The sequence below is a fragment of the Amycolatopsis sp. NPDC104587 genome, assembly GCF_055583645.1.
In genome coordinates, this window is the sequence record NZ_JBVJNO010000023.1 from 1 (window position 1) to 54,293 (window position 54,293).

The following is a 54,293-nucleotide window of genomic DNA, read 5'->3' on the forward strand; positions in this document are numbered from 1 at the left end:
TCCCTCCCTCCCCCCCCCCCCCCCCCCCCCCCCCCCCTCCCCCCTCCCCCCCCCCCCCCCCCCCCCCCCCCCCCCCCCCGGCGCCGTTCACAGGCCGAACTGCTCGCGCCCGACGGCGTTGAGGTCGTCGACGGTCGCCCGGCCGGTCCAGTTCACTTCGTAGTCTTCGGGCGCAAAATCGCCCGGGCTGGCGCCGGCCAGGAATGCGCGTCCGCATTTTTTGGCGTACGTGGCGTTTTTCGCGCAGTGCGGGCTCGCCGGGATGTACATGACGTTTCCCCAACGGTCCGGGTTGGTGCCGTCGGCGACCGCGTGGACGACGTCGCCGTGCCACCACACCGTGTCGCCGGGCTCGACGTCGGGGATCGAGGTCAGCGCCGGCAGCAGGTCGGCGTGGTACTTGTCGTCGACGGGCAGCGCCTGGCCGTTGGCCGCGCCGCACAGGTCGTCTTCCGGGATATCGTCCTGGAGGGCGCGAAGCAGGACGTACGCGATCGCCGACGGGATCGGGACCACGTGCAGGACGCCGTCGCCTTGTCGCATTTCCGACAACGCCGTCCAGCCTTGGAAGGTGCGGAAGGTCGAGCACATCACCGTCGACGGGTACTCGTCGACCTCGGTGCGGTGGGCGCCGTCCCACGGGTCGTAGGCGCCCCAGTTTCCGGCGAAGACGTGCCGGAAGACCTGTTGATAGGCGGGCAGCAGCCAGCGTTCGACCGATCCGGAGTCGGTGTGGGCGGACAGTCCGAGCGACGCCGAGCCGGGGGCGCGCCGACGGATGCGGTCCGGGTAGGCCGTGTCGCGATCGGGGTCGAACCAGACGCGGCCCTCGGACTCGTGCCGCCAGAAGGAGTTGAGAAACCGCCGGACGGCGACCATGTGGTCGTGCTGGCGAGCTTGGATCTGGGGCTTCGACCAGTAGACCGGGTAGATCTGCGGCTGACCGGAAGCGAGGCCGGCGAAGACATCGTCGGCTGGGCCTTCGTAGGTGCCAGCGAAGTTGTTGTCCGTGAGGTAGGCGGCGAGGTCGTTGTCCCAGGCTTCGGCCGTTTCGCGCGCGAAGGTGCCCTTGACGACGGCGCAGCCGCGACGACGGATGGCGTCGAGCGCCTGCTGGGGCACGGTTCCCTCGGCGATGTCGTGAAACCGGACCACGGGGAAAGCGCCCTGGTCGGCGGCGACCGCGTCCACCTCTCGCAGCATCCACTCCCGGACTTCGGCGAACGCGCCGGCGACGTCGCCGATCCGGGCACGCAGGTCGTGCTTGGTCCGCGCGATGGCCTCGGACATGTTCGCGGGCAGTTCTATGGTGGTCATCGGTGTCCTCCGCGCTTTTGGTTAGGACTCCTTACTAGAATGTCCCGGCTACGGTAACCCCTGTCTGTTCCCCGCCACAAGAGGTGCGATGTCCGACCCCGACCGGCCGCTTCCGCGCCTGGCGATGCTGCGGGCCATGACCGACCGTGCGGTGCTCGACCAGGTCTTCGTCCAAAAACGGACGACGCGCGCCGAGCTCGCCGCGACGACCGGGATCTCGAAGCCGACGATCTCCGAGTCCGTCCGGCGGCTGGAGACCGCGGGTGCGCTGCAGGCGACCGGCACCGACCAGACCGGCCGCCGTGGCCGGATCGCCACCTTCTACGAGCTGGCCGCCGACGCCGGCCGGGTTGTCGCCGCGGAGGTGAACCAGCAGGGCATCCGCACCGTGACGACCGACCTGACCGGAACGGTCCTGGCCACCGACCGGCGCCCACCGGACGACAGGCCGATGACCATCGCGGTCCGGGAGGCCGTCGCTGCGGCGGGCGCCACCGGACCGGGGCCGGTGCGGGCGACCGCGATCTCGGTCGCCAACCCCGTCGACCCGGTCACGCACGAGGTCGTCGCGCTGCCGGGGTCACCGTTTCCCGAAGGTGCGCTCCGGGCCGGAGAGATCGGGCGTGACGTTCTGCTCGACAACGACGTCAATTTCTCCGCGCTGGCCGAACGGCGCGAGGGCGGCGCGCGGGATGCGAAGAGCTTCGCGTACGTCTACGTCGGCGCCGGGCTCGGCGTCAGCTTGTACGTCGGCGACCAGCTCGTGCGCGGGACACACGGCCTGGCGGGCGAGATCGGGTACCTCGACAGCTCGGGCTCAACGCTCGCCTCGACCCTCGCCGACCAGGGGTTCGGCCGGTCGGACGCGCCCTCGCTGGACGTCGTCACAATGGTGACCACGCTGGACGCCGCCGCGGCTGGGGACGCTGTTGCCGCGGAACGGCAGCGGCTGCTGGGCGCGACGCTCGGCCGGGCCGTGGCCGCGATCTGCACGATCGTCGACCCGGACCTGGTGCTGCTGGGCGGCCCCGCGGGAAGCCGGCCGGGACTCGTGGCCGAAATCCGGCAAACGGTCCGCGCGACGGCGCCCGGTCCGGTCCGGGTCGAAGCCGGAGAGGTGACGGACTCGGCGGCGCTGCGCGGCGCGCTGTTGTCGGCGCTCGACCACGGACGGGAAAGCCTGGTCAGGGCGGTGGCCGAAAGCTGACCACGGTTTCGGTCAACGGGGGCGCCGTTGTCGCTGAATCGACAACACCGTCAGAGCGCTTGCCCCGCGCCGTTGCCGAAAATCAGCCACGGCATCACCATCAGGACGAACCCGCCTCGATCACCGCGCGCACGCACTTCGCGACCGCCTCGGTGTCCACCTTGACCACTCGCCGGTCGTACGTGAGCAGACCGTTGGCCTCGTTCTCGACATCAGTCGTCTGGGTGTAGACCGCGCCGGACAGCCCACGCTCCCTCACCACTCGCTCCAGAGCACCGCTCACCTCCGCGTAGCGCTCGGTGAGCCGCTCCGACGTCGGCGTCATTTCGTACGCGTTCGGCGGGCCCGGCCAGCGGTGGTCATCCAGGACCAGGCCGAGGCCGCCGTACTCGCCGTCGACCACTGCCCGGCCGTCGGAGACCGAGGGCGAACCCGGGCCGACATACGTGTGGTCGTCGTAGACGTCTCCCGCGCCGGTGTCGGGGCGGGAGAAGCAGCAGTTAACGCCGCTGTTCGCTATCACCAGGCGGGTCGGGTCGAGGGCTTTGACCAGTTCCGCGACACGAGCCGTGTCGAACTCGCCCCAGCCCTCGTTGAACGGCACCCAGCCGACGATCGACGGGACCGCCCGCAGTTGAGTGATCATTTCGATCAATTCCGCTTCGAACCGCTCCTGCGCCTGCGGGACCGGGTCGGGCGCGATGCCGGGCGGGCCGTCGAACGACGCGGTGAGCGACGGCATGTCCTGCCAGACGACCAAGCCCAGCGTGTCGGCCCAGAAGTACCAGCGAGCCGGCTCGACCTTGACGTGTTTGCGGACGAAGTTGAAGCCCAGCTCCTTCGTCTTTTCGAGGTCGAAGCGCAGCGCGTCGTCCGTGGGAGCCGTCGAAATGCCGTCCGGCCAGTAGCCCTGGTCGAGCGGGCCGTGCAGGAAGGTGACCCGGCCGTTGAGCGCGATCCGCGGGCGGCCGTGGTCGTCGGGGACCAGGCCGATCGTCCGCAGGCCGATGTAGCTGCCGACCTCGTCGAGCACCGAGCCGTGGCCGTTGAGGAGCTGGACACTCAGCGTGTAGAGGTGCGGGTCGTCGGGCGTCCAGTGGTGTGGCTCGGGAACCTCCACACGCACCGACGTCCCCGCCGCGCCCGACCCACGAGCCACTTCGGCGTCGTTTGCCGAAATGACGACCACGACCTCCGCGCCGCCGGTGACCTGCGGGAACACCGTCACTCCGGTGAGGTCCGGAGTCAGTTCGAGCCCGGAGACGCGAGCGGCGGGCACTGGCTCGAGCCACACCGTTTGCCAGATTCCGGACGACGCCGTGTACCAGATCCCGCCAGGCGCGTTGCGCTGCTTGCCCACCGGGAAGGGCTCGATGTCGGTCCGGTCCTCGGCTCGGACCGTCAGCTCCTGGGGACCCGTCGCACGGAGGACGTCGGTGATGTCTGCGCTGAAGGACGTGTAGCCGCCTTCGTGTGTGGCGACGAGCTGGTTGTTGACCCACACCTTCGCCGTCTGGTCGACCGCGCCGAAATGGAGGAGGACACGATCGCCGCGCCAGTCGTCCGGGATGTCGACGAGGCGGCGGTACCAGAGGACCTCGTCGCGTCGTCCGATTCCGGACAACGCCGACTCCGGCGGGAACGGCACCAGGATCCGCTCGGCGTAACCGGACGGCCGTGGTTCATCCGGCGACGACGGCCAGCCCGCGTACTCCCAGACGCCGTTGAGGTTCAGCCAGCGCGGCCGCGTCAGCTGGGGCCGCGGGTACTCGGGCAGCGCGTTCGCCGGGCCGACCTCGGCAGTCCACGGGGTCGGCAACGGCGGGTCGAGCTGGCGCCAGCCGGTGTCCTCGGGAGAAGTCATCGTCGTCGATCGTCGCAGAGATCCCCACGCGCGCCAGTGACCGGCGTCACACGCATCCGGGCGGCCCGCACGGGCTCGTCCCGACCCGTCTTGACTCGCGAGTAACCTCTGCGCATGCGTGTGCTGATGCTGTCCTGGGAGTACCCGCCAGTGGCCATCGGCGGCCTGGCCAGGCACGTGCACGCGCTCGCTTGTCACCTTTCGCGACAAGGCCACGAGGTCGTCGTCCTCTGCCGGCACGCCGCGGGCACCGACGCCGGGACCCACCCCCGCACCGACCGGGTCGTCGAGGGCGTGCGGATCATCCGGGTCGCCGAGGACCCGATGCACGTGACCTTCGAGCGCGACCTCGTCGCCTGGACGCTAGCCATGGGGCACGCCATGATCCGCGCCGCGCAGGACCTGCTGCGCAGCTGGCAGCCGGGCGTCGTGCACGCGCACGACTGGCTCGTCGCGCACCCGGCCATCGCGATCGCCGAAGCCGCGCGGGTGCCGCTGGTCGGCACGATCCACGCGACCGAGGCCGGCCGGCACTCCGGCTGGCTGTCGCATCCGCTGAACCAGCAAGTTCACTCGGTCGAGTGGTGGCTGGCCAACCGCGCCGACGCGCTGATCACCTGCTCGCAGGCCATGCGCCGCGAGGTCGCGCACCTCTTCGAGGTCGAAGCCGCCGACGTCACGGTGATCCACAACGGCATCGAGGAACGCGGGTGGCAGGTGCCGGCCGCCGAGATCGCCCGGGCCCGCGAGGTCTACAGCCCGGCCGGGGCGCCGCTGTTGCTCTATTTCGGACGACTCGAGTGGGAGAAGGGCGTGCAGGACCTCCTGGCCGCACTCCCCCGCATCCGGCGCCGGCACCCCGGCACGCGTGTCGTCGTCGCCGGAAAAGGACGACACTTCGACGAGCTCGTCGAGCAGTCGCGAAAGCTACGGGTGCGGCGCGCGGTGGACTTCGTCGGGCACCTGTCCGACCGCGACCTGCGTGCGGCGCTGGCCGCGGCCGACGCCGTGGTCCTGCCCAGCCGGTATGAGCCGTTCGGGATCGTCGCGCTGGAGGCCGCGGCCGCGAAGGCGCCGCTCGTGGCGTCGACCGCCGGCGGACTCGGCGAGGTCGTGGTGCACGGCGAGACCGGGCTCGCGTTCAGCCCTGGCGACGTCAGCGCGCTGGCCGACGCCGTGACGACGGTGCTCGGCGACGCCGAGGCCGCGAAGAAACGGGCGCGAGCGGCGAAGTCCCGGCTGGCCGCGGACTTCGACTGGGGCCGGATCGCCGAGGCGACCGTCGCCGTCTACCGGCGGGCGAAAGCGGGCGAACCGGTCGAACTGCCGCGGCCGAAGATCGCCACCGGCAACGCGTTCGAGCCGGTCGCGGCTGGGATCCCGGAACTGTAGGTAGCGCGCGGCTCAGAAGTGGCAGGGCCGGACGCAGTCCGGCCGGGCCGCGGTGGGCGCGGTCGTGGTCACGACGGCGCCGAACGAGAACGAAAACACGACGAAGACGGCGGCGACAACCGCTCTCAACTTGCTGGTCATGGGGACTCCTCGGGAGGGTGCTGCTTCGCAGTGAGCATCCGTCCCGTACCCCTGGGAAACAATAAGCGAAACAGTAGGGACCAGTACGTATTCGCCTTCCGTGACCGGTTCGTCCGCTCAGTGCGTCCCGGTCAAGATCCGCACCACGACGTGCTCCCGGAGCGGTCCGTGCGGGGTCACCGCTGCCCGGACGCGCTCGGTGAACGCCGGCCGCTCGGCGGGGGCGGGCAGCTGGTCCGGGCTCATCGCCGAAAAAACTCCACCGACGATCTCCTCGACGGTCAGCGTGGTCACATAGTCGACAACCCGCAGGTCGACGGCGTATCCGGCCGCCGACAACGCGGCCGCGTAGCGCTCCTGGCTCGCCTCGTCGGTGCCGCAAGTCCGGTGCAGTGGAATGCCGAGATGGTCGGAAACGACCTCGCGCAGCGCCTCCGACCAAGCGCTGTCCTGAAGCCACAGCGGCTCGCCGTTGGTCACCACCGCGACACCGCCGCCGGGCCGCAGCAGCGGGCGCACGTCGGTGAACAGCCGCTCGTGGTCCATCCAGTGCAACGCCTGCGCGACCGTCACGGCCGCGAACCGGCGTGGGCCGAAAAGCGACAACAGCGCGCCGACGTCGGAATCCGCGCCGAGCAGCCAGCTGACGTTCGGCTCGGCCGTCGCGAGGCGGGCCTGGGCCAGCATCGCGGGCTCCGGGTCCATGCCGAGCACGGCCCCGGCTCGCGGCGCCAGGACCCGGGTGAGCTGGCCGGTGCCGCAGCCGAGGTCGAGGACGACGTCCTCGCGCGTCACGGCGAACGCCGCGGCCAGCGCGTCCGCCACCTCGGGCGGGTAGCCGCGGCGGAACCGCTGGTAGTACTCGCTCACTTCGCCGCCGAACGCCGGTGCCGTCATGGTCCCGAGCATGCCGACGGCCACGCCGGTCCAGGCGTGGTTCCGCTGAGGGCGGACTCAGAAGACCGGCAGCAGCAGGCCGTGTTCGGACTCTGGGCGCGGGCCGAAGATGCGGCGGTCCGCCTCCGCGATCGGGATGTCGTTGATGCTCGCTTCGCGGCGGCGCATCAGGCCTTCGTCGCTGAACTCCCACAGCTCGTTGCCGTAGCTGCGGAACCACTGGCCGCCGGCGTTGCGGGACTCGTACTGGAACCGGACGGCGATGCGGTTGCCGCGAAAACCCCACAGCTCCTTGCGCAGCGCGTAGTCCAGTTCGCGCTCCCACTTCGTGGTCAAAAACTCGACGATCCGAGCCCGGCCGACAACGTGCTGGTCGCGGTTCCGCCAGACCGAATCCTCCGTGTAAGCCAGTGAGACCCGCTCCGGGTCGCGGGTGTTCCACGCGTCCTCGGCGGCCTGGACCTTCTGGCGGGCGGTGTCCTCGTCGAACGGCGGGAAAGGCGGGCGCGGGGTCATGGCGGCTCCTTCCGGACGTGGAGAACGTCCGTTCTCCAGCGGTCCCGCTAGACTAGAGAACGAGCATTCTCCACACCAGAGGCAGGTGACATGAATCCCACGGAGGCGACCGACCGGCTGCTGGAAGCCGCCGAAGACCTCTTCTACGCCCACGGCGTGCAGGCGGTCGGGATGGACGCCGTCCGCGCGCGCTCGGGCGTCTCGCTCAAGCGGCTCTACCAGTGCTTCCCCGCGAAGACCGACCTGGTCGAGGCCTACCTCCTGCGCCGCGACGAACGCTGGCGGGAGTCGTTGCGCGATTTTGTCCACGCCCGCGGCGACGACCCGATCGCCGTGTTCCGCTGGCTGAAGAACTGGTTCGCCGAGCCGGGCTTCCGCGGTTGCGCGTTCGTCAACTCGTTCGGCGAGTTCGGCGATCCCGCGCCGGCGATCGCCGCCGCGATCCGCAAGCACAAGGACGAGGTCCGGGCCTACCTGCGTGGTCTCGTTTCCGACCAAGGCACCGCCGACCAGCTGTTCTCGCTGATGGAGGGCGCGACCGTCCTCGCCGCGATCACCGGCGACCCGGGCGAAGCCGACACAGCGCGCGAAGCGGCGAAGGTCCTAGTGGCAGCTCGGCGGTAGCGCGTCGTACGCGAGCTGTTCGTCCCAATCCGGACCACGGCCGCGCGGCGTGAGGTCGAACAGGTTCCACACGGGCTCGAGCGTCCCGACGTGGCGCGGGTCCTGTCCCGGTTCGGCCGGCGCGTAGAGCAGCTCCGAACCCCAGAAGTGCCGGATGCCGTCGTCGCCGCGGTGGAAGACGTTGAGCATCGGCCGCGGGTCGCCCTCGGCGGTCTCGGCCCGGTAGTCCCGGCTGAACGTGGTGCTCGCGCACGACACGAGCCGCAGCCGTCGCCAGCCGCGTTCGGCGGCGAACGTCAGCAGGTGCCCGATGGGCGCTCGCGCGACAACGGCGAAGTCGACGTGCGGCGCGACGTGTTCCACAATGCCGTCCAGCTGGTCGAGCAACGCCGTGCAGGACGGGCACGGCCCCTGCCCCAGTGGCAGCTGCGCGCTCTCCCCCGACACCGGACCCGGCCGGTCGTCACCGGGGTCGCGCGAAACATGTAGTGGTAGACGACCAGGGTGTCGTTCCCCGGCGAAAAAAGGTCCGACAACCGGACCGATCCGCCGTCGCCCTCGAAGACGTAGTCCTCGGGCACCAGACCGCCGGGCGGGAGCTCACGGCGTTGCGCGGCGACGGCTTCCATCTCGCGACGCAGTCCGGCTTCGCGTTCCAGAAGCCGGTCACGCGCGGCGCGATACTCGGGCGACTCTCCCGGGAAATCGATGCTCATCCGGGAAACATACGCAGGAAACTGGTCCGGTGGCGGGGAGCCGCCGCCACCGGACCAGTTCCGGACCACACCATCCCAACCAGTGTGGATATCCGGTCACCCCTCGTCAGGTAGGGGTGACCGGGGCCCTGCTACCGGGCGTCCGTGAGATACCGCGCGTAGGCGCCGGTGGTGAGGAAGCTCGGCAGCTTCTCGCCCAGCGCGGTTTCGGTGAAGATCGCGTACGCGTCGTCGAGGCGGTTGCCCGTGCCCAGCTCGGCGCGCACCGAGGCCAGCTCGTCGTCGAGGTACTCGACCGCCAGCTCGCGGGTCAGCGCGGTGCCGTCCTCGAGCTTCGTGCCGTTGCGGATCCACTGCCAGACCTGGCACCGCGCGATCTCCGCGGTCGCCGCGTCCTCCATCAGGTTGTGGATCGCCGCCGCGCCCGTGCCGCGCAGCCACGCGTCGACGTAGCGCAGCGCGACGTTGATGTTCGCGCGCACGCCCGCTTCGGTGACCTCGCCGCCGGCGCTCGCGACGTCGAGCAGGTCCTCGGCGGAGACCTGGACGTCGTCGCGCAGCTTGCCCAGCTGGTTCGGCCAGCCGCCGAGGACGCCGTCGAAGACCTCGCGGCAGATCGGGACCAGGCCGGGGTGCGCAACCCAGGACCCGTCGAAACCGTCGCCGGCCTCGCGTTCCTTATCGGCGCGGACCTTCTCGACCGCGGTCGCGTTGATCTCCGGGTCCTTGCTCGGGATGAACGCGGCCATGCCGCCGATGGCGTGCGCGCCGCGCTTGTGGCAGGTGCTCACCAGCAGTTCGGTGTAGGCCCGCATGAACGGCACGGTCATCGTGACCTGAGCGCGGTCCGGCAGCACGAAGTCGGCGCCGTGCGCGGCGAAGTTCTTGATCATGCTGAAGATGTAGTCCCAGCGACCCGCGTTGAGGCCCGCGGCGTGCTCGCGCAGCTCGTAGAGGATCTCGTCCATCTCGAACGCGGCGGTGATCGTCTCGATCAGCACCGTGGCGCGGATCGTGCCGCGCGGGATGCCGAGCTCGCGCTGCGCCAGCAGGAAGACGTCGTTCCACAGCCGCGCTTCGAGGTGGTTCTCGAGCTTCGGCAGGTAGAAGTACGGGCCGACACCGCGAGCCAGCAGCTGACGAGCGTTGTGGAAGAAGAACAGGCCGAAGTCGACCAGGCTCGCCGACACCGGACGGCCGTCGATGCGGATGTGCTTCTCCACCAGGTGCCAGCCGCGGGGCCGCGCGACGATCGTCGCCGGGTCGTCGCCGATCGTGTAGTGCTTGCCGGCGTCGGTCGTGAAGTCGATGTTGCGGCGGATCGCGTCGAAGAGGTTGAGCTGGCCGTCGATGACGTTGTGCCACGTCGGCGACGTCGCGTCCTCGAAGTCCGCCAGCCACACCTTGGCGCCGGAGTTCAGCGCGTTGACCGTCATCTTGCGGTCGGTCGGGCCGGTGATCTCGACGCGGCGGTCTTCCAGGCCCGGCGCGGTCGGCGCGACGTTCCACGACTCGTCGTCGCGGATCCGGCGGGTCTCCGGGAGGAAGCCGAGCGGCTTCTCGCCGGACTGCAGTTCCTCGCGCCGCACGCGGCGGGCGTCGAGCAGCTCGCGCCGGCGGCCGGCGAACGTGTTGTCCAGCTTGGCCAGGAAGTCGAGTGCTGCCGGGGTGAGGATTTCGGCGAACCGGCCCTCGACCGGCCCGGTGACCTCGATGCGGTAGTTCAGTCGATCGACCATGGGATGCCTCCGCGAGCTGTGGGCAGGGAAGGAAAGAAGGGGAGGGACGCGGCCCGACGGCGAGGGGGGGGGACGCCGTCAGGCCGCGGCCGGGATCAGTGGAACTGCGCTTCTTCGGTGGAGCCCTTGAGCGCGGTGGTGGAGCTCTCCGGGTTCAGCGCCGTCGCGACGTTGTCGAAGTAGCCGGTGCCGACCTCGCGCTGGTGCTTGGTGGCGGTGTAACCGCGGCTCTCCGAAGCGAACTCGCGCTCCTGCAGGTCGACGTAGGCGGTCATGCCCTCGCGGGCGTAACCGTGCGCCAGGTCGAACATCGAGTAGTTCAGCGCGTGGAAGCCGGCCAGCGTGATGAACTGGAACTTGTATCCCATGTGGCCGAGCTCGCGCTGGAACTTCGCGATCGTCGCGTCGTCCAGGTGCTTCTTCCAGTTGAACGACGGCGAGCAGTTGTAGGCCAGCATCTGGTCCGGGAACTTCGCCTTGATGGCCTCGGCGTACTTGCGCGCCACCTCGAGGTCCGGCTCCGAGGTCTCCATCCAGAGCAGGTCGGCGTACTGGGCGTAGGCCAGGCCGCGCTCGATGCACGGGTCGATGCCGTTGGTGACCTCGTAGAAGCCCTCGGCGGTGCGGCCGCCGGTGAGGAACTGCTGGTCACGCTCGTCGACGTCGCTGGTCAGCAGCGTCGCGGCCTGCGCGTCGGTGCGGGCGACGATCAGCGACGGCACGTTCAGCACGTCCGCGGCCAGGCGGGCGGCGTTCAGCGTGCGCTCGTGCTGCTTGGTCGGGATGAGGACCTTGCCGCCGAGGTGGCCGCACTTCTTCTCGGACGCGAGCTGGTCCTCCCAGTGCACACCCGCGGCGCCGGCCGCGATCATGCCCTTCATCAGCTCGAACGCGTTGAGCGGGCCACCGAAGCCGGCCTCGGCGTCGGCGACGATCGGCGCGTACCAGTCGATGTCGGTGTTGCCCTCGGCCCAGTTGATCTGGTCGGCGCGGCCCAGCGCGTTGTTGATGCGGCGGACCACGGCCGGCACCGAGTTGGCCGGGTAGAGGCTCTGGTCCGGGTAGGTCTGGCCGGACAGGTTGGCGTCGGCCGCGACCTGCCAGCCGGACAGGTAGATCGCCTGCAGGCCCGCGCGGACCTGCTGGACGGCCTGGTTGCCGGTCAGGGCGCCGAGCGCGTGGACGTAGTCTTCGGTGTGCAGGAGGTCCCACAGCTTCTCCGCGCCGCGGCGGGCCAGGGTGTGCTCCTCGACGACGCTGCCGCGCAGCTTGACGACGTCCTCAGCCGAGTAGGAGCGCTGCACGCCCGCCCAGCGGGGGTCGCTCGCCCACTGCGCCGCCAGCTCCGCGGCCGCCTGCTTGGCCTGTTCCGTCATCGGACTCTCCCGGTGTTGCGAAGTTTGCGATTGCTCGCCTTGCCTGATCCGACCCTTGCATGGCAGGGAAAATCCGGTCCAGCTATCCAATTTGCCAATTTGTGCGAAGGGTCCGTACGCTCTTTGCAAAGGTTGCGAATCGCCAGTTCGCAACCAGCCCGAAAATCCGCGTTCTTGACCGTTCACGTAACCGTTCAGGACCGGAAACCTTCCGGAAAGGAGGGCGAGAATGGAGAAGACTTTCGCCGGCGCGCGGTTGCGGCACCTTCGCGAAAGCCGGGCGATGAGCCAGGCCGACCTGGCCCGTGTGCTGGAGATCTCACCCAGCTACCTCAACCAGATCGAGCACAACTCGCGCCCGCTGACCGTCCCGGTGCTGCTGCGGATCACGCAGGCGTTCGGCGTGGACACCGAGTTCTTCGCCAACAACGACACGTCCCGGCTGGTCGCCGACGTCAAGGAGGCGCTGCTCGACGAGTCCCTCGGCGTCGACGTCACCACGAGCGAGCTCAACGAGCTGGCGACCAACCTGCCGGCGATCGCCCAGGCCCTGGTCAAGCTGCACCGCAGCTACCGCCACGCCGTCGAGAACACCGCCGCGCTCACCACCGAAAACGGCCTGGGCCTGCACGGCAGCGCGGCCTCGGCGCTGCCGCACGAGGAGGTCCGCGACTTCTTCTACGAGCGCGAGAACTACGTCGCCGAGCTCGACGAACGCGCCGAGAAGATGGCGGCGGACATCCCGCTCCAGCGCGGGCAAGTGCTCGGCGCGTTGAAGGACTGCCTGTCCCAGCGCTACGGCATCGACGTGACCAGCGACGGCATCGACGAATCCGCAGGTCAGCAGCACCGCTACGAGCCGCACACCCGGACGTTGCGGCTGGCGCCGAGCCTGCGCGTCGGGCAGCAGGCATTCCGGATGGCTTCGCAGATCGCCCTCGTCGAGTACGACGACCTGATCACCGAGCTGGCCGACTCGTGGGCGTTTTCCGGTCCTGCGGCGCGGTCGCTCGCCCGCGTCGGCCTGGCGAACTACTTCGCCGGGGCGCTGATCCTCCCCTATGGACCGTTCCTGGCCGCGGCCGAGCGGTTCCGCTACGACATCGAGCGGCTGTGCGACCACTACGGCGTCGGCTTCGAGACGGTGTGCCACCGGCTGTCCACTTTGCAGCGTCCCAAGGCACGCGGTGTGCCGTTCTCCTTCGTGCGCGTGGACCGGGCGGGGAACATGTCGAAGCGGCAGTCGGCGGCCGGCTTCCACTTCTCCCGGGTCGGCGGCGCTTGTCCACTCTGGAACATCTACGAGGCGTTCACCCAGCCGGGCAAGATCCTGACGCAGATCGCGACGCTGCCCGACGGCAAGAGCTATTTCTGGATCGCCCGCACCGTCTCGCGCAACATCGGCGGGTACGGCAGCCCGGGCAAGACGTTCACCGTCGGCCTGGGCTGCGAGCTGCGGCACGCCGGGCGGCTCGTCTATTCGACCGGTCTCGATCTCGACGAGCCCGCCGCGGCGACGCCGATCGGAATGGGCTGCAAAGTCTGCGAACGCCCGGCGTGCTCACAGCGCGCGTTCCCCACGATCGGCAAGCAGCTCACCGTGGACGAGAACACCAGCACCTTCGTCCCCTACCCGGCGGTGCCGAAGGGCTGATCATCCCATCATCCGATGACGTGCGGAGTCCACGTCCCCTCGTCGGGCCCCATCAGCGTGATCCGGTTCAGCAGCTCCTGCGCGTCGAGGCCGGCGGCCTTCGGCTGGTCGATCGCGACGCAGGCCTGCAGCCCGTTCTTCTCGGTGCACACGGGCGTGCCGAGGCCGTCCGCGTGGCCGCCCGGGAGCGAGACGGTGATCGACGCGAGGGCGCCGTTGACCGAATACTGCAGCACCGCCCGCCAGGGGACGCCGTCGGTGTCCGGGCGGCGCCACAGTCCCGCGTCGGCCAGGTGGAACGACGGCGGCAGGCTGGAGATGTGCAGCGGCAGGGGCACCGGCTTGTTCGCGAACGTCACATCGTCGGCCACGCGCGTCAGCACCTGCTGCAGGTCGGGCACGGCGAGGTAGTACGCGTGCAGCTGCGCCCACCGGCCGTCCGGCGTGGGCCAGCGCAGGTAGGCGTCGCCGTGGTTGAGGGGGTCGTTCGCGTCCGTCGTGAGCCAATACCCCTCGTGGCCGCCGATCCGCTGCGGGATCTGCTTCGGCTCGCCGCCCAGGTCGCGCGGGGTGGGGGGCTCGCGGTCGGAGACCGAGACCCAGATCATCGGCGACAGCTCGCCGCGGCCGATGGCCAGGGCGTAGTCGCCGTGTCCGCCGGCGCCGTACTCGACACCGGTGATCTGCTCCGGCAGCCAGCCGAAGCTCGCCTTCGTCACCAGCGGGTTGTCGGGTGGCGGCGGCGTGACGGGCCCGGGCGCCACGGCCACCGGCGCGGGCGCAGGTGCGGCCGGCGGAGCGGGCCGGAACGCCGTCACGGCCGTCAGGCCTCCGGCGGCCACCGCCGCGGCGCAGCCGACGACCAGCGCGGTTGTCCGGCGGCGACGAATACGGGCCCCGGCGCGGCGGGCGCGGTCGACGTCGATCGACAACGGCGGCGCGGGCGCGTCGGCCAGGTCCTTCAGCATCGTGGTCAGCTCGTAGTCGGTCATGCTGGTCCCTCCGTGATGCCGATGGGCTCGCCGAGCAGCTCGCGAAGCGTGTCCACGGCCTTCGAGGTCTGGCTCTTGACGGTGCCTTCGGAGCACCCCAGCGCCCGCGCGGTGTCCGCGACCGGCAGGTCGCAGAAGTAACGCAGGACGATGGTGGCGCGCTGCCGCGCCGGCAGCCGTTCCAGGGCCGCGCGCAGGTCGAGGGCCAGTTCGACGTCCGAGCCGGACCTGGGTGGCGGGTCGTGGTCGATTTCGCGCAAATCCACCCGCCGCCACCACGACGTCCGCTGCTCGGCGAGGAACGTGTTGACCAGCGTCCGGCGGGCGTACCCGTCGAGGTTGTCCGCCCGGGCGGCCCGCGCCCAGTTCGTGTACAGCCGCGTGATCGCCGACTGGACCAGGTCGTCCGCCCGGTGCCAGTCCCCGCACAGCAGGTACGCGATCTTGCGGAGCCAGCCGGCCCGTGCCGTCACGAAGTCCGTGAAACCGGCGTCCATCGGCGTCCCCCATCCTGTTCGTCACCACTTTGATGGGCCCGGAGGGCCGGGAGGTTGCCCGGGACGCGCGAGTCGTAGATTCAACCGGGTGCACGACATCGACACGGTGACCGCGGCGACGATCGAGAAGGCCGCCGAGCGGCTGGCCGGGGTGGTGACCCGGACGCCGCTGGAGCCGAGCGCGCGGCTGTCGTCCCGGGTGGACGCCCAGGTCTGGGTGAAGCGCGAGGACCTGCAGACCGTCCGGTCGTACAAGATCCGCGGCGCCTACAACTTCATCGTCCAGCTCGACGAGGACGTGCGTGCGCTCGGCGTCGTCTGCGCCAGCGCGGGCAACCACGCCCAGGGTGTCGCGTACGCGTGCCGGCGGCTGGGCGCGAACGGCCGTGTGTACGTCCCGGGGACCACGCCGCGGCAGAAGCGCGAACGCATCGCGACGCTCGGCGGCGCGCACATCGAGGTCATCGTTGTCGGCGAAACGTACGAAGACGCCTTCGCCGCGGCCAACGAGGACGCCCGGCGCACCGGGGCGACGCTCGTGCCGGCCTTCGACGACGTCCGCACCGTCGCCGGCCAGGGCACGGTCGCCCTGGAGGTCGTCGCGCAGCTCGGCTTCGTCCCGGACGTCGTGGTCGTGCCGGTCGGGGGCGGCGGGCTGCTCGCCGGCGTCGGCAGCTGGCTGCGCGAACGGCACCCCGAGGTCCGTGTCGTCGGCGTCGAACCGGCCGGCGCGGCCTGCATGGCGGCGGCACTCTCGGCCGGGCAGCCGGTGCGGCTGCCCGAGCTCGACTCGTTCGTCGACGGCGCCGCGGTGCGTGAAGCCGGCGGCGTCACCTATCCGCTGATCCGCGAGAGCGGCGCCGAGCTGACGTCGGTCGCCGAGGGCGCGGTGTGCACCGAAATGCTGGCGATGTACCAGTCCGACGGCATCATCGCCGAACCCGCGGGCGCGCTCGCCGCGGCGGCGCTCGGGACGGTCGTGCGGGTGGAGCCGGGCCAGACCGTCGTCGTGCTGGTCTCCGGGGGCAACAACGACGTCAGCCGCTACAGCGAGATCCTCGAACGCTCGCTGATGCACGAAGGGCTGAAGCACTACTTCCTGGTCGGGTTCCCGCAGGAGCCGGGCGCGCTGCGGCGGTTCCTGGAGCAGGTCCTCGGGCCCGAGGACGACATCACGCGCTTCGAGTACGTCAAGCGCACCAACCGCGAGATGGGCCCGGCGCTGGTCGGCGTGGAGATCGCCCGATCATCCGACCTTCCGGGGCTGCTGGCCCGGATGGACGCGAGCCCCCTGCAGGTGGAGCGGATCGAGCCCGGCAGCCCCCTGTTCCACTTCCTGCTCTGACGGTTGTGGTGGACTAGGCGGATGGTGAAGGTCGACGGAATCCGCAGTGTCGAGGCGTTGCGCGAAAAGGTCCACGAGGGTGCGGAGCCCGAGTACCTGCTGTTCTACGGGCACACGCCCTCGAAGTCCGGGCGGGTGACGGCGAGCTGCCTGAGCCAGTGGTGGGTCGACCCGTTCGAGGTCGACGGCGTCGTCTACCCGACCGCCGAGCACTACATGATGGCCGGCAAGGCCGAGCTGTTCGGCGACCACGAGAAGGCTTCGGCGATCCTCGCCGCTCCGGACCCGAAGACGGCGAAGGTGCTCGGCCGCGAAGTCGCCGACTACGACGCCGAGGTCTGGGAGCGGCACCGGTTCGACATCGTCGTCGACGGCAACCTGGGCAAGTTTCGCGCCCACCGCGACCTGCGGCGGTTCCTGCTGGGGACCGGGGACACCGTGCTCGTCGAGGCGTCGAAGAAGGACCTGATCTGGGGCACGGGCCTCGCGCGCGAAGAGAAGAACGCGACCAAGCCGGACTACTGGCGCGGGCTGAACCTGCTCGGCTTCGCGTTGATGGAGGTCCGGGACCAGCTGCGCGCCCGCTGAGTCAGGGCGCCGGGATCGGCGCACCCGCGCACGACGCCGTTGTCGTCTTGCCCGTGTCGAAAAAGGCGACAGCGGCGTCGGCGCAGGGCAGCGACGACAGCGAACCGTGGACGTCGTCCTCGATCGTCATCAGCGCGCCGCCGATCCGCTGCCGCATCGCGAGCGCCCAGCCGATCGGCGTGACCGGCTCGAAGGTGTGGCCGACCAGCTGCAACGGGCTTGTCCCTTTTTCGAACGACCACGGCCGGGCGGCCAGCGGCCAGCCGACGCAGAGCTGTTCGTAGAGTCCGTAGCCGCCGGCGACCGGCAGGCGCTGCGTGCGATCGAGACGGTGCTGCCAGACGGTCTCGAAGTCGCGCGGGCTCGGTGACTCGTTGCAGAGGAGGGCTGTCTGCTGGAAGTGGTTGAACGCGTGCGGCTCACCGTCCCAGCCGAGGCCACCGCTCGGTGCCACTCGATCAGGTGAAGTTGTTGCGCCGTCGCGGATGTCGGCGAGCTGCCGGGCCAGGCCGGCCCACTCGCGGCGCGGGTTGGCGAGCATGCCGTTCACCGTCGCGCCGTCGAGCTCGCCCCGCGGGTGCGCGGTGAGCTCGGCGCGCAGGTCGAGCAGGGCCTTCGCGACGACACGCTCCGCGGTCCCGAAACGGTAGACGGCGTCGTAGCGGGCGATCCACGACGCGAAGTCGTGGAAGGTGTTCTCGCCCGCGGTCGCCTGGCCGTCGTCCATCGCCGTGACGTTCAGGTCCGGCGGCATGACGGAGTCGAGCAGCATCTTGTCGACGTGGGCGTCGAAAAGTGTCCGGTACTGCGCGCCGAGCGCGGTGCCCCAGGAGACGCCGTAGTAGCCGATCTTGGCTTCGCCGAGAGCCTCGCGGATGCGGTCCAGGTCGCGGGCGATGGTCGGCGTGGTCAGGTTCCGGACGAAGCCCGGGTGGGCGTCGACGCACTTGCGGTTCGCCTCGGCGGCACGCTCCGCGGCTTCGCGGGCCTTCTCCTTGTCAGGTACGCCCGGGTCCGGTTCCTGGACGTCGACCGAACACGGCAGGTCTGCGCTGTAGCCGACGCCGCGCGGGTCGAAGCCGATGAGGTCGTGGTGGACACCGGGGCCGCCGGGTTCAGCAGCACTGCGCCGGTCCGGTCGCCCGTCGCCCGGATGCGGCTGACGGCGACGTCGATTTTCGGACCACCGGGATCGGCGTAGTCCAGCGGGACCGGGACCAGCGTGCATTCGGTGCGGGTGTCCCCGGGGTCCCAGCCCTTCGCGACGGCGGAGCAGAGTTGCCAGGAGAGCTCGTCCGCGGCGGCGACCGCGGGGACGGCGGGCAGCAGCGCCGCCGCGGTGAGCAGCGGGACAGCGAACCGGGTGATCGACATGGGCCCAGGCTGCCGCGCGCGGGAAGGGCGGAGATCGGCCGATCAGCCGATGGTCACCGCCGAACGGCCATCGGGAGCCGCTGTCGGATTTCGGACCACAGGCCCTGAGACTCAGCCCAAGCCCATGAACATCGTCTGGTGCAAGCCGCGCACGTGCTTCCGTGTCACGCGCGCCGCGGCATCCGGATCGCCGGCGGCCAGGGCCTTCACCAGGCGGCCGTGGTCGCGGTTCGACTCCCGCAGCTTCTCCATCGGGTACGGCAGGTAGAAGCGGTACAGCTCGGCCAGCACCACTTCGTACTGCGCGACGGCCGCAGCCGGCCCGGGGGCGGCGACGGTCCGGTGGAAGTCCGCGTCGAGCTCGTGGAACTCCACCCAGCCCGCCGCCGTGTCCATCCGGGCGACCAGCGTCCGCAGGCGCGCGAGGTCCGGCGGCCGTTTTGCCACAAATTGGACCAGGCCCACTTCCAGCACCAGGCGGTGGTCGATCAGTTCGCGAACCTCCGGCACCGACTCGCGGTAGGCGCCGACCTCGCGGACCTGCTCCGTCGGCGGATCTTCGGCCACGAGCGTGCCGCCACCCCGGCCTCGGCGGCGTTCGATCAGGCCGTCGTCGGCCAGAGACTCGAGGGCCCGCCGGACGGTGATCTCCGCGACGCCGAGGGCCCGGGCGATCTCGGCGTTCGACGGCAGGCGCTCCCCCGGCTTCAGCAGGCCGAGCTCGACGGCCAGCGCGATGCGGGCGCGGACGGTGTCCAGCGCGGACAGCCGCCGGATGCCGGTCAGCGCCGGGGCGCCCAGGTCTGCCGTGCCCATGAACCGACCGTACCGCACAAACTGCTCATCTTGAGCACTCTTGTTTAAGTGCTCAAGATGGACTATTTTTCGTCCATGCCGCGACCACTGCCGATCGCCTTGGTGCAAGCGCCGCCCCGACCTGCCGGAGACGACGGGTTCGCGGGCGAGGTCGAGGCCGTCCTTCGCCGTTTTCCGGACACGCGCCTGGCCGCCTTCCCCGAGCTGCACCTCTGCGGCGTCGACGGCGAAGGCGACGAGCGCACGAAGCGACTCCGCGCCGCCGCCGAGCCACTGCGCGGACCGCGCACGAAGGAGCTCGGCGAGCTGGCCGGCGACCTGGGGATCTGGCTCGCGCCCGGCACCGTTTGCGAAAAAGGCGACAACGGCGAGCTGTTCAACACCGCCCTGGTCTTTTCCCCGGCCGGCGAGCTGACGGGCTGGTACCGGAAGGTCTTCCCGTGGCGGCCGCACGAGCCGTACGACCCGGGTGACCGCTTCGTCGTCGCGGACCTGGCCGAAGCCGGCCGCGTCGGGTTCTCGATCTGCTACGACGCCTGGTTCCCCGAGGTGACCCGGCACCTCGCCTGGATGGGGGCCGAACTGGTGCTCAACCCCGTCCAGACCACCACGCCCGACCGCGCGCAGGAGCTCGTCCTGGCCCGGGCGAACGCCATCGTCAACCAGGTCTTCGTCGCCAGCGTGAACACGGCCGGACCGCTCGGCATGGGCGACAGCCTGCTCGTCGGACCCGAGGGGGATGTCCTCGGCGCGTTGCCGGGAAACGACCACGGCGTCCTCGCCCACACGATCGACCTCGACGAGGTGGCGCGCGTTCGCCGGGACGGCACCGCGGGCACCAACCGGATGTGGGAGCAGTTCACCACCGCCGACGCACCCCTGAGCCTGCCGCTCTACCAGGGCCGGATCGACCCGGACCGCTGGCGTCCACAAGAAGGAGACGACCGATGACCTCCACGGCCGCGACTCCGGCGACCCTGCAGCGCCGGCTCGGGCTGCCCGGCGTCGTCCTGTTCGGGCTCGCCTACATGGCGCCGCTGATCGTGCTCGGCACCTTCGGCATCGTCGCGACGACGACCGAAGGCACCGTGCCGTCGGCGTACCTCCTCGCCCTGGTCGCGATGCTGTTCACCGCGGCGAGCTACGGGAAGATGGCCGCCACCCACCCCGTCGCCGGCTCGGCCTACACCTATGTCCGGAAATCGGTCGACACGCGCGCCGGATTCCTCGTCGGCTGGGCCGTGCTGCTCGACTACTTCTTCCTGCCGATGGTGATCTGGCTGATCGGGGGCGCCTACCTCTCGGCCGAGTTCCCCGGCGTGCCCAATTGGATCTGGTTGATCACTTTCATCGCGCTGACGACGATCCTCAACGTGCTCGGCATCAAGATCGCCGAGAAGGCGAACTTCGTGCTGATGGCGTTCCAGATCCTGGTGATCGGGTTCTTCGTCGTTCTTTCGGTCAAACAGGTGCTGCACGTCGGCGGCTCGCTGGCGAGCACGCAGCCGTTCTTCCACCCCGGCAGCACGCTGGGCACGATCTCCGGCGGCGCCGCGCTCGCGACGTACTCCTTCCTCGGCTTCGACGCCGTGACGACGTTGACCGAAGAGACGACTGAGCCGCGCCGGACGATCCCCCGCGCCATCCTGCTGACCGCGTTGATCGGCGGTGGCATCTTCGTCGTCCTCGCCTACTTCACCCAGCTCGCGCACCCCGGCAGCTCGTTCACCGACGAGTCGTCCGCCGCGTTCGAAATCGCGACGACGATCGGCGGGAACCTGTTCGCGTCGTTCTTCCTCGCCGGCCTGGTCGTCGCGCAGTTCGCGTCAGGGATCGCGGCGCAGGCGAGCGCGTCGCGGCTGATGTTCGCAATGGGCCGCGACGGTGTGCTGCCGCGAGTCTTCGGCAAGCTCCAGCCGAAGTTCGCGACGCCGGTGTTCGGCATCGTGCTGACCGGTGCCGTCGGGCTGGTGGCGCTGACGCTGGACGTCAGCACGTCGACGTCGTTCATCAACTTCGGGGCGTTCACCGCGTTCACGTTCGTCAACGTCAGCGTGCTCGCGACGTGGCTGCGGGACCGGGCCGGGAAACGCGTGCTTACCTGGATCGTCGCGCCGGCGATCGGGGCCGTGGTCGATTTGTGGCTACTGGTCAACCTGGACGGGATCGCGCTGGTCTTCGGCCTGGTCTGGCTGGCGATCGGGATCATCGTGCTGGCGGCGATCACCCGCGGCTTCCGGCGGCCGCCGCCGGAGATGACCTTCGAGGAGTAGGTCCGGCCGTCTCGGACAAGGCGGACCTCGTCAGCCTCCCGGGCACTCGTTGCCGCCGCCGCTGTGCTCGACGCAGTGGCGCGGTCCCGGGGCGACCGGAGCGTGCCGGACGTCGTCCACCCAGTTCAGGGCCGCGATCGCGGCGGCCACCGCCAGGCAGATCCCGAAGAACCACGTCCACCCGCGGCGCCGCGTTGTCGCCGAAACGACCACGCCCACGAGCGGAAGGCCCGCGCCGAGCGCCGCGGCCCAGACGAAGACGTCGCCCGGGTCGCCGGGCTCGCCGAACACCGGGACGCTTGCCAGGATCCCTTGCAGCACCAGGAGCGGGACGACGATCAGCAGGCCGACAGCGCACAGCGCCAAGACGACCGAGGTCCAAACAGTACGAAGTTCCCCCGCCCGGCCAGTATGGCCCGGCCCTACTGCTCGCCGAGGGTCTTCTGCAGCGCCTTGTTCGCCTTCCGCGCCATGTCCGCGACGGCCTCGCGTCGCGCGGCGTCGGCGGCGTAGTCGTCTTCGCGGTTACGGACCACGCGAGCCGGCGCGCCGACCGCGATCGAGTAGTCCGGGAGGTCGCCGCGGACCACCGCGTGCGCGCCCAGCACGCAGCCGCGGCCGATGCGGGTGCCCTTCAGGACGCTGACCTTCGTGCCGAGCCACGTGTCCGGGCCGATCCGGACCGGCGACTTGACGATGCCCTGGTCCTTGATCGGGATGTGGATGTCCGCGATGACGTGGTCGAAGTCACAGATGTACACCCAGTCGGCGACCAGCGTGGCCGCGCCGAGCTCGATGTCGAGGTAGCAGTTGATCACGTTCTGGCGGCCGAACACGGACTTGTCGCCGATGCGCAGCGAACCCTCGTGGCAGCGGATGGCGTTGCCGTCGCCGATGTGGACCCAGCGGCCGATCTCCAGGCGCCCGTAGCCGGGACGGCAGTGGATCTCGACGTTCTTCCCGAGGAAGAGCATCCCGCGCAGGATGATGTGCGGGTTGGCGAGCCGGAACTTGAGCAGCCGGTAGTACCGGACCAGGTACCAGGGCGTGTACGCGCGGTTGCGCAGCACCCAGCGCAGTGAGTCGGCGGTCAGGAACTTCGCCTGTCGCGGATCGCGGCGCGCCTGCCGCCAGGCCCGCACCCGCGAAAGAGCGGGCGCACCCCACATCGACGTCATGCCGGTGACCGTAACCTGTGTGCGGGACGGGTTCACGGGCAAGGGGAGCTGGATGGGCACGAAGCTGATCATCGACACCGACCCGGGCGTCGACGACGCGCTGGCGATCGCGCTGGCCGCGCTCTCCCCGGACGTCGACCTGCTCGGCGTGACGTCGGTGTTCGGCAACGTCCCGATCGACCGCACGACCTCGAACGCGCGACGGCTGCTGGAGCTGTTCGGCCGCACGGACGTCCCGGTGGCCGCCGGGGCGGCGCGGCCGCTGGTGTACTCCAAGCCGCGCGACGCCAAGGAGGTCCACGGCGGTGACGGCCTCTCGGGTCACTCCTACACACTGCCGGAGGCGAGACGTCCCCTCGACGAGCGTGACGCCGTCCGGTTGATGCTCGACCTGCTCGAAGCGGCCGACGAGCCGGTGACCATCGCACCGATCGGGCCGCTGACGAACATCGCCGCGCTGCTCGCGGCCCACCCGGGCGCGGCGGCGAAGATCGCCCGGCTGGTGATCATGGGAGGCGGCGTGACGTTCGGCAACAGCACCGCCGCCGCCGAGTTCAACATCTGGAGCGATCCCGAGTCGGCCCGCCGGGTGCTGGTCGAAGAGGACGTCCCGGTGGTGCTGGTGCCGCTGGACCTCACGCACCAGTGCGCGGTCGACGCCGAGTGGCTGGCGAAGCTCGCGGCGTCGGGCCCGGTCGGCCAGACCCTCGAAGGGCTGACCTCCACCTACCGGCAGCACTACACGCGCGTGTTCGGCGAAGACCGGATGGTCATGCACGACGCGGTCGCGGTCGCCGAGGCGATCTCGCCGGGGATCCTGCACAGCGAGACCTACCGCGTGGACGTCGACTGCGGGCTGGGCCCGGCTCGCGGCCAGACACTGGTCGACCGGCGACGGCTCGGTGAAGACGATCCGCAGTTCTCCCCCGGCCGTCCGATCGAGGTCGCGATGGACACCGACCTCGACGGGCTGCGCGGCTTCGTCCTGGACCGCCTGACCGGGGCCGCCCGGTGAGCGAGGAGCCCGAGGCCGTGCCGGAGGAGACGCCCGAACCCCGCCGCCGGCGCACCGCGGTCGTGGTGGCCGCGGTGGTCGTGGTCGCCGCCGCGCTGGTGGCCGGCGTCCAGCTCGCGCCGAAGCAGCAGGAGACGACGAACGCGGCCGCGACGGTCACCTCGACGGCCGCTGTCCCGAAAACGACCACAGCCCCGCCGACGTCGGTGTCGGCGCCGCCGAAGGTGCCGGAAGCCAGCGAGTTCGACGCCTGGGCGTCCAAGACCAGCCAGTGGCTCGACGTCCCGCTACGCGCGATGGTCGGCTACGCGAAGGCGACGACAAAAATCGGCAAGGACATCCCGGGCTGCCACCTCTCGTGGGTGACGCTCGCCGCGGTCGGAAAAGTGACCACGGACCACGGCCGCGCGCAGGGCGGGCAGTTCGGCACCACCGGCGTGCTGGACAAGGCCCTCGGCACGATCGAGGTGCGGGACTTCTACAACAAGGTCGTCTCGACGGCGAACGCCGCCGGGCCGATGCAGCTGGCGCCGGCGGTCTGGGCGACGTACCAGGCGAGCTACTCGGGCGGGAAGCCCGATGTCCAGAACATCGACGACGCGGCGCTGTCCACCGGCCGCGCGCTGTGCGACGGCGGGCACGACCTGTCCCAGGGTCAGGTCTGGTGGGACGCGGTCGCGAAGCTGCAGTCCGCGCCTCTGTTCCTGCACCGGACGCTGGCCACGGTGAACGTCTACGGCACGGTCGGCCAGGGCTCGGCGGCGCCGAACGCCGCGGTGCTGAGCGCGGTGAACTTCGCCATCGACAAGATCGGCCTCCCGTACATCTGGGGCGGCAACGGCACCGGCGGCAACGACCCGGGCTTCGACTGCTCGGGCCTGACGACGGCGGCGTACGCGAGCGCCGGGGTCAAGCTGATGCGGACGGCCGACACGCAGTTCCGGAGCGTTTCGCACGTGACCGACCCGCAGCTGGGCGACCTGATCTTCTACGGCGAGCCGGCGACGAAGATCCACCACGTCGGGTTGTACATCGGCAACCAGCAGATGATCGACGCGCCGCAGACCGGCCAGGCGGTGCAGGTGCACTCGTACCGCAGGGACGGCGACGACTACGCGGGAGCGGGCCGCCCGACGGCGTGAGTTCGCTGGTCGGGCGGGGTGTGGTCGGTTTTCGGCCACGGTGACGAGCGCCGGGTGACGGGCGGCAGGTGGTCAAGTTTCGACCACGGCGGCGAGCGCTGGTCGGCCGTGCGGCGCGTGGTCGGTTTTCGGCCGGGGCGACGAGCGCGGGCGACCGACTGGCCGGGCGGGCTGTGGTCAGGATTCGACCACGCGACGAGCCCCGGCTGGCCGAGCGGCGTACGGCGCCTGGTCGGTTTTGGCCACGGCGACGGGCTCCGGTTGGCCGGTCAGCCGCGCGGGCTGTGGTCAGGATTCGGCCACGCGACGAGCCCGGCTGGCCGGACGGCGCGTGGTCGGTTTTCGGCCAAGGCGACGATCGCCCATTGGCCGGCCGGGCGGGCGGGCTGTGGTCAGATTTCGGCGACGGCTGCCAATTAGCCGAGTGGTATCGAAGGCGCGGTCAGATTGCCGCGCGAGCGAGATCCTGAAATGTTCTCCCCGCCCCCTTCAAGGTATAGCCGACCCCGGGGCTTGCGGCAAGGCCGGGGTGATGCCCCAGAATGGCTCGCCTGAAGCCAGGACCAGGGGAAATGGGGATTCATCAAGTGCGTGTTCTGTTGACGACGTGGGGATCGCGCGGGGACGTCGAGCCGTTGGCGGGGCTTGCCGTCGCCTTGCGGGAGCTCGGTGCGGAGGCGCTGGTGTGCGCGCCGCCGGATGGGGATTTTGTGCGGTTGCTGGAGCGGGCCGGGGTGCCGCTGGCGCCGTTCGGCGCCTCCGTGCGTCAGGTGGTCACCGGCGAACGGCCGGATCCCTTCCGGCTGGCGGCCGACCTGGTCGCCGCGCGGTTCGAGGCGCTTGCCACCGCCGCCGAAGGGTGTGACGTGCTGCTCGCGACCGGGCTGCTGCCCGCCGGGGCGCGGGATGTCGCCGAGAAGCTGGGCATCCCTTACGTCTACGCCAGCTTTCACCTCCACGGGCTGCCGTCGCAGGTCTTTCCTCCCGGCATGCGGCCGGGCAAGCCGTCGCCACCTGACGAAACCGACAAGCGGGTGCTCTGGGCGCAGGACGCCGAACGGGTCGACGCCCTGTACGGCCCGCCGCTCAACCGCGGGCGGGAGGCGCTCGGCCTGCCGCCGGTCGGCGATGTCCGGGACCACGTCTTCACCGACCGGCCGTGGCTGGCGGCGGATCCCGTGCTGTGTCCGTCCGACGGCATGACGGACCTCGACCTCGTGCCGACCGGCGCGTGGATCCTGCCCGACGACCGGCCGCTGCCGGCCGACCTCGAGACGTTCCTGGACGCCGGTGAGCCGCCGGTCTACGTGGGCTTCGGCAGCATGGCCGCCTACGCGCCGAAGGGCATCGCGCAGGTCGCGGGCGAGGCGATCCGCGCGCAGGGCCGGCGGCTGCTGCTCGGCAGCGGCTGGGCCGAGCTCGCCCTGGCCGACGGCGCCGACGACTGCTTCGTCGTCGGCGAGGTCAACCAGCAGGCGCTGTTCCGGCGGGTCGCCGCCGTGGTGCACCACGGCGGCGCGGGCACCACGACGACGGCCGCGCGGGCCGGCGCGCCCCAGGTTGTCGTGCCGCGGATCGCGGACCAGCCGTACTGGGCCGGGCGAGTGGCCGAGCTGGGCGTCGGCGCCGCGCACGACGGTTCGACGCCGACCGTCGAGTCCCTGTCCGCCGCGCTCACCACGGCACTGGCCCCCGAAACCCGGGCGAGGGCCCAGGAGGTCGCCGCCGGCGTCGGTTCCGACGGCGCCCAGGTGGCCGCGAAACTGCTCCTCGACCTGGCCGCTCAGCCGTAGCCGACGACGCCGTCACGGCTCCAGGTCGGCCATGCCCCGGCCGCTCACCAGGTCGAACGGCACGGACGCCTGGTCGTGCGTGATCAGCCATTCGCCGTGGATCTTCCGGAAGCCGAAGGTGGCGCGGACCCACATCCCGTCCGTCGCCACCCCGGTTTCGAGCGTGCCGCTCAGCCGGCCGAAGGCGTGCCCGAAGGCCACACTCCCGTCCACGGTGACCGTCAGGTCGCGGACCTCGTAGGAAACCTCTCGGAAGAAGGTGAACGCTTTCGCCCAGTTCTTGGCCTTCGCCTCGACACCGACGTGCTGCAGCGGCGGCTCGACGTCGAAGGAGACGACGTCCGCCGCGTAGTGCCGCATCAGGCCGTCGAGGTCCTTGGCCCCGATTCCGGCGACGATCCCGTCGATCTGTCGCCGGATTTCGGCCTCGTCGGTTTCACGCCGGGACGTCGCGCGCAGCGGCGCGAGGGCGGCGCTCCACGCGACGACCTGGTCGAGCATGGTGCCCAGCGTGCCGACGGTGTGGTCGCTGGGCTTGAGCGTCGTGAAGTTCTCGAACTCGGTCGCCAAGGGCAGCGTGACCTGCACGGCCACGTCGGCCATGTGCAGCGCGCCGCAGACGAGCCGCAGCTGCTCGACCGCGCGGGCGCCGCCCGCGCCGCCGTAGGACACGAACCCGGCCGCCTTGTTGTTCCACTCGTAGTAGACGTGGTCGAGGGCGTTCTTGAGCACGCCGGGCAGGGAGTGGTTGTACTCGGGGGTCACGATCACGAACCCGTCGAACGCCGCGACGACGTCCGCCCAGGCCCGGGTGTGCTCGTGGGCGTGTTCGCCGGGGGTCAGCGACGCCGGCGTCGGCGCGTCCAGGTGCGGTAGCGGGTGGTCGAGCAGGTCGACGAGCTCGAACTCGGCGTCGCCGCGCCGCGACGCCAGGTCGTGGACCCAGCGGGCGACCTGCTCACCCCGGCGGCCGGGACGGGTGCTGCCGAGGATGATTCCGATCTTGGTCATCGTTCTCCTGTTCCGATGCGGGTACTCCTCCGACGACGCGGCCCGCCGGAACGTCAGGTGGCCCAGTCTCAGCCGGTGATCGTGGTGCGCGGCCGCCGGCAGCCGGCTGTCGGCAGCCCAGGACAACGTGATCTCGCGACGGCAGCCGGGGCTGTCGACGGCGAGCCAGACGAGCGGGGCGCTCAGGGCCAGCCGCACGGACCCCAGGCCCTCGGCGACGGCACGGCGTCCCGCGTCGAGCTCGCCCAGGGAGCGTTCGACGTGGTCGCGAAAGAGCGGCCGGCCCGGTCGGACAGCGGCGCACCGAGCTCGCTCTCCAGCCGCGCGATGGCGCGGCTCAGCGACGGCTGGGCGACACGCAGCTCGCCGGCGGCGCGGCTGAGGTGCTCGAGCCGCGCCACCACGAGGAACCGCCGGAGTGAGTTCAGGTCCACGCATGCTCAGCCGAGGTGGTCGTTCGCCCCACTGACCCAGGCGATGTAGCGCTCGGCGGACCGGCGCACCGCACCCTGGGCGTCACCGAGGACCGTGCCGCCCAGCAGGCCGTAGAGGCGGTCGAACCCGTACTGCTCCAGCCGATCCACGATCCGCCGCACCAGCCCGGGCGACAGCGGGATCTTGTTGGGGTAGCTGCGCATGAACGTCACCCAGCCCGCCGCGGCCACCGGCACGATCGTGTCGCCGGCCAGCAGGGCCCCGCCGGTGGCGTTTTCGACGTGGGCCACCGCGGCGCCCGGGAAGTGGCCGCCCGCTTCGACGAGCGTCACCCCGGGCAGCACCTGTTCGGTGCCGGACCATTCGCGCAGCACCGGGGCCTCGCGCCGCACCCAGCGCCGGTCGGCGGTGTGCACCAGCACCGGAACCCGCCCGAGCCGATGGCTCCAGCTGACCTGCGAGCCGTACATGTGCGGGTGGCTCGCCACGATCACCGCGGCGCCGCCGAGCTCCTCGACCTTGGCGACCAGCGCCGGGTCGAGGTGGTTGGGCGGGTCCCACAGGAGGTTCCCCCGCGGGGTCTGCACGAGGTGCGTCCATTGGCCGATGCCGAAGGGCGGTTCGCGGTTCAGCCGGTGCAGCCCCGGTTCCAGCTCTTCGTGCACCACAGCATGGCTATCGGCCGACAGCTTTTCGAGGGTGGTCCACACCTGCCCGGCGGAGGGCACCCACTGGCGCTCGTCCGCGCAGATCTCGCACTCGCCCGCCGGGGGCCGGTCGGTGTCAGGGTGCTCGACCCCGCACGTCCCGCAGATCCAGATCGTCATGACGACAGTCTTGAAGCTCCAGCCAGGTCGAGGTCAAGGAACGTGTTCAGCAGCGGCGCCAGGACTTCCGGCCGGTCGAGCGGGATGATGTGACCGCAGTCCTCGACGAGGTGGGACGTCAGGTCGTCGGCGACCGGCCGCAGCTGACGGGCGAGCGCGTCCCCGACGGGCTGCGCGCCGATCGCCATGGTGGGCACGGTGAGCCGCCCGTGCGCGACGGCGTCCGCGATCTGCCCGGCGCTGACCGGCATCGCGCGGTAGTGGGCGAACGCGCCGCGCAGGGCGTCACGCCCGGTGTACGCGGCGACGAAGTGGTCGTGGATCTCGCGCGGCACCCCGCGTCCTCGCGTGCCGGCGTCGAGGAACCAGCCGATGTACTCGGCTTCGTGTCCGATGAGGACGGTCTCGGCGAGGTCCGGCACGGCGTGGAACCCGAACCACCACGGCGGTCCGCCGGCCAGGAAGTCTTCGGCGCCGGGAAGGCGGCCCAGCAACGACTCCATGAGGACCAGCCGCCGGACGCGCTCGGGGCGCCGCATCGCCATCAGGAACGCGGGCGGCGCGCCGGCGTCGATGCCGACCACGGCGGCCGTCGGCTCCCCGAGCGCGTCGAGGAGCGCTTCGGCGTCCGCGGCGAGGGTGCCCGCGTCGTACCCGCCGTACGGCCGGGCCGTTCCGCCGAGCCCGCGCAGGTCGGGCGTGATGACGCGGAACCGCGTCGCCAAACGTGGGATGATCCCGGACCAGAGCCGTCCGGTGTGCGGGAAGCCGTGCAGCAGCAGGACGGCCGGGCCCTCCCCCGTGACGCTGACGTTGACCTCGATGCCGTTCGCGCGCACCATCACTCTCCCCGGAGCAGTTACCATTGGTTACCAGAAAACCGTAGGTATCTCCCCGGCCCCGGCCAAGACGGCACTTTCCCGACAGGTGGTGAGCTCCAGGTGACCCCCTCCAACCGCGGCGACCTGTTCGACCCGGCGTGCCCGACGCGCCGGTTGCTCGACCGCATCGGCACGAAGTGGACGTCGATGGCGGTCAAGGTGCTGGCCGAGGCGGACCCGCGCGAAGTGCGCTTCGCCGAGTTGCAACGCCGGATGCCGGGCGTCTCGCAGAAGATGCTGTCGGTGACCCTGCGCTCGCTCACGAACGACGGCCTGGTCGCCCGCCGCGTCGAGCCGACCGTGCCGCCGAAAGTGCACTACCGGCTCACGGATCTGGGCCGGTCCCTCGAGATTCCCTTGGCCGCGCTGCGGAACTGGGCCGAGGAGAACATGGCGGCGATCGACCGGGCCAACGCGGCCGGGTAGCGAGGTCAGGCCGGGCCGGCGAGGCCGATCAGATTGCCCTCGACGTCGGTGAAATGGGCGACGACGAGGTCGCGTCCCTGCGCCCGGTCCGGGCCCATCCGGCGGGTGCCGCCGAGGCGTTCGGCCTCCGCCAGCGCCGCCGCGACGTCCGGAACGCCGACGTAAAACACGACGTGGCTTTGGTGGCCCGCGCCGCCGCCGACCCCGCCCGGGATGCCGTCGGTCTCGACGAATCCGTAGTTCCCGGCTTCCGACACCTGGTCGGACACGGGTCCCGACGTGTCGAACTCCCAGCCGAACAGCTCGCCGTAGTAGCCACGCAGCCGCGCCGGGTCCGTCCCGATGATTTCGAAGTGCACAACCGGATTTCCCATGGCGGCCACCGTACGCGGGTACAGTTGTTAAAAACAACCTCATAGTTGTAAATTGGCACCATGCCGACGAACCGGAGTTACGGCGACGCCTGCGCCACCGCCCGCGCGCTGGACGTCGTCGGGGAACGCTGGGCGCTGCTCGTGGTGCGTGAGCTGCTGCTCGGGCCACAGCGCTTCTCCGACGTCCGCCGCGCGCTGCCGGGCGCGAGCTCGAACCTGGTCACCGACCGGCTGCGGGAGCTCGAGGGCCACGGCGTCGTGGCGCGCCGGAAGCTGCCGCCACCGGCCGGTTCGACGGTTTACGAGCTGACGGCATGGGGCCGCGAGCTGGAGCCCATCATCCTGGCGCTGGGCGCGTGGGCGACCCGAGTCCCGCTCCCCCGGCCCGCGACGCTCGGCGCGACCTCGGTGCTGCTGTTCCTCCGCGGCTCCGCCCGTCCGCGCGAAAGCGCTTGCTACCGCGTCGAGCTGGACGCTCGGGTGTGGACGGTCCGGACCGAGCCGGGTGAGCTGACCGTCCAGCTCGGCGAACCCGACGAGCCGGACGCCGTGCTCCGGACCGACCCGCCGACGCTGAACGCCCTGCTCGAAACGCCGTCGGACCTCGACGCCGCGATCGCCGACGGCCGCGTCGAGGTCGAAGGCGATCGCAAAGCCGTGAAACGGCTGCTCATCGTGTAGGCACCCCCTCCCGCACGCGCAGCGACGGCGCGAGGAACGCGATCGCGAAGGTGACCACGACGGCCGACGACAACGCCCAGTGCAGCCCGACGCGCGTCGCGAGTGCCCCGACCAGCACCGGCTCCACCAGGAAACCCAGGTACCCGCACGCCGCGACGGCGGCGACCGCGCGGCCCGGTGCGTCCGCCTGTTTGCGGCTCGCGACGCTCCACGCGATCGGCACGATCCCGGCCACGCCCAGACCGACAACCGCGAAGCCGAGCACGACCGCGGCCGGCCACGGCGCGGCGAGGACCACGGCGAACCCGAGCACGGCGACCGTGGTCGCGAAACGGACGAACCGCACCGCACCCGTCCGCGCCACCACGCGGTCGGCGACCAGCCGGACCGCGATCATCGTCCCGGAGAAGGCGAAATAGCCCAGCGAAGCGAGCGCGGGTGTCGCGCCGGTGACGTCGGCGAGGTACACCGCGCTCCAGCTGTTGACCGCGCCCTCGGCGACGAACCCGAAGAACGCGATCACGCCCAGCGGCACCAGCGCGCGGCTCGGCCACGCGAACGCCGTCTCGCCCTGGCCGCGGTCGGCGCCGGTGAGGAACCGGGTGCGCGCGGCCCACAGCGCCAGCGCGAGCAGCACCGCGCCGGCCACCGGGAAGTGCACCGAAACCGGGACGTGCAGGGCCTCCATCAGCGCGTCGGCCCCGGAGCCCGCGAGGCCGCCGATGTTCCAGAACGCGTGGAACCCGGCGAAGATCGAGCGCCCGTACCCCTCCTCGACGCGCGCGGCGTGCGCGTTCATCGCGACGTCGAGCAGGCTGTTGCCCACACCGAGCACCACGAGCGCGGAGACGAACACCGGCGCCGACCAGGCGAACGCGACCAGCGGCAGCCCGGCGCAGAGCACCACCGCGCCGAGCACGACGGCCGCACGGCTGCCGATCCGCGTCAGCAGCGCTCCCGCGCCCAGCAGCGTCAGCACCGACCCGGCCGCGAGGCCGAACAGCCCGATCGCCAGCTGTCCGGTGCTCAGTCCCAGCTGGTCCTGCACCGCCGGCACCCGGGCCAGCCAGGTCGCGAACGCCGCCCCGCACACCGCGAAGACGACGGAAACCCCCAGGCGCGCGCGTTTCAGTTCCCCGGTCACCCCTCGGATTATCCTGATCTTCGGGTCCGCGGGTGCCCTTCGGGGCAGCCGATCAGGACTCCCGCAGCCACCGCCGGAGGCCCTACGGTGGTCGGGTGAAGTCACTGAGCCACGACCGGCTGGCCGAAGCCCTCGTCACCGAGGCGGAGCTGTTCGGAACGGTGATCGCGGACGCCGAGCCGGAGCTGCGCGTCCCGACGTGTCCCGAATGGACGCTCCACGAGCTGACCCGCCACGTCGGGCTGGCCTACCACAAGTCCGCCGCGATCATCGCGAGCCGGCCCACCGGCTACGTGCCGTTCGACGCCGTCACCGTCGACGACCCGCCCGGGTTCGACGCCCTCGGCGACTGGCTCCTCGACGGCGCCGAACAGCTGGTCACCGTCGTGGCCGAGGTCGGCCCGGAGACCTCGACGTCGACCTGGACCCCCGACCGCCGCGCCGGGTTCTGGACGCGGCGGCTGACCCACGAGACGGTCGTCCACCGCGCGGACGCCTCGCTCGCGACCGGCGCCGACTACGAGGTCGACGCCGATCTCGCCGTCGACGGCATCTCCGAGGGCCTCGACCTCGTGGCCGTTTTTTCGCGACAGCACCACCCGGCGCTGGACCGGACAGCGCTGCGGGGCACGGGCGAGACCCTGCTGTTCCGCGCCACCGCCCCGGCGGTCGAGTGGCTGGCGCGGCGGACGCCGTCGGCGGTCGAGGTGAGCCGCGAAACCGCCGAGGCCGACGTCGTCGTCGAGGGGCGCGCCGTCGACCTGCTCCTGGCCCTGACCGGCCGGATCGCCGTCGACGACCCGCGGTTGTCGATTTCCGGCAACGCCGGTCTGTTCCGGCACTGGCGGGAGAACACGAAGTTCTGAGGCGTTCCCTCGGCTAGAATTCGGCGTTCGTTCCGCACCTGCGGACCCGAGGAGGCCGGATGCTGCTCCGTGTGCTCGCCCTTTCCGCCGCGTTGCTGGCGGGAACCGTCGCGCCGGCCGGCGCGTCGACCCGGACGGTGACGATCGACGGCGCGGTCGCCACTCCGGCGTCGTACACCGCTTCGCAGCTGAAGGCCTCCGGCGGCGACCTCGCCAAGCTCGTCGCCGCGGCGGCGCCGGTGCTGCCACCCGGGAAGAACACCGCGCTGCGGGTCACGCTGACCGTCACCGGCTCGGCGCACCGCGCGGTCACCTTCGCGCTTGCGGAGCTCGACCCGGCGTTCGGGAACCACCCCGCCGTCCTGACGACCGATCATGGGATCAATCTGGTCGTGCCGGGCGATCGGGACCGCAGCCGCGGTGTCCGGGACGTCCGGCGCGTACAGGTGGCCGTTTCCGCCGCGACCGCCGCCGAGCGCGCGGTGCGGATCACGACCGCGCACCGGTCGGTCACGCTGCCGCCGGCGTTGCTGGCTCACCTGCCGTCCCGCACGGTGACCGCGTCCTTCGGCTCGGGCACCGGCCGGCAGACGCACACCGAGACCGGGCCGTCGCTGGCCCTGGTGCTGCTGGTCGCCGGCGTGCTCCCGCGGCCGGACACGGCGGTGGTCGCGGTCGGCGAGGACGGGTACGGCGCGGCCGTCACGCTCGCCGAAGAGCGCACCGGCGGCCGTCCGCTGCTGCTGTCCACGGTGGAGGACGGTGTCCCGCTGGCCCTGCCGCGGCTCGTGCCGCTGGGGGACGTCAAGGGCGGCCGGTACGTCTCCGGGGTGACGGCGCTCGACGTGCGCTGACGTCAGCTGTGGTGCACAGACTCGACGGTGTAGAGCTGCGGGTCGGCCGTCGCGAACGCCAGCGCGGCCTGCATGTGCTCCTGGCACGCCGGGTCGGCGAGCATCGCGCGGAACGCGTCCACGCTCTCCCATTGCGCGTAATTGACCACACGCGTGCCTTCGACGCCGGCGTGGATGGTTCGCCGCGACGAAGCCCGGCCGGTGCCGCATGACGTCCTCGGTGGCCTTGACCAGCACGTCGACCAGTTCCCGCTGCCGCTCGGGGTCGACGGTGAAGACGTTGACCAGGGTGGCCAGATCCGCCCCGGCGGTGATGGTCGCGGTCGCCATGAGTCCTCCTTTATGTCAGGATCCTTACATCTCCAGTATGTGTAAGGTTCCTGTCATGAGCCAAGCCCCGACCGGCGACCGGCCCGGCTACCTGCTGAAACGCGCCCAGCAGGCGTTGCACCAGGCCTGCACCGACCGCCTGCGGCCGCTGGAGCTGTCGATGTCGCAGTACGCCGTGCTGCGCGCGCTCGCCGACCACCCCGGCGCGTCGTCGGCCGAGCTCGCGCGGGTCACGTTTGTCACCCGGCAGTCGCTGCGGGACGTCCTCGGCGGGCTGCGGACGGCCGGCCTGGTCACCGTGGCCGAACGGGCGACCACCGGACGGGCACTGCCGGTGGCGCTGACGCCGTCCGGCCGCACGAAGCTGCACGCGGCCGACGACCTGGTGGCCGAGGCCGAGGAAGAGATGCTCGGCGACCTGTCGGGCGACCAGCGACGCTTCCTGGCCGGGCTGTTGCGCACCTGCGTCGGCAACCTGCTTGACGGCCACCATATAGTCGGAACCGACTAATAGGGAGCGACCAGTGTCACGCAAGATCCGCAACACGCTCGCGCTGGCCCTGCTCGGCCTGCTGCTGGAACGCCCGATGCACCCGTACGAAATGGCGTCCACGCTGCGCGAGCGCTATAAGGACAGCAGCTTCAAGATCAACCCCGGCTCGCTCTACGACACCGTGGAGGCGCTGGCGAAGCACCGCTGGATCGAGCCCGTCGAGACGGTCCGGGACGGCAACCGGCCGGAGCGGACCGTCTACGCGCACACCGAGCTCGGCCGCCAGGAGTTCGTCGCCTGGCTCGACGAGCTGGTCCGCGAACCGGTCGCGGAGTACCCGAAGTTCGTCGCGGCGGTGAGCTACCTCGGCGCGCTCGGCCCGGAGCGCGCCGCCGACGCGCTGGAGGAACGCGCACGCCACCTCGCCGAACGCATCGAAGGCGCGGACACCGCGCTCGAGGAAACGGTCGGCAAAGGGGCGCCGCGGCTGTTCATGATCGAGGTCGAGTTCGTCCGGCACGCGTGGCGGGCCGAGCTCGAGTGGGCGCGTCGCACGGTCGCCGAAATCCGGTCCGGCTCCCTGCCGTGGCCCGAACACTTCTGAGGGGAAGAACGTGCTCGAAACCGAGGTCTTGATCGCCGGCGCCGGCCCGGCCGGCCTGCTGCTCGCCGCCGAGCTCGCGCTGGCCGGCGTGCGCACGACGGTCGTCGAACGCCATCCCGAGCGGCCGCCGCACTGCCGCGGGTTCAACCTCAACGCGCGCTCGCTCGACCTGCTGGCCCGGCGCGGGCTGGCCGGCGACCTGGTCGCCGAAGGCCACCAGGTGCCGCACGCGCCGGTCACGGGACTGCCCGGCCCCCTGCTGCTCGACGGCACGGCGACCGACCACCCGTTTTCGCTGGGCATCCCGCAGACGCGCGTCGAGGAGGTGCTGGAGGCACGCGCGCTCGACCTCGGCGCCGAGCTGCTGCGGGGCCACGAGCTGCGGTCGTTCACGCAGTCGACGGACGACGTCCTGATCCACTGTGGACGGGAGATCCGGGCCCGGTACCTCGTGGGGTGCGACGGCGGGCGGAGCACCGTGCGCAAGCAGGCGGGGATCGGCTTCCCCGGTGTCGACGCGCGGTGGTTCGCGCTGCTCGGCGACGTCGAATGCGAGCTGCCGTACGGGGTTTCGGCCGGTCCGGACGGCCGGACGGTGTTCGTCATCCCGCGGCCGGGGTACGTCCGGATCGTCGTCCGGGAGGACGAGCCACCGGCGGACAAGTACGCGCCGGTGCCGCTGTCGCTGCTCCAGGCGCAGGTCGACGCCGTGCTGGGCCGGCACGTCGAGCTGCGGGAACCACGGTGGCTGACCCGGTTCGGCGACGCGGCGCGGCTGGCTTCGCGCTACCGGGAGGGCCGGGTCCTGCTGGCGGGCGACGCGGCGCACATCCACCCGCCGGCGGGGGCGATCGGGGTCAACGTCGCGCTCGACGACAGTTTCAACCTGGGGTGGAAGCTGGCGGCGACGGTGCTGGGGACGGCGCCTCCCGGGCTTTTGGACACGTATCACGCCGAGCGGCACGCCGCGGGGGAACGGATCCTGGCGAACACGCGGGCCCAGGTGGCGGTGGAGGAGGCGGCGCCGGAGGAGCCCTGGGCCGACCTCCTGCGGCGGGTGGCCGCGCACCCGGCGGGGAACCGCGCGCTGGCGGAGATCGTCACCGGGTTGGACGCGTGTTACGAGCCGGGCGAACACGCTTGGCTGGGGCGGATGGCGCCGGACGTGCCGTTGACGGTCGCGGGCCGCCCGACACACCTGGCAGCGCTGCTGCATCCGGGGCGGCCGGTGCTGGTGGATCTCGCCGGGAGGTTCGAGGGTTGGGCTCCAGGGGTCTTGGTGGTGGCGGCTTCTTCGTCCACTTTGGACTTCGACGCGGTTTTGCTGCGGCCGGACGGGCATGTGGCTTGGGTTGGGATGGCCGGGGCCGGGGATGCCGGGCTGGCCGAGGCTGTCCAGCGGTGGGTGGGGGATGTCCCGGCGCACGTCTGAGCCTCAGCGCGAGCGTTCCAGAACGGCCCGCTGCTCCACCCGGCCGTCCAGCGTGAACTTGCTGTGCGGCTTGAACCCCAGCTTCTCCACCACCCGCGCCGACGCGGCGTTCACCGGCTCGTACACCGCCAGCAACCGCTCCGCGAACCCGGACGCGAACACGTGGTCCCGCACCGCCGTCGTCGCCTCCGTCGCGTAACCACAGCCCCAGCCCGAGGGGGCTATCCACCAGCCCATCTCCACCGCCGGGGCGCCCAAGCCCGACTCCGTCGCGTTCCGGCGGACCAAGGACACCACACCATCGAAGGAATCCGCGCCCGCCGACACCGCGTACCAGCCGAAACCGTGAGTGACCCAGTGATCGAGCGTCGCGCGGTGCTTGGTGAGCGTGTACTCGTGGCTCCACGGCTCGCCCGTGCCCACGTAGCGGACCGTTTCCGGCAGCTGGGCCAGGGCGAACAGGTCGTCGAAGAAGTCTTCGGACCACGCGTGCAGCGTGAGGCGTTCCGTGGTGATCAGCACCGGCGGGAGTCTTCCAGCAGCACCGCGATGCCGTCGAGTTGGCGGCGCAGGCCGAACTCGAACGCCTCGTCGAGATCGACGTCTTCGACGCCCGTGATCACCTCCGCCAGCACCGGGAAGCGGCCCGACTCCAGGTAACCCGCGAGCAGCGCCATGTCCGTCGCCAGGCGCTGGTCGCCCGAAATGCCCGTGTCCTGCTCGGCCGCGACCTCGAACGCGTTGCTCACGGCCAGGCCGCCGACCCAGCCGTTGAGCGTCATGACCACCTGCAGCTTCACCCGGCGCCGCAAGCCCGACTCGGCCAGTGCGCGCAGGGACCAGTCGACCAGCCGCAGCCCGGCGGCCAGGACCGGCGGGCGGACCAGCGAGTTCAGCAGGATCGGCGCGAGCCACGGGTGCCGGCGGTAGGTGCGCCACTGGGCGCGGGCGGCCAGCTCGAGCCGGGGCCGCCACGCCGGCGGGCCCGGCTCCGGCAGCTCGGCCTCCCCCAGCGCCGCGTCGGCCATCAGGCGGAGCAGCTCGTCCTTGTCCGGCACGTGCCGGTACAGCGCCATCGGGCCGACCCCCAGCTCGGCGGCCAGCCGGCGCATCGACAGCGCGGCCAGGCCTTCGGTGTCCGCCAGCGCGATCGCCGCGCGCACCAGGGCCGCCCGGCCCAGCGGCGTCTTCTGCGGGGTCCGCTCGGCGACGACCGTGCCGCTGCCCGGCACCGCGCGCACCCAGCCCTGCTCGCCCAGCGCGGAGAGCGCTTTCGCCGCGGTCGCCATCGCGACGCCCCACTCGCGGACCAGCGCGCGGGTCGACGGGACGCGGTCGCCCGGCCGCAGCTCGCCCGCGTTGATCCGGCGACGCAGGTCCGCCACGATCCGCAGGTAGGGCGCCGGCTCGGCCACGAACACCTCGATCCGTACTAGAACACTTCACCCCGGGACCTAGAACGGTTTCAGGGTACTCCCCCATTGTCGGAGCCAAGGATTGCCGCAGGATTCCGCTGGTCAATACGGTGCCGATACAGCGTACTAACCAAGGGGGATGCCATGACCACGACCGAGACTCCGGCGAGCATCGGCGACGCCCGGCGCGCCACGCCGTGGTGGCGCCGCCCGTGGGTGTTCCCGCTGGGGCTGCTCGTCACGGTGTTCCTGGTGTACTCGCTCCCGCCCTACCTCGGCCTGGACCCGGCGGAGTCGCGGATCCCGGCGCCGGACGGGGTCGGCTGGTACTACCCGGTGCTCGTCACGCACATCGGTTTCGCGACCATCGCCATGGTGACCTGCTCGCTGCAGATCTGGCCGTGGCTGCGCCGGAAGCATCCGGTGGTGCACCGCCGGACGGGCCGCGTGTACGTCTTCGCCGGCGCGATCCCGGCGTCGATCGCGGGGTTCGCCATCGCGCTCGCCGCGCCGTTCGGGCCGATCGGGGCCGTGTCGAACGTCCTGCTCGCGCTGCTCTGGTTCGGCTGCACCGTGCAGGGCTACCGGATGGCGCGCGCCCGGCGCTTCGGTGAGCACCGGCGGTGGATGATCCGCAGTTTCGCGCTCTGCATGTCCATCATCAGCAACCGGATCTGGGGGATCGTCTGGGCGGTCGTCTTCGCGCCGCAGCTGGACACGACGTTCGGCGGCAGCGAGCTGGCGATGGGCCAGGCGATCGCCGGGATCACGACGTGGACGGGCTGGGTCGTGCCGCTGCTGGTCACCCAGTGGTGGCTGGAGCGGGGGCGCAGGCGCGCCTGAGCCCGTCACCGGCGGTCATGCCCCCGAACGGCCTATGGTCCGGACCACATTAATGGTCTATACCAATCAGGACAGGAATTCCCGCCGCCGCGCTCGTCGTCGTGGAGGTCCCCCATGCGTCTACCCCGTTTCCGTCCCCTCCTGGCCGCTTTGGGCGGTTTGGCCGTGCTGGCCACCGGGTTCGCCGCGCCCGCGGACGCCGCGGCCGGCTCCCCGATCCCGGTCGGGCCCTACGTCGACATGGGCGCGTGGCCGACGCCCAGCCTCTCGGCGATGTCCGCCGCGAGCGGCGTCAAGGGCTTCACACTCGCCTTCGTCAACTCCTACGGCTGCAAGGCCAGCTGGTTCGGCGCCTACGACCCGCGCACCGCGTGGCAGAAGGACGAGATCACCAAGATCCGCAACGCCGGCGGCGACGTCAAGATCTCCTTCGGCGGCGCGTCCGGCATCGAGCTGGCCCAGGCGTGCAGCACGTCGGCGCAGGTCGCGGCCGAGTACGACGCCGTCGTCAAGGCGTACGGCCTGAAGTACGCCGACTTCGACATCGAAGGGGCGGCCGTCGCGGACCCGACGTCGATCACGCGCCGCTCGCAGGCGCTGAAGACGTTGCAGAACAACAACCCGGGGCTCAAGATCTCGCTGACCCTGCCGGTGCTGCCGAACGGCCTCGACGCGAACGGGCTCAACGTCGTCAAGGCGGCCAAGGACGCCGGCGTCAACCTCGACCTGGTCAACATCATGGCGATGGACTACTACCAGGGCGCGGGTGACCAGGGCGCGAAGGCGATTTCCGCGGCCAAGGCGACGCAGGCCCAGCTGAAGTCGCTCTACGGGCTCAGCGACGCGGCGGCGTGGAAGAAGGTCGGCGTCACCCCGATGATCGGCGTCAACGACTCGCAGAACGAGATCTTCTACCAGAAGGACGCGAAGGCGCTGGTCGCGTTCGCGAAGACCGTCCACCTGGGCATGCTGTCGTTCTGGGAAGCGGGCCGCGACGCCAACGCGTGCACCGGCGCGCTCTACAAGTGCACCAACGTGCCGCAGTCGAAGTACGAGTTCGCGAAGATCTTCGCGGGCTACATGGGCTGAGTCACCAGCGGGCGGCGTCCGCGAGCAGTGCGTCACGCACTGCCGCGGGCCCCGCCCGGCTCGGCTCGGCCCTGGTCACGACGAACAGCGTGTTGATCGGCGGCTCCGCCGGGTCCAGCAGCGCCACCAGCTCGCCCGACGCCAGTTCCGCCGCACACAAATACCGAGGCAGCACGCTCACGCCGAACCCGGCCAGCACGCACGCCAGCACACCGCGCAGGTCCGGCACCACCACCGCGGACCCCGCGGGCGGGCGGACGCCCAGCACCGAACGCCAGTAGCGGCGGATGATCGGCAAGTCCTCGGCGTAGGCCACCAGCGGCGCGGTCCGCGGGTCGCCGGTGAAGTCGCGGGGGCCGACCAGGACGAACTCCTCGTCCGTCAGCGGTGTCGCCGCCAGGCCGCGGCCCCGGGGGCGGATCGTCGAGACGACCAGGTCGTAGCGTCGCTGCGTCAGGCCGGCCAGGAGGTCGTCGGCCAGGCCGAAGCTCACCCGCAGCTGGAGACCGGAAGCGACCAAGCTCGCCAACGCGGGCAGGACCCGAGCCGTGGTTAGCTCGGCCGGGCCCGCCAGGTGGACCGGCGTCGCGAACGGGTCCGCCGGGCCCAGCGCGACACCCGCGAGGGCGTCCACGTGCGGGGCGATGCGGGCCGCGAGCTCGTCGGCCACCGGTGTCGGCGTCACGCCGCGGGCGCGCCGGACGAACAGCTGCTGGCCGAGTTGCTCCTCCAGGGCTCTGACCTGCGCGGTCACCGTCGGCTGGGACAAGCCCAGCGACGGCGCCGCACCGGTCAGCGAGCCCGCGCGGTGGACCGCGAGGAACGTCCGCAGCAGGTCGAGGTCCAGGTCAGTCCTCGACCAGCTCGATCGAGTCCACGACGTTCGGGTAGAACGCGACGTGGTCCTTGATCGCCGCGACCGCGTCGTACGGCTTCTCGTACGTCCAGATCGCGTTTTCCGCCTTCACGTCACCGGCGTTCAGGCTGTAGTAGCTGGCGTCACCCTTGTACGGGCAGTACGTCTCGTGGTCGGTCCGCTCCAGCACATCCGCGTCGACATCCGCCAGCGGGATGTACTGCGCGGCCGGGTAGGTCGACTCCTGCAGGGTCAGCGCGTTGCGGCTGTCCGCCACCACGCGCCCGCCCACCTTGACCACCACGCGGGCCTGGGTCGGCTCGACGGTGATCGGGTGGTCCGGGCCCGGGACCAGCACCTTCTTCTCCGGCATGTCAGCTCCTCGAAAAGGTCGTGTACTCAGACCAGCACCCGGGACCCGGCGGTTATTCCAGCGGATCAGGGCAGGTAGTACATCGGGTTCGGCAGCTTCGTGGGCCGCAGGGCGTAGCCGCCTTCGAGGTCGCTGAACTGGTCACCGACGTTGAGGACGATGTGCGCGCCGGTCGTCTCGATGTGCGCCCGCGTGCCCGACTTGTACTGGACCGTGGTGCAGGTCAGCCCGCACGGCAGGTAGTCCGGCGCGGTCACCTTCGGCTTGAAGAACGCCCCGGCCGGGGCCGGGTAGCCCTCGTTGGCCAGGTTCTTCAGCGACTGCGGGCCCTGCAGCTCGTTGCGGCCGGTCAGGAAGTACAGCTTGACGCCGTGCTGCACGGCCCAGTTGGCCAGCTCCAGCACCGGCTTGTTCGCGGTGAACGTGCCGTTGTCGATGGCCTGCTGCTGCTTGACCGGGTCGAAGCCGAAGTCGTTGTCGGCCTCCCAGCCGTAGGTGACCTCGGCGGTGTCGTCGACGTCGAGCACGATCGCCGGGTTCTTCACGCGGCCCAGCTGCTGCTGCAGGTAACGCTTCGCGTCGGTGACCACGCGGTTGGTGTCCTTCACGAACCGGCTCGTGTCGGAGTAGTGGTGCTTGCCGGCGGCGTCGAGGTAGTCGCCGTAGTAGGCCTTGACGTCGTTCTTGACCTGGCCGATGTTGGCCGGTTCCTTCGAGCGGGCGGCCGTCGCGTCGTCCGAGCCGGCCAGCGCGGTGGCCCCCGAGGCGACCGTGGCGCCGATGGCCGCGGCGGCGGCGAGCTTGACGAGACCTGACCATTTTCCGGACACGGCGACCCTCCAGAGCAGATTTGACGACTCGGGGAACCTACGTCACGTTCACCCGGAGTTCCACCCCTCGAAAGTTTCCGTTCACCTTTCGGCGCGGCAGAGGAACGCCACCGGCGCGCGGCCGATCCGCGTCAGAACCACCGAAGCTTCCGCTTCGCCGCGCAGCTTCAGTCTGCGACGCAACGCATCCGGGTCGACGTCGAGGCCGCGCACGAGGATCTCCAGCCGCCCGACGTCGTGTCGCTTGAGGACGGCCCTCAAGGACTTTTCGCTGTACGGCCCGTGTTCGAGGACGCGGAACGCACGCACGCCCGGCGGCGGGGTGTCCCCGGTCAGGTACGCGATGCGTTCGTCCAGCTGCCACAACCCGTGCCGCGCCGCGTAGTGGCGGACCAGTCCGGCGCGAACCACAGCGCCGTCCGGGTCGACGATCCACTCCCCCGGCTCCCGGGTGGGCAGTTCGTCCGGCTCGGCGTCGGTGACCGTCCACTGTGTCCCGTCCGAGCGGAGAACCGTCGCCCGCCGGGTGACGCCGGTGCCGAGGCCGCGCCAGAGGCAGGACTCGCGGACCTGGCCGTCGAGGGACACCAGCTCGACCTCGTCGGCCCACGGCGTGAGTGCGAAGTCCAGGCCCGGCGCGCACTTCACCGACAGCGGACGCCCCGGGTACGCCTCGACCAGCCCGTCCAGTGGCGGGGCGAAGTCCGCGGGTTTCCACGCCCGGCGTCCCGCGGAGTCGCGACGGGCCGGGTCGGCGACCACCACACCGTCACGACTGACCGGGCGCAGCGCGTCAGCCCGGGCGAGTCCGAACGCGACACCGGCGACGATCCCGTTGTGCCGCGCCATCTCCAGCCGGACCGGGTCCAGATCGGACCCGAGCGCGCGCCGCGCCACCCGCGCGATCTCGACGAGGTCCGCGCCGACCGAACACGTGACGTCGTGGACGTCGAGCCCCGCCAGCCGCGACGCCCGGTGCCGCGCGACCGGTGCCGCGCTCGCCTGCTGGAGCGCGTCCGAGGTGAACAGCCAGCCCTCGGCATCCACTTTGGACACGGCTTTACGCCGCAGCAGCACCGTTTCCAGGACGGCGGCCGCGAACTCCTCGCCCGCGACGCGGCGCACGGCGGCCACGGACGCGATGTGGTCGGTCAGCGGCAACGACGAAACCTCGGCGAGCGCCGCCACACCCGCGCCGGAACGCAGGTAGGCGACGTCGCCGAGGCTGAAGGAATAGCCCACTCAGGACGGCCGCTTGGTCCCGGTGATCATCACGTTGTAGAACAGCTCGCGCGGCAGGATCTTCGCCAGCAGCTTCTTGTCCACAGCGGACAGCCGCAGCCACAGCTTGTAGGCGAACAACCGCCAGCGGACGGTCAGCTTCTCCTGCGGCACCGCGGCTTCGAACGTCCGGATCGGCCAGCCGGCGAGCGCCGCGGCGAACTCCTCGGTGACCGCGTGGACGTCCTGCGCGCCGGCGCCGCGGGCCCACGACTCCAGCTCCGACGGGTCGAACGTGTGGATGTCGACCACGGCTTCCAGCGCGGCCGCGCGCGAGGACTCGTCCAGTTCGGACTGCGGACGTCGCCAGCCGCTCAACGCGGGCAGCTTGGTCACGCGGGTCGTGAGGAACCAGGTGAACTGGCCGAGCTTGCGGGCGTAGAAGTCGCCGATCTTCGTCGGCTCGCCGGCGAACACGAACCGGCCGCCCGGCTTGAGCACGCGCAGCACCTCGCGGAACGCCGCCTGGACGTCCGGGATGTGGTGCAGCACCGCGTGCCCGACGACGAGGTCGAACGTGTTGTCCTCGTACGGGATGCGCTCGGCGTCGGCGACCCGGCCGTCGACGTCGAGGCCGAGCTTCTCGGCGTTGCGCAGCGCGACCTGGACCATGCCGGGCGAGAGGTCGGTGACCGAGCCCTTCTTGGCGACGCCGCCCTGCATGAGGTTCAGCAGGAAGAACCCGGTGCCGCTGCCCAGCTCCATCGCGTGCTGGTAGGGCTGACCGTCGTCACCCGCCACGGCGTTGAACACGTCGGTGGCGTAGGAGATGCAGCGCTCGTCGTACGAGATCGACCACTTCTCGTCGTAGGTGCCGGCTTCCCAGTCGTGGTACAGCACGTTCGCCAGCTTCGGGTCGGCGTAGGCCGCCTGGACCTCTTCGGCGGTGGCGTGCGGGTTCGGGGCCGGGTCGTTCACGTCGGTCAAGGCGTCATTTCCCTTCGAAAGTGGCCTTGCCGGGCCCGTTTTCGATGAACGACTTCATGCCGTTCCGCTGGTCTTCGGTCGCCCAGAGCGCGGCGAACAGGTGCGACTCGAGCTTGAGCCCGTTCGCGAGGTCGGTGTCGAGGCCGCCGTCGATGGCGGCCTTCGCCGCGCGCAGCGCCACGGCCGGGCCGTTCGCGAACTGCGACGCCCACTTGTGCGCGGCCGCGTAGACGTCGTCGGGGGCGACGACCTCGTCGACGATCCCCAGGGAGAGGGCCTCTTCGGCCTTGACGAACCGTCCGGTGTAGACGATGTCCTTGGTCTTGCTCGGCCCGATCAGCCGGGCCAGGCGCTGGGTGCCGCCCGCGCCGGGGATGACGCCGAGCTGGATCTCGGGCTGGCCGACCTTGACGTTGTCGCCGGCGACGCGGCGGTCCGCGGTCAGCGCGAGCTCGAGGCCGCCGCCGAGTGCGTACCCGGTGATGGCCGCGACGACCGGCTTCGGGATGTTCGCGATGGCGGCCAGCGTCCCGGTGAGGTTCGCGCCGAACTTGGCGATCTCGGGGTAGGTCCGGCTGGCCATCTCCTTGATGTCCGCGCCGCCCGCGAAGGTCTTCTCGCCGCCGTAGAGGATCACCGCGCGGACGTCGTCGCGCTCGCCTGCCTCCTTCGCCAGCTCGGCGAGTTCGGCGGTGACCTGGGCGTTCAGGGCGTTGACCGGCGGGCGGTCGAGCCGGATCGTGCCGACCCCGTCCTTGACTTCAAGGGTTACGAACTCTCCCACGCCCATCCTCCTCGTTGACGATCTGCCAGCACGCTACCGGTCGGTAAGCGACAGCTTAGCGACGACGGGCGAAGAAGCGATCGCCGGAGCGCTCCAGGACGAGGTCCTGGTCGAACGTCTTCGACAGGTTTTCGCTGGTGATGACGTCGTCCACGAGCCCGGACACCACCGCGTGGCCGTCGCGGAGAAGCAACGCGTGGGTGAACCCCGGCGGGATCTCCTCGACGTGGTGGGTGACCAGCACGAGCGCCGGCGCGTCCGGGTCCAGGGCCAGCGCGGAGAGCCGCGCGACGAGGTCCTCACGGCCGCCCAGGTCGAGCCCGGCGGCCGGCTCGTCGAGCAGCAGCATCTCCGGGTCGGTCATCAGCGAGCGGGCGATCAGCGCGCGCTTGCGCTCGCCCTCGGACAGCGTGCCGAAGGTGCGCTCGGCGAGGTTGCCGATGCCCATCGCGTCGAGCAGCTCGCTCGCGCGGGCGGTGTCGAGGGTGTCGTATTCCTCACGCCAGCGCCCGAGCACCGCGTAGCCGGCGCTGACCACGACGTCCTTGACGAGCTCGTCACCCGGCACGCGCTGGGCGATGGCCGCCGAGGTGAAGCCGATGCGCGGGCGCAGGTCGAAGATGTTGACCCGGCCGATCCGCTCGCCGAGCAGGTCGACCTCGCCGGTGGTCGGGTGCAGCTCGGCCGCGGCGAGACGCAGGAGGGTGGTCTTGCCCGCGCCGTTCGGCCCGAGCACCACCCAGCGCTCGTCGAGCTCCACGCTCCAGTCGAGACCGGCGAGGAGGTCGTTGGTCCCCCGGCGGACGCCGACACCGGCCATCCGGACCACGAGATCGTCAAGTTCGCTGGGCTGGATCGGCTCGCTCACGAACCCCATTCTGTCTGCCGTCGCGCGCGCGTGCGCACCCGCCCGGGTGAGACGGCGAACCGGCAGGTCGGAGCGGGTTCCACGAGGTGGAACAGCGCAGTCGGGAAGTGTCGGACGCGCGCGTGCTGTGGCAGGATCGAGAGCATGACAGCCGACGCGCCCGTCACCTCGGTCACCCGGGGGTCGTTCTGGCGCCGTCGTGCGATCGACCTGCTCCTGGTCGCGTCCGCCGGGTGTACCCGGGCACCGCTCGGCTGATCCCGCGCGCCCTCGGCGGCGCCGTGGACGGCCGGGCCGTGCTGCCCCCGCCGTCCCGATCACTTCGCGTCCGAGGAGCACCCGCGTTGACCACGTCCCTCGTCCGGCCCCCCGTCGAGATCCACCCGCAGCTGACCGACCCTCTGCTGCCCGACCTGCTGCACCCGTCGCGGCTGTTATGGACACCCCGTGAGCTGGCCGACCTGACCGCCACCGTGACCACCGAGCTGACCGCGAACCTGCGGAGCATCCTGCGGTTCGACGAAGACCGCCGCTGGTGGGCCCGGCTGGCCCTGACCGACGGCGTCGAGCTGTGGCTGCTGTCGTGGCTGCCCGGCCAGCACACCAGGCCGCACGACCACGGCGGCGCGTCCGGCTCGTTCACCGTGCTGCAGGGTGAGCTCGGCGAGGAGTACCGCTACCCCGGCGGCCCGGTCCGGCGCCGCACGCACGTCCCCGGCCAGGGCATCGGCTTCGGCGCCGGCCGCGCGCACCAGGTCACCGGCCTCGGCGACCGGCCCGCGGCCAGCATCCACGCGTACTCGCCGCCGCTGGTGGCGACGCGCAACTACGAGAGCCTCGCCGACGTCCCGGCCGAAATCCCGCCGTTGCCCGCTATCGTCCAGCGATGAGCGCCATCGACACCTTCCTGGAGAAGGCCCGGTCCGGTCTGGAGCGGGTGTCCCCTTCGCGGGCTCACGAGCTGCAGGAGGCGGGCGCGTTGCTCGTCGACATCCGGCCCTTCGCGAACCGCCAGGCCGAGGGCGAAATCCCCGGCGCGGTGGTCGTCGAGCGGATCCACCTGGAGTGGCGGCTGGCGCCGGACAGCGAATGGCGGCTGCCCTCGGTGACCCCGGACGCGACGGTGGTCGTGCTCTGCAACGAGGGGTACTCGTCGAGCCTGGCCGCGGCCGACCTGCAACGGCTGGGCCTGCGCAACGCGACCGACCTCGAAGGCGGCTTCCGCGCCTGGGCCTCCGCCGGCCTGCCCGTGCAGACCGGCGGAAGCCCCGCGGTGCCCTAGGCGAGCGCCGGGGCGACCTGCTCGGTGAACAGGTCGATGCCGGAGCGGTCGTACGCGGCTTCCGGGAAGTTGAAGATCGCGTAGGACATGCCGAGCTCGCCCAGCTCGGCCAGCTTCTCGGTGACCTGCTCGGGCGTGCCGGTGGTCGGGCTGTTCGCGAAGACGCCGTGCCAGCGCTCGGCGGCGTCGGCCGGGACGTACTTGTCCAGGTGGGACTTCAGCCAGGCCAGCTTGTCCTGGACGTCCTTTTCGGTCGCCCCGATGACGATGTTGTGGTTGACCGAGCGGACGATGGCGTCGAAGTCGGTGCCGACGTCCTTGCAGTGCTGCGCGAGGATCTCGGACTTCCGGGTGAACGTCTCGGGGTCGCCGGCGAAGTTCGTGTACTTCGCGTACTTCGCGGCGATCTTGAGCGTCTTCTTCTCGCCGCCACCGGCGATCCACAGCGGGATGCCGCCTTCCTGCGGCGGCAACGGACGCAGGATGGCGCCGTCGGTCTGATAGTGCTTCCCGTCCAGTGTGGACTTCCCGGTCGTCCAGAGGTCGCGCATGATCTGCACGCCTTCGTCGAGCTGGCCGAGCCGCTCGCCGGCGCCGGGGAAGCCGTAGCCGTAGGCCCGCCACTCGTGCTCGTACCAGCCCGCGCCGATGCCCATCTCGACCCGGCCGCCGGAGATGAGGTCGGCGGTCGCGGCCACCTTCGCCAGGTAGGCCGGGTTGCGGTAGCCCATGCAGGTGCACATCTGGCCGAGCCGCACGGTGTCGGTCGCGGCGGCGAACGCCGAGATCAGCGACCACGCCTCGTGCGTCGCCTCCTCGGTCGGGACGGGCACGGTGTGGAAGTGGTCGTAGACCCAGATCGATTCGAAGGGCCCGGCCTCGGCGTGCTTCGCCAGGCCGAGCATGGTCTTCCAGTGGTCCGCGGGATCGATGCCGGCGAGGTCGATCCGCCAGCCTTGCGGGACGAAGATTCCGAAGCGCATGCGGCCAACATAACGCCGCCCACGGCCGCGCGCGCTGTGATTTCCGGCCGCGCCGGGCTGGAGTAACTCCAGGTCAGGCCAGCACAGCTTGCCCCTCGGGCCAGGAAAGACAGTGCACCGTCGCTCCGCCCTCGTCAGCCTTCCGGTTCCCAGATGACGGAGTCCGGACGCATCCCGCCGGACTCCACGAACTCGCGGGCAGCCTTACGCACGTCGGCCTCGGGGAGTTCGGCGTCGTCGGGAAACTCGAACTCCCCGGTGGCGAGGTAGTAGATGACCTCACCCCATTCCGGCAGCGGGAACGCACCACCGGAGCCGCAGTGTGCCTGTTCGGAGTCCGCGTAGCGCAAAACCCCTCGGTCTCCGTGCAGACCGATCATGAGGTTCGGCTTGAGCCGATCACCGTCCACCCAGAGCTGAGCGATCTGGGACCTTCCAGTCCCGCCACGGCATCGAGCACAGTGTCGAGCTCGGCCATCGTCTCCACTGCCACGGGGCTGTCCGTATGGCCCGCGTAGTAGGCCTGTACCTCGGCAAAGGTCGGATCATCGGGATCGGTTTCGTCGGTTTTTCGTTTGCCGCTGACCAGCGGTCTCGCCTCGGCCGGGTCGGTTGCCCCGGTGACCAGCCAGCGTCCATGCGTTTTCTGGCCCCTCCCGACCTGAACCGGAGGAGGCAGCTCACGGCGGAGCGCCCGAACGACGGGCGGTTCGGACAGCGGACCGTGCTTCGGATCGGCAGCCGGCTCGACTTGGTCGCCGGGCCGGAGGTCCGGCCTGACCTCCGGCTCGTTGCGGGCCAATCCCAAGTCGTCGAGGTATCCAGCGACCGCCTCGTCGGCTCGTCCGACGGAATCGGCGATCCGTTCCACATCCTCGCTCGCCGTCAGATAGCTGTCGGCCAAGCCGGCAGCCTCGGCGGTCCGAGTCCCCCCGTACGGTCGACCCGATGGCGTCGGCCACGTCGCGCAGAGTTCCCCGTGCTCCGGTCAACTGCCGCAAAGCTTGTGCGATCTTCTGTCGGGCGAGGCGCAGAAGCGCGGCATTCTCCTCCACTCCAGGTCAGGCCAGCACAACGCGCGCCAGCTCGGCCGGCGCGGCGAGCAGGCCGTGCTTCGGCAGCACCCGCACCGTGTACCCGATCGAGCCCGGCCTCGGCAGCTTCAGGCGGGCCGCGAACGCGCCGATGCCGTCGTCGGTCATCGGGACCGTGACCGCGTCGCGCAGCTCGTCGTCGTCGCCGACGCGGCCGACCACCGCCTGGATGTCCACTTCGGACGGATCGAGGCCGGCCAGGTCGACGCGCGCCCGGATCGTCACCTCCGTGCCGACCACCAGCGGCTCGGTCGCCTCGACCAGCAGCTCCGAGTCGAAGATCCGCAGCCGCGGCCACGACACCTCCAGCTTGGTGCGGTAGTCCGCCAGCGACAGCGCGCCGCGGTAGCCGTCACCCGTGGCCGCCGCGACCATCCGGGACGCCGGCAGGTACCCGTTGTCGACGTACTCGCGGACCATCCGGGACGCCTGCACCCGCGGGCCGAGCGTCTCCAGCGTGTGCCACACCATCGACAGCCAGCCGGTCGGCACGCCGCCGTCCGAGCGGTCGTAGAACAGCGGCGCGATCTGCTGGCCGAGCAGCTCGTACAGCGCCGCGGCCTCGAGGTCGTCGCGGCGCAGCGGATCGGCGACGCCGTCCGCGGTCGGGATCGCCCAGCCGTTGCTGCCGTCGTAACACTCGTCCCACCAGCCGTCGCGGATGGAGAGGTTGAGGCCGCCGTTCAGGGCCGACTTCATGCCCGACGTCCCGCACGCCTCGAGCGGGCGCACCGGGTTGTTCAGCCAGACGTCACACCCGCGGTACAGGTACCGGGCCATCGACATGTCGTAGTCCGGCAGGAAGACGATCCGGTGCCGCACGTCGGCGCCGTCGACGAACCGGACGATCTGCTGGATCAGCTGCTTGCCGTTCTCGTCGGCCGGATGCGACTTGCCGGCGACGACGACCTGGATCGGCCGGTCCTCGTGCAGCAGCAGCGTGCGCAGCCGCTCGGGGTCGCGCAGCATCAGCGTCAGCCGCTTGTACGTCGGGACGCGGCGGGCGAACCCGACGGTCAGCACGTCCGGGTCGAACACGGAGTCCACCCAGCCCAGCTCCAGCGGAGACGCGCCGCGCTGCAGCCACGCCGCGCGCACCCGGCGGCGCACCTCGTGGACCAGCTTCTCACGCAGCTCGCGCCGCAGCTCCCACAGCTGGGCGTCGGAGACGCCGGCGCGCAGCGGGCCCTCGCCGACGTCGAGGCCCCACTCGCGCCCGAGCAGCGTGCTGAGCTCGCGCGCCACCCAGGTCGGGCCGTGGACGCCGTTCGTCACCGACGAGATCGGCACCTCGTCGTGGTCGAACCCGGGCCACAGCCGGGAGAACATCTTGCGCGTGACGCGCCCGTGCAGCTGCGAGACGCCGTTCGCGCGCTGCGCCAGCCGCAGGCCCATGTGCGCCATGTTGAACAGCCCGGGGTTGTCCTCCGCGCCGAGCGCGAGCACGCGGCGCGGGTCGATGTCGGGCACCAGGCGCCCGTCGGAGAAGTAGCGCTGCACCAGGTCCACCGGGAACCGGTCGATGCCCGCGCTGACCGGGGTGTGCGTCGTGAAGAGCGTCCCGGCACGGACGGCCGGCATGGCCTCGTCGAACGCGAGGCCGTCGGCCTGAACGATCTCGCGGGCGCGCTCGAGGCCGAGGAACCCCGCGTGCCCCTCGTTCGTGTGGAACACCTTGGGCTGCGGGTGGCCGGTCAGCTCGCAGTACTTGCGGACGGCGCGGAAGCCGCCGATGCCGGCCAGGATCTCCTGCCGCAGCCGGTGGTCGGCGTCGCCGCCGTAGAGCCGGTCGGTGACGCCGCGCAGGTCGTCGTCGTTGGCCTCGGTGTCGGTGTCGAGCAGCAGCAGCGGGACGCGCCCGACGCGGGCCTGCCAGATCTGCGCGCACAGCTCGCGACCGCCCGGCATCGCGACGCCGATCAGCACCGGGCGCCCGCCGGCGGTCAGCAGCTCGAGCGGGAACGCGTTCGGGTCGATGACCGGGTAGTGCTCGACCTGCCAGCCGTCGAGCGACAGCGACTGCCGGAAGTAGCCGTTGCGGTAGAGCAGCCCGACGCCGACCATCGGCACGCCCAGGTCGGACGCGGCCTTGAGGTGGTCGCCGGCGAGCACGCCGAGGCCGCCGGAGTAGTTCGGCAGGGCTTCGGTGACGCCGAACTCCATCGAGAAGTAGGCGACGGCCGGCGGCAGGTTCTCCTCGTCGCGCTCCTGGTACCAGCGCGGCTCCGACAGGTAGGTCTCCAGGTCCGCGGCGGCGGCGCGGGCGCGCTCGAGGAAGCCGTCGTCCACGGCGAGCTCGTCGAGGCGGTCCGGCGGCAGCGCGGTGAGCATGCGCAGCGGGTCGCGCACGGAGTTGAACAGCTCGGCGTCCATCGACGCGAAGAGGTCGCGCGTCGGCGGATGCCACGTCCAGCGCAGGTTGGTGGCCAGCGCGCCCAGGCCGGACAGCGACTCCGGGAGACTGGCGCGGACGGTGAACCGGCGGACTGCACGCATGGGAAGCGACGATATCGGGCCACGGCCCGGCCTGCGCAGGGAGTAGTTCGGGGATAACGCGCACGCGTCCCGTAAGCCCTGGGTAGGGTCCTGGCCGTCGGTACGGGTGGGCACGAGAGCGAGTGAGCAGATGATCCCAGGGGGAGGACGGCGCGCGCTGGTCGCGTTGCTGGCCGTCGTGGCCGTGGCCGTGAGCGGGTGCAACAGCAAGGGCGGTAGCGCGAGCGGGGACCCGGCCAAGGACACCGGCGCCGGATCGGTCTCCGGACTCCCGGTGACCCACTTCGAGAGCGGCCTCAAGCCGGACGCGCCGACGCCGCGCCTCGACGTCCGCAACGCCGACGGCGGTGAGGACGACAAGCTCGCCACCGCCGCGATCGACGACGTCCAGACGTACTGGGGCGAGCACCTGCGGGCCGACTTCGGGCAGCAGTTCGAGCCGGTGAAGTCGCTGCTGTCCTACGACGCGCAGACCGACACCGAGGAAACCGGCTGCGGCAGCGTGAAGAAGCTCGTGAACGCGTTCTACTGCCCGGTCGACGACTCGGTGGCGTGGGACCGCGGGGTGCTGCTGCCGATGCTGCGCCAGCGGTTCGGGCCGATGTCGGTGGTCGTCGTGCTCGCGCACGAGTTCGGCCACGCCGTCCAGTACCGGCTGGGTGACAAGGCCGGCATCACGAAGAGCACCCCGACCGTGGTCAAGGAGCAGCAGGCCGACTGCTTCGCCGGCGGCTACTTCCGCTGGGTCGCCGAGGACAAGAGCAAGTACTACCGGGTGTCGACGTCCGAGGGCCTGAACCAGGTGATGGCGTCGATGTTCCTGATCCGCGACCAGGCGGGCACCAGCGCCGCCGACAAGGGCGCGCACGGCACGGCGTTCGACCGCACCTTCGCGTTCCAGGCCGGGTTCGAAAAGGGCCCGAAGGAGTGCGCGGCGATGAACACCGACAACGTCAAGGCCCGGCTGACCGAGCGCCCGTTCGACAAGGGTGACACCGGCAAGGGCGACGCGAAGTTCACCGACCAGGCGGTCGAGCTGCTGAAGAAGAGCCTCGACGAGGCGTTCAAGGGCGCGGGGGTGGCGGCCCCGGAGATCACCGACGGCGGCAGCTGCCAGACCACGCCGCCGGCGTCGTACTGCCCGGCCGACAACACGGTGAGCATCGACCTGGCGAAGCTGGCGCAGCTGGCCCAGCCGATCGACCGCGAGGCCGAGATGAAGGGCGAGGACCCGGGCGGCATGGGCGACTTCGCGGCGTTCTCGGAGGTCGCTTCGCGGTATGCGCTGGGGATCCAGAAGGGGGTCGGCGCGTCGATCGACAACCCGAACGCCGGCCTGCGGACGGCGTGCCTGGTGGGCGCGTGGGCCGCGTTCACGAACCGCCCGGGCGACCTGCGGCTGTCCGCGGGTGACCTCGACGAGGCGATCGCGGACCTGCTGCAGCCGGAGAGCCTGGTGTCGGCGGACGTGAACGGCAAGCGCCCGGACAGCGGTTTCGACCGCGTCGAGTCGCTGCGGCGCGGGTACCTCGAGGGCTCGTCGGTCTGCTCGAAGCAGTACGCCTGAGGGCTTGAGAAAGGCCCCCACCGCGTGGTGGGGGCCTTTTTCGTGCGGTCTAGAAGAGCGCACTCGCCAGATCGCGGCGAGCCTTCATGACACGGTCGTCGGCCGGGTCGAAGAGGTCGAACAGCGCCACCAGGTGCTCGCGGACCCTGTTGCGGTCCTCGCCCGCCGTGCGGCGGACCGTGTCGATCAGGCGCTTGAAGCCCGCCTCGACGTCGTTCGACGCGATGTCCAGGTCGGCCGCGTCGAGCTGGGCCGCCAGGTCGGCCGGGTCCGCGTCGGCCTTGGTGCGGGCCTCCGGGTCGGCGTTCTCGGCTCGGGCCGTGAACTTGACCTGGGCCAGGGCGTTCTTCGCCAGCTCGTTGGCCGGTTCGACGTCCAGGATGCGCTCGTAGGCCGCCTGCGCCGCCGCGAAGTCGCCCTGCTCGAACGCCTCTTCCGCCTCGGTGAAGCGCGGGTCCTCGGGCTCCTCGACCGGACCCGCTCCGCCCGCTTCGGCCTCGCGGATCGACGGGAGCTTGTCGCGCAGGGCGTCGAGCAGCGCGTTGATCCACTTGCGGATCTCGGGCTCGGGCAGCGCGCCGGAGAACGCGTCGACCGGCTGGCCGCCGCCGATGGCGACGATCGTGGGGATGGACTGCGCACCGAACAGCTGCGCGATGCGCGGGTTGGCGTCGACGTCGACCTTCGCCACGACCCAGGCGCCGCCGGACTCGGCGGCCATCCGCTCCAGCACCGGCGACAGCTGCTTGCACGGGCCGCACCACTCGGCCCACAGGTCGACGATCACCAGC

57 protein-coding genes and 1 pseudogene (1 of these 58 running past the window's edge) are annotated in these 54,293 nt (G+C 71.1%); 23 read left to right on the plus strand and 35 right to left on the minus strand.

What is annotated here, in order from left to right; genetic code table 11:
• Window positions 1–87 precede the first annotated feature (87 nt).
• Complete coding sequence (locus ACZ61C_RS44900) at window positions 88–1,317, minus strand: YbiU family protein (RefSeq protein ID WP_465314093.1); 1,230 nt, start codon at window positions 1,315–1,317, stop codon at window positions 88–90.
• A gap of 88 nt (window positions 1,318–1,405) precedes the next feature.
• Here ACZ61C_RS44900 and ACZ61C_RS44905 point away from each other — a divergent pair, with 88 nt between their 5' ends.
• Window positions 1,406–2,524, plus strand: coding sequence for an ROK family transcriptional regulator (locus tag ACZ61C_RS44905; protein WP_465314094.1), 1,119 nt, complete (start codon window positions 1,406–1,408; stop codon window positions 2,522–2,524).
• A 100-nt stretch (window positions 2,525–2,624) separates the two neighbouring features.
• Here ACZ61C_RS44905 and ACZ61C_RS44910 read toward each other — a convergent pair whose 3' ends face one another.
• Entirely contained in the window at window positions 2,625–4,388 is a 1,764-nt protein-coding gene (locus tag ACZ61C_RS44910) for a glycoside hydrolase family 2 protein (protein WP_465314095.1), read from the minus strand.
• 114 nt (window positions 4,389–4,502) lie between these two features.
• Between ACZ61C_RS44910 and ACZ61C_RS44915 the strand changes: the two genes are divergently transcribed.
• Window positions 4,503–5,780 carry a glycosyltransferase family 4 protein gene (locus ACZ61C_RS44915; protein WP_465314096.1) on the plus strand — a complete coding sequence of 426 codons (1,278 nt, stop codon included), beginning with the start codon at window positions 4,503–4,505 and terminating at the stop codon, window positions 5,778–5,780.
• A 12-nt stretch (window positions 5,781–5,792) separates the two neighbouring features.
• Here ACZ61C_RS44915 and ACZ61C_RS44920 read toward each other — a convergent pair whose 3' ends face one another.
• From ACZ61C_RS44920 to ACZ61C_RS44930, 3 genes are all read right to left on the minus strand, one after another.
• The gene (locus ACZ61C_RS44920; RefSeq protein ID WP_465314097.1) at window positions 5,793–5,921 is read right to left on the minus strand and encodes a hypothetical protein; all 129 of its coding nucleotides are present in this window, start codon (window positions 5,919–5,921) and stop codon (window positions 5,793–5,795) included.
• A gap of 117 nt (window positions 5,922–6,038) precedes the next feature.
• On the minus strand, window positions 6,039–6,818 hold the full coding sequence (locus ACZ61C_RS44925) for a class I SAM-dependent methyltransferase (RefSeq protein WP_465314098.1): 780 nt from the start codon (window positions 6,816–6,818) through the stop codon (window positions 6,039–6,041).
• A 57-nt stretch (window positions 6,819–6,875) separates the two neighbouring features.
• Window positions 6,876–7,334 carry a nuclear transport factor 2 family protein gene (locus ACZ61C_RS44930; RefSeq protein ID WP_465314099.1) on the minus strand — a complete coding sequence of 153 codons (459 nt, stop codon included), beginning with the start codon at window positions 7,332–7,334 and terminating at the stop codon, window positions 6,876–6,878.
• Window positions 7,335–7,424: 90 nt separating this feature from the next.
• On the opposite strand from ACZ61C_RS44930, the gene ACZ61C_RS44935 reads away from it, so the two are divergent.
• On the plus strand, window positions 7,425–7,958 hold the full coding sequence (locus ACZ61C_RS44935) for a TetR/AcrR family transcriptional regulator (protein ID WP_465314100.1): 534 nt from the start codon (window positions 7,425–7,427) through the stop codon (window positions 7,956–7,958).
• Here ACZ61C_RS44935 and ACZ61C_RS44940 read toward each other — a convergent pair.
• From ACZ61C_RS44940 to aceA, 4 genes and pseudogenes are all read right to left on the minus strand, one after another.
• A complete protein-coding gene (locus ACZ61C_RS44940) occupies window positions 7,938–8,405 on the minus strand; it encodes a DUF899 family protein (RefSeq protein WP_465314101.1) in 468 nt (155 codons plus the stop codon). The two genes, ACZ61C_RS44935 and ACZ61C_RS44940, sit on opposite strands and share 21 nt — an antisense overlap.
• A gap of 35 nt (window positions 8,406–8,440) precedes the next feature.
• Window positions 8,441–8,674, minus strand: a pseudogene (locus tag ACZ61C_RS44945) (DUF899 family protein); the annotation flags it as partial.
• A gap of 131 nt (window positions 8,675–8,805) precedes the next feature.
• A complete protein-coding gene (gene aceB, locus ACZ61C_RS44950) occupies window positions 8,806–10,413 on the minus strand; it encodes a malate synthase A (protein ID WP_465314102.1) in 1,608 nt (535 codons plus the stop codon).
• Window positions 10,414–10,508: 95 nt separating this feature from the next.
• Window positions 10,509–11,789: an isocitrate lyase gene (gene aceA / locus ACZ61C_RS44955; protein WP_465314103.1), complete on the minus strand. Its 1,281-nt coding sequence runs from the start codon at window positions 11,787–11,789 to the stop codon at window positions 10,509–10,511.
• A 229-nt stretch (window positions 11,790–12,018) separates the two neighbouring features.
• Between aceA and ACZ61C_RS44960 the strand changes: the two genes are divergently transcribed.
• Window positions 12,019–13,443 (plus strand): short-chain fatty acyl-CoA regulator family protein, encoded by a 1,425-nt coding sequence (locus ACZ61C_RS44960; RefSeq protein ID WP_465314104.1) that lies wholly within the window; start codon window positions 12,019–12,021, stop codon window positions 13,441–13,443.
• 8 nt (window positions 13,444–13,451) lie between these two features.
• Here the strand turns inward: ACZ61C_RS44960 and ACZ61C_RS44965 are convergent, their stop codons facing one another.
• Together ACZ61C_RS44965 and ACZ61C_RS44970 are read right to left on the minus strand one after the other, a co-directional pair.
• Window positions 13,452–14,435, minus strand: a complete 984-nt coding sequence (locus tag ACZ61C_RS44965; RefSeq protein ID WP_465314105.1) for a hypothetical protein — start codon at window positions 14,433–14,435, stop codon at window positions 13,452–13,454.
• Window positions 14,432–14,932, minus strand: a complete 501-nt coding sequence (locus ACZ61C_RS44970; RefSeq protein WP_465314106.1) for a SigE family RNA polymerase sigma factor — start codon at window positions 14,930–14,932, stop codon at window positions 14,432–14,434. The genes ACZ61C_RS44965 and ACZ61C_RS44970 overlap by 4 nt, the downstream gene beginning before the upstream one ends.
• 88 nt (window positions 14,933–15,020) lie before the next feature.
• Here ACZ61C_RS44970 and ilvA point away from each other — a divergent pair, with 88 nt between their 5' ends.
• Together ilvA and ACZ61C_RS44980 are read left to right on the plus strand one after the other, a co-directional pair.
• The gene (ilvA, locus tag ACZ61C_RS44975; RefSeq protein WP_465314107.1) at window positions 15,021–16,277 is read left to right on the plus strand and encodes a threonine ammonia-lyase IlvA; all 1,257 of its coding nucleotides are present in this window, start codon (window positions 15,021–15,023) and stop codon (window positions 16,275–16,277) included.
• A 21-nt stretch (window positions 16,278–16,298) separates the two neighbouring features.
• Window positions 16,299–16,865 (plus strand): NADAR family protein, encoded by a 567-nt coding sequence (locus ACZ61C_RS44980; protein WP_465314108.1) that lies wholly within the window; start codon window positions 16,299–16,301, stop codon window positions 16,863–16,865.
• Window position 16,866: 1 nt separating this feature from the next.
• Here ACZ61C_RS44980 and ACZ61C_RS44985 read toward each other — a convergent pair whose 3' ends face one another.
• Together ACZ61C_RS44985 and ACZ61C_RS44990 are read right to left on the minus strand one after the other, a co-directional pair.
• Complete coding sequence (locus ACZ61C_RS44985; RefSeq protein ID WP_465314109.1) at window positions 16,867–18,093, minus strand: alpha/beta fold hydrolase; 1,227 nt, start codon at window positions 18,091–18,093, stop codon at window positions 16,867–16,869.
• 257 nt (window positions 18,094–18,350) lie between these two features.
• A complete protein-coding gene (locus ACZ61C_RS44990) occupies window positions 18,351–19,055 on the minus strand; it encodes a FadR/GntR family transcriptional regulator (RefSeq protein WP_465314110.1) in 705 nt (234 codons plus the stop codon).
• A gap of 75 nt (window positions 19,056–19,130) precedes the next feature.
• Here ACZ61C_RS44990 and ACZ61C_RS44995 point away from each other — a divergent pair, with 75 nt between their 5' ends.
• Complete coding sequence (locus ACZ61C_RS44995) at window positions 19,131–20,006, plus strand: carbon-nitrogen hydrolase family protein (RefSeq protein ID WP_465314111.1); 876 nt, start codon at window positions 19,131–19,133, stop codon at window positions 20,004–20,006.
• Complete coding sequence (locus ACZ61C_RS45000; RefSeq protein ID WP_465314112.1) at window positions 20,003–21,328, plus strand: APC family permease; 1,326 nt, start codon at window positions 20,003–20,005, stop codon at window positions 21,326–21,328. The genes ACZ61C_RS44995 and ACZ61C_RS45000 overlap by 4 nt, the downstream gene beginning before the upstream one ends.
• A 30-nt stretch (window positions 21,329–21,358) precedes the next feature.
• On the opposite strand, the gene ACZ61C_RS45005 is transcribed toward ACZ61C_RS45000, so the two are convergent.
• Together ACZ61C_RS45005 and ACZ61C_RS45010 are read right to left on the minus strand one after the other, a co-directional pair.
• Entirely contained in the window at window positions 21,359–21,694 is a 336-nt protein-coding gene (locus tag ACZ61C_RS45005) for a hypothetical protein (RefSeq protein WP_465314113.1), read from the minus strand.
• Between the two features lie 56 nt (window positions 21,695–21,750).
• Window positions 21,751–22,506, minus strand: a complete 756-nt coding sequence (locus tag ACZ61C_RS45010) for an acyltransferase (RefSeq protein WP_465314114.1) — start codon at window positions 22,504–22,506, stop codon at window positions 21,751–21,753.
• Between the two features lie 52 nt (window positions 22,507–22,558).
• Here ACZ61C_RS45010 and ACZ61C_RS45015 point away from each other — a divergent pair, with 52 nt between their 5' ends.
• From ACZ61C_RS45015 to ACZ61C_RS45025, 3 genes are all read left to right on the plus strand, one after another.
• The gene (locus ACZ61C_RS45015; protein ID WP_465314115.1) at window positions 22,559–23,521 is read left to right on the plus strand and encodes a nucleoside hydrolase; all 963 of its coding nucleotides are present in this window, start codon (window positions 22,559–22,561) and stop codon (window positions 23,519–23,521) included.
• 17 nt (window positions 23,522–23,538) lie between these two features.
• The gene (locus ACZ61C_RS45020) at window positions 23,539–24,663 is read left to right on the plus strand and encodes a C40 family peptidase (RefSeq protein ID WP_465314211.1); all 1,125 of its coding nucleotides are present in this window, start codon (window positions 23,539–23,541) and stop codon (window positions 24,661–24,663) included.
• A 587-nt stretch (window positions 24,664–25,250) separates the two neighbouring features.
• A complete protein-coding gene (locus ACZ61C_RS45025; RefSeq protein WP_465314116.1) occupies window positions 25,251–26,456 on the plus strand; it encodes a glycosyltransferase in 1,206 nt (401 codons plus the stop codon).
• Window positions 26,457–26,468: 12 nt separating this feature from the next.
• Here the strand turns inward: ACZ61C_RS45025 and ACZ61C_RS45030 are convergent, their stop codons facing one another.
• The 4 genes from ACZ61C_RS45030 to ACZ61C_RS45045 form a co-directional block, all read right to left on the minus strand.
• Window positions 26,469–27,467 (minus strand): NAD(P)H-dependent oxidoreductase, encoded by a 999-nt coding sequence (locus ACZ61C_RS45030; protein ID WP_465314117.1) that lies wholly within the window; start codon window positions 27,465–27,467, stop codon window positions 26,469–26,471.
• Between the two features lie 182 nt (window positions 27,468–27,649).
• Entirely contained in the window at window positions 27,650–27,901 is a 252-nt protein-coding gene (locus ACZ61C_RS45035; RefSeq protein WP_465314118.1) for a LysR family transcriptional regulator, read from the minus strand.
• 6 nt (window positions 27,902–27,907) lie between these two features.
• Entirely contained in the window at window positions 27,908–28,729 is an 822-nt protein-coding gene (locus ACZ61C_RS45040) for an MBL fold metallo-hydrolase (protein ID WP_465314119.1), read from the minus strand.
• The gene (locus tag ACZ61C_RS45045) at window positions 28,726–29,571 is read right to left on the minus strand and encodes an alpha/beta fold hydrolase (protein WP_465314120.1); all 846 of its coding nucleotides are present in this window, start codon (window positions 29,569–29,571) and stop codon (window positions 28,726–28,728) included. The genes ACZ61C_RS45040 and ACZ61C_RS45045 overlap by 4 nt, the downstream gene beginning before the upstream one ends.
• A 99-nt stretch (window positions 29,572–29,670) precedes the next feature.
• On the opposite strand from ACZ61C_RS45045, the gene ACZ61C_RS45050 reads away from it, so the two are divergent.
• Window positions 29,671–30,036 carry a winged helix-turn-helix transcriptional regulator gene (locus tag ACZ61C_RS45050; protein WP_465314121.1) on the plus strand — a complete coding sequence of 122 codons (366 nt, stop codon included), beginning with the start codon at window positions 29,671–29,673 and terminating at the stop codon, window positions 30,034–30,036.
• Between the two features lie 5 nt (window positions 30,037–30,041).
• On the opposite strand, the gene ACZ61C_RS45055 is transcribed toward ACZ61C_RS45050, so the two are convergent.
• Window positions 30,042–30,410, minus strand: a complete 369-nt coding sequence (locus ACZ61C_RS45055; RefSeq protein ID WP_465314122.1) for a VOC family protein — start codon at window positions 30,408–30,410, stop codon at window positions 30,042–30,044.
• A gap of 60 nt (window positions 30,411–30,470) precedes the next feature.
• Here ACZ61C_RS45055 and ACZ61C_RS45060 point away from each other — a divergent pair, with 60 nt between their 5' ends.
• Window positions 30,471–31,091, plus strand: a complete 621-nt coding sequence (locus ACZ61C_RS45060; RefSeq protein WP_465314123.1) for a winged helix-turn-helix transcriptional regulator — start codon at window positions 30,471–30,473, stop codon at window positions 31,089–31,091.
• Here the strand turns inward: ACZ61C_RS45060 and ACZ61C_RS45065 are convergent.
• Window positions 31,081–32,235 carry an MFS transporter gene (locus ACZ61C_RS45065; protein ID WP_465314124.1) on the minus strand — a complete coding sequence of 385 codons (1,155 nt, stop codon included), beginning with the start codon at window positions 32,233–32,235 and terminating at the stop codon, window positions 31,081–31,083. The two genes, ACZ61C_RS45060 and ACZ61C_RS45065, sit on opposite strands and share 11 nt — an antisense overlap.
• Before the next feature lie 95 nt (window positions 32,236–32,330).
• On the opposite strand from ACZ61C_RS45065, the gene ACZ61C_RS45070 reads away from it, so the two are divergent.
• The 5 genes from ACZ61C_RS45070 to ACZ61C_RS45090 all read left to right on the plus strand — a co-directional run bounded on the left by ACZ61C_RS45070 (window position 32,331) and on the right by ACZ61C_RS45090 (window position 36,814).
• Window positions 32,331–33,101, plus strand: a complete 771-nt coding sequence (locus ACZ61C_RS45070; RefSeq protein ID WP_465314125.1) for a maleylpyruvate isomerase family mycothiol-dependent enzyme — start codon at window positions 32,331–32,333, stop codon at window positions 33,099–33,101.
• 59 nt (window positions 33,102–33,160) lie between these two features.
• Window positions 33,161–33,955, plus strand: a complete 795-nt coding sequence (locus ACZ61C_RS45075; RefSeq protein WP_465314126.1) for a hypothetical protein — start codon at window positions 33,161–33,163, stop codon at window positions 33,953–33,955.
• Between the two features lie 385 nt (window positions 33,956–34,340).
• Window positions 34,341–34,796, plus strand: a complete 456-nt coding sequence (locus tag ACZ61C_RS45080) for a MarR family winged helix-turn-helix transcriptional regulator (RefSeq protein WP_465314127.1) — start codon at window positions 34,341–34,343, stop codon at window positions 34,794–34,796.
• Window positions 34,797–34,809: 13 nt separating this feature from the next.
• Window positions 34,810–35,382: a PadR family transcriptional regulator gene (locus tag ACZ61C_RS45085; protein ID WP_465314128.1), complete on the plus strand. Its 573-nt coding sequence runs from the start codon at window positions 34,810–34,812 to the stop codon at window positions 35,380–35,382.
• A 10-nt stretch (window positions 35,383–35,392) separates the two neighbouring features.
• On the plus strand, window positions 35,393–36,814 hold the full coding sequence (locus tag ACZ61C_RS45090) for an FAD-dependent monooxygenase (RefSeq protein WP_465314129.1): 1,422 nt from the start codon (window positions 35,393–35,395) through the stop codon (window positions 36,812–36,814).
• Between the two features lie 3 nt (window positions 36,815–36,817).
• On the opposite strand, the gene ACZ61C_RS45095 is transcribed toward ACZ61C_RS45090, so the two are convergent.
• Window positions 36,818–37,336 (minus strand): GNAT family N-acetyltransferase, encoded by a 519-nt coding sequence (locus tag ACZ61C_RS45095; protein WP_465314130.1) that lies wholly within the window; start codon window positions 37,334–37,336, stop codon window positions 36,818–36,820.
• Window positions 37,330–38,235 carry a TetR/AcrR family transcriptional regulator C-terminal domain-containing protein gene (locus tag ACZ61C_RS45100; protein ID WP_465314131.1) on the minus strand — a complete coding sequence of 302 codons (906 nt, stop codon included), beginning with the start codon at window positions 38,233–38,235 and terminating at the stop codon, window positions 37,330–37,332. Before ACZ61C_RS45100 ends, ACZ61C_RS45095 begins: the two co-directional genes overlap by 7 nt.
• Window positions 38,236–38,373: 138 nt before the next feature.
• On the opposite strand from ACZ61C_RS45100, the gene ACZ61C_RS45105 reads away from it, so the two are divergent.
• Both ACZ61C_RS45105 and ACZ61C_RS45110 read left to right on the plus strand, forming a co-directional pair.
• On the plus strand, window positions 38,374–39,072 hold the full coding sequence (locus ACZ61C_RS45105) for a DUF2306 domain-containing protein (RefSeq protein WP_465314132.1): 699 nt from the start codon (window positions 38,374–38,376) through the stop codon (window positions 39,070–39,072).
• A gap of 114 nt (window positions 39,073–39,186) precedes the next feature.
• Window positions 39,187–40,161 carry a chitinase gene (locus ACZ61C_RS45110; protein WP_465314133.1) on the plus strand — a complete coding sequence of 325 codons (975 nt, stop codon included), beginning with the start codon at window positions 39,187–39,189 and terminating at the stop codon, window positions 40,159–40,161.
• A gap of 1 nt (window position 40,162) precedes the next feature.
• Here ACZ61C_RS45110 and ACZ61C_RS45115 read toward each other — a convergent pair whose 3' ends face one another.
• The 7 genes from ACZ61C_RS45115 to ACZ61C_RS45145 form a co-directional block, all read right to left on the minus strand.
• Entirely contained in the window at window positions 40,163–41,008 is an 846-nt protein-coding gene (locus ACZ61C_RS45115) for a LysR family transcriptional regulator (RefSeq protein ID WP_465314212.1), read from the minus strand.
• A 1-nt stretch (window position 41,009) separates the two neighbouring features.
• A complete protein-coding gene (locus tag ACZ61C_RS45120; RefSeq protein ID WP_465314134.1) occupies window positions 41,010–41,390 on the minus strand; it encodes a DUF427 domain-containing protein in 381 nt (126 codons plus the stop codon).
• 65 nt (window positions 41,391–41,455) lie between these two features.
• Window positions 41,456–42,220, minus strand: a complete 765-nt coding sequence (locus ACZ61C_RS45125) for an HAD family acid phosphatase (protein WP_465314135.1) — start codon at window positions 42,218–42,220, stop codon at window positions 41,456–41,458.
• Between the two features lie 81 nt (window positions 42,221–42,301).
• The gene (locus ACZ61C_RS45130) at window positions 42,302–43,462 is read right to left on the minus strand and encodes a class I SAM-dependent methyltransferase (RefSeq protein WP_465314136.1); all 1,161 of its coding nucleotides are present in this window, start codon (window positions 43,460–43,462) and stop codon (window positions 42,302–42,304) included.
• The gene (locus ACZ61C_RS45135) at window positions 43,463–44,428 is read right to left on the minus strand and encodes a class I SAM-dependent methyltransferase (RefSeq protein WP_465314137.1); all 966 of its coding nucleotides are present in this window, start codon (window positions 44,426–44,428) and stop codon (window positions 43,463–43,465) included. It abuts the gene before it with no gap.
• Window positions 44,429–44,432: 4 nt separating this feature from the next.
• Complete coding sequence (locus ACZ61C_RS45140) at window positions 44,433–45,212, minus strand: enoyl-CoA hydratase/isomerase family protein (protein ID WP_465314138.1); 780 nt, start codon at window positions 45,210–45,212, stop codon at window positions 44,433–44,435.
• A gap of 55 nt (window positions 45,213–45,267) precedes the next feature.
• Window positions 45,268–46,089 (minus strand): ABC transporter ATP-binding protein, encoded by an 822-nt coding sequence (locus ACZ61C_RS45145; RefSeq protein ID WP_465314139.1) that lies wholly within the window; start codon window positions 46,087–46,089, stop codon window positions 45,268–45,270.
• 335 nt (window positions 46,090–46,424) lie between these two features.
• On the opposite strand from ACZ61C_RS45145, the gene ACZ61C_RS45150 reads away from it, so the two are divergent.
• Both ACZ61C_RS45150 and ACZ61C_RS45155 read left to right on the plus strand, forming a co-directional pair.
• A complete protein-coding gene (locus tag ACZ61C_RS45150; RefSeq protein ID WP_465314140.1) occupies window positions 46,425–46,970 on the plus strand; it encodes a cysteine dioxygenase in 546 nt (181 codons plus the stop codon).
• Window positions 46,967–47,362 (plus strand): rhodanese-like domain-containing protein, encoded by a 396-nt coding sequence (locus ACZ61C_RS45155; protein ID WP_465314141.1) that lies wholly within the window; start codon window positions 46,967–46,969, stop codon window positions 47,360–47,362. The genes ACZ61C_RS45150 and ACZ61C_RS45155 overlap by 4 nt, the downstream gene beginning before the upstream one ends.
• On the opposite strand, the gene ACZ61C_RS45160 is transcribed toward ACZ61C_RS45155, so the two are convergent.
• The 4 genes from ACZ61C_RS45160 to glgP form a co-directional block, all read right to left on the minus strand.
• Window positions 47,359–48,345 carry an LLM class F420-dependent oxidoreductase gene (locus ACZ61C_RS45160; RefSeq protein WP_465314142.1) on the minus strand — a complete coding sequence of 329 codons (987 nt, stop codon included), beginning with the start codon at window positions 48,343–48,345 and terminating at the stop codon, window positions 47,359–47,361. The genes ACZ61C_RS45155 and ACZ61C_RS45160 overlap by 4 nt on opposite strands.
• A gap of 134 nt (window positions 48,346–48,479) precedes the next feature.
• Entirely contained in the window at window positions 48,480–48,755 is a 276-nt protein-coding gene (locus ACZ61C_RS45165; protein ID WP_465314143.1) for an Imm1 family immunity protein, read from the minus strand.
• Complete coding sequence (locus ACZ61C_RS45170) at window positions 48,722–49,249, minus strand: hypothetical protein (protein ID WP_465314144.1); 528 nt, start codon at window positions 49,247–49,249, stop codon at window positions 48,722–48,724. The genes ACZ61C_RS45165 and ACZ61C_RS45170 overlap by 34 nt, the downstream gene beginning before the upstream one ends.
• A 157-nt stretch (window positions 49,250–49,406) precedes the next feature.
• Entirely contained in the window at window positions 49,407–51,935 is a 2,529-nt protein-coding gene (gene glgP / locus ACZ61C_RS45175; protein WP_465314145.1) for an alpha-glucan family phosphorylase, read from the minus strand.
• Window positions 51,936–52,065: 130 nt separating this feature from the next.
• Here glgP and ACZ61C_RS45180 point away from each other — a divergent pair, with 130 nt between their 5' ends.
• A complete protein-coding gene (locus ACZ61C_RS45180) occupies window positions 52,066–53,502 on the plus strand; it encodes a neutral zinc metallopeptidase (protein ID WP_465314146.1) in 1,437 nt (478 codons plus the stop codon).
• Between the two features lie 49 nt (window positions 53,503–53,551).
• Here the strand turns inward: ACZ61C_RS45180 and ACZ61C_RS45185 are convergent, their stop codons facing one another.
• A protein-coding gene (locus tag ACZ61C_RS45185) for a tetratricopeptide repeat protein (RefSeq protein ID WP_465314147.1) crosses the window boundary here: on the minus strand, window positions 53,552–54,293 show its 3' portion. Its footprint extends 239 nt past the window's final position; the window shows 742 of its 981 coding nt (coding positions 240–981); the start codon falls outside the window, past its right edge — the gene reads right to left on this strand; it ends in the stop codon at window positions 53,552–53,554.

What these genes read in the sequence shown, in the direction of transcription:
- ACZ61C_RS44965 (WP_465314105.1), bottom strand. Translation starts at nt 14,435, where the DNA reads ATGACCGACTACGAGCTGACCACGATGCTGAAGGACCTGGCCGACGCG.
- ACZ61C_RS45045 (WP_465314120.1), bottom strand. Translation starts at nt 29,571, where the DNA reads ATGGTGCGCGCGAACGGCATCGAGGTCAACGTCAGCGTCACGGGGGAG.
- ACZ61C_RS45160 (WP_465314142.1), bottom strand. Translation starts at nt 48,345, where the DNA reads ATGCGCTTCGGAATCTTCGTCCCGCAAGGCTGGCGGATCGACCTCGCC.
- ACZ61C_RS45155 (WP_465314141.1), top strand. Translation starts at nt 46,967, where the DNA reads ATGAGCGCCATCGACACCTTCCTGGAGAAGGCCCGGTCCGGTCTGGAG.
- ACZ61C_RS45030 (WP_465314117.1), bottom strand. Translation starts at nt 27,467, where the DNA reads ATGACCAAGATCGGAATCATCCTCGGCAGCACCCGTCCCGGCCGCCGG.
- ACZ61C_RS44930 (WP_465314099.1), bottom strand. Translation starts at nt 7,334, where the DNA reads ATGACCCCGCGCCCGCCTTTCCCGCCGTTCGACGAGGACACCGCCCGC.
- ACZ61C_RS44980 (WP_465314108.1), top strand. Translation starts at nt 16,299, where the DNA reads ATGGTGAAGGTCGACGGAATCCGCAGTGTCGAGGCGTTGCGCGAAAAG.
- glgP (WP_465314145.1), bottom strand. Translation starts at nt 51,935, where the DNA reads ATGCGTGCAGTCCGCCGGTTCACCGTCCGCGCCAGTCTCCCGGAGTCG.
- ACZ61C_RS45080 (WP_465314127.1), top strand. Translation starts at nt 34,341, where the DNA reads ATGAGCCAAGCCCCGACCGGCGACCGGCCCGGCTACCTGCTGAAACGC.
- ACZ61C_RS45040 (WP_465314119.1), bottom strand. Translation starts at nt 28,729, where the DNA reads ATGACGATCTGGATCTGCGGGACGTGCGGGGTCGAGCACCCTGACACC.
- ACZ61C_RS45015 (WP_465314115.1), top strand. Translation starts at nt 22,559, where the DNA reads ATGGGCACGAAGCTGATCATCGACACCGACCCGGGCGTCGACGACGCG.
- ACZ61C_RS44960 (WP_465314104.1), top strand. Translation starts at nt 12,019, where the DNA reads ATGGAGAAGACTTTCGCCGGCGCGCGGTTGCGGCACCTTCGCGAAAGC.
- ACZ61C_RS44920 (WP_465314097.1), bottom strand. Translation starts at nt 5,921, where the DNA reads ATGACCAGCAAGTTGAGAGCGGTTGTCGCCGCCGTCTTCGTCGTGTTT.
- ACZ61C_RS44995 (WP_465314111.1), top strand. Translation starts at nt 19,131, where the DNA reads ATGCCGCGACCACTGCCGATCGCCTTGGTGCAAGCGCCGCCCCGACCT.
- ACZ61C_RS44900 (WP_465314093.1), bottom strand. Translation starts at nt 1,317, where the DNA reads ATGACCACCATAGAACTGCCCGCGAACATGTCCGAGGCCATCGCGCGG.
- ACZ61C_RS44925 (WP_465314098.1), bottom strand. Translation starts at nt 6,818, where the DNA reads ATGACGGCACCGGCGTTCGGCGGCGAAGTGAGCGAGTACTACCAGCGG.
- ACZ61C_RS45110 (WP_465314133.1), top strand. Translation starts at nt 39,187, where the DNA reads ATGCGTCTACCCCGTTTCCGTCCCCTCCTGGCCGCTTTGGGCGGTTTG.
- ACZ61C_RS44985 (WP_465314109.1), bottom strand. Translation starts at nt 18,093, where the DNA reads ATGCACGCTGGTCCCGGTCCCGCTGGACTACGCCGATCCCGGTGGTCC.
- ACZ61C_RS44970 (WP_465314106.1), bottom strand. Translation starts at nt 14,932, where the DNA reads ATGGACGCCGGTTTCACGGACTTCGTGACGGCACGGGCCGGCTGGCTC.
- aceA (WP_465314103.1), bottom strand. Translation starts at nt 11,789, where the DNA reads ATGACGGAACAGGCCAAGCAGGCGGCCGCGGAGCTGGCGGCGCAGTGG.
- ACZ61C_RS45105 (WP_465314132.1), top strand. Translation starts at nt 38,374, where the DNA reads ATGACCACGACCGAGACTCCGGCGAGCATCGGCGACGCCCGGCGCGCC.
- ACZ61C_RS44910 (WP_465314095.1), bottom strand. Translation starts at nt 4,388, where the DNA reads ATGACTTCTCCCGAGGACACCGGCTGGCGCCAGCTCGACCCGCCGTTG.
- ACZ61C_RS44905 (WP_465314094.1), top strand. Translation starts at nt 1,406, where the DNA reads ATGTCCGACCCCGACCGGCCGCTTCCGCGCCTGGCGATGCTGCGGGCC.
- ACZ61C_RS45145 (WP_465314139.1), bottom strand. Translation starts at nt 46,089, where the DNA reads ATGGGGTTCGTGAGCGAGCCGATCCAGCCCAGCGAACTTGACGATCTC.
- ACZ61C_RS45180 (WP_465314146.1), top strand. Translation starts at nt 52,066, where the DNA reads ATGATCCCAGGGGGAGGACGGCGCGCGCTGGTCGCGTTGCTGGCCGTC.
- ACZ61C_RS45000 (WP_465314112.1), top strand. Translation starts at nt 20,003, where the DNA reads ATGACCTCCACGGCCGCGACTCCGGCGACCCTGCAGCGCCGGCTCGGG.
- ACZ61C_RS45055 (WP_465314122.1), bottom strand. Translation starts at nt 30,410, where the DNA reads ATGGGAAATCCGGTTGTGCACTTCGAAATCATCGGGACGGACCCGGCG.
- ACZ61C_RS45060 (WP_465314123.1), top strand. Translation starts at nt 30,471, where the DNA reads ATGCCGACGAACCGGAGTTACGGCGACGCCTGCGCCACCGCCCGCGCG.
- ACZ61C_RS45120 (WP_465314134.1), bottom strand. Translation starts at nt 41,390, where the DNA reads ATGCCGGAGAAGAAGGTGCTGGTCCCGGGCCCGGACCACCCGATCACC.
- ACZ61C_RS44935 (WP_465314100.1), top strand. Translation starts at nt 7,425, where the DNA reads ATGAATCCCACGGAGGCGACCGACCGGCTGCTGGAAGCCGCCGAAGAC.
- ACZ61C_RS45010 (WP_465314114.1), bottom strand. Translation starts at nt 22,506, where the DNA reads ATGACGTCGATGTGGGGTGCGCCCGCTCTTTCGCGGGTGCGGGCCTGG.
- aceB (WP_465314102.1), bottom strand. Translation starts at nt 10,413, where the DNA reads ATGGTCGATCGACTGAACTACCGCATCGAGGTCACCGGGCCGGTCGAG.
- ACZ61C_RS45075 (WP_465314126.1), top strand. Translation starts at nt 33,161, where the DNA reads ATGCTGCTCCGTGTGCTCGCCCTTTCCGCCGCGTTGCTGGCGGGAACC.
- ACZ61C_RS44915 (WP_465314096.1), top strand. Translation starts at nt 4,503, where the DNA reads ATGCGTGTGCTGATGCTGTCCTGGGAGTACCCGCCAGTGGCCATCGGC.
- ACZ61C_RS44990 (WP_465314110.1), bottom strand. Translation starts at nt 19,055, where the DNA reads ATGGGCACGGCAGACCTGGGCGCCCCGGCGCTGACCGGCATCCGGCGG.